The sequence below is a fragment of the Vicinamibacterales bacterium genome, assembly GCA_036496585.1.
GTDB lineage: Bacteria > Acidobacteriota > Vicinamibacteria > Vicinamibacterales > 2-12-FULL-66-21 > JAICSD01.
Genome location: DASXLB010000028.1, coordinates 1 through 57,671, shown reverse-complemented (window position 1 = coordinate 57,671; position 57,671 = coordinate 1). Strand labels below are relative to the sequence as shown.

General features: G+C 68.7%; 45 protein-coding genes and 1 tRNA gene (1 of these 46 running past the window's edge). 14 read left to right on the top strand and 32 right to left on the bottom strand.

Features of this window, described 5'->3' with window-relative positions:
* The 4 genes in view from gltX to VGI12_08930 are tightly spaced (at most 40 nt apart) and all read right to left on the bottom strand, a layout consistent with a single transcriptional unit that may run on beyond the window.
* Positions 1 to 1,015, bottom strand: the 5' portion of a protein-coding gene (gene gltX / locus VGI12_08945) for a glutamate--tRNA ligase (protein ID HEY2432790.1). It extends 503 nt beyond the left edge of the window; 1,015 of the gene's 1,518 nt are visible here — the first part of the coding sequence; the start codon lies at positions 1,013 to 1,015; its stop codon lies off the left edge, out of view.
* Complete coding sequence (gene ispD, locus VGI12_08940) at positions 1,012 to 2,181, bottom strand: 2-C-methyl-D-erythritol 4-phosphate cytidylyltransferase (GenBank protein HEY2432789.1); 1,170 nt, start codon at positions 2,179 to 2,181, stop codon at positions 1,012 to 1,014. Before ispD ends, gltX begins: the two co-directional genes overlap by 4 nt.
* A gap of 40 nt (positions 2,182 to 2,221) precedes the next feature.
* Positions 2,222 to 2,932: a lysophospholipid acyltransferase family protein gene (locus VGI12_08935; GenBank protein HEY2432788.1), complete on the bottom strand. Its 711-nt coding sequence runs from the start codon at positions 2,930 to 2,932 to the stop codon at positions 2,222 to 2,224.
* A gap of 6 nt (positions 2,933 to 2,938) precedes the next feature.
* Positions 2,939 to 3,988 carry a PIN domain-containing protein gene (locus VGI12_08930; GenBank protein ID HEY2432787.1) on the bottom strand — a complete coding sequence of 350 codons (1,050 nt, stop codon included), beginning with the start codon at positions 3,986 to 3,988 and terminating at the stop codon, positions 2,939 to 2,941.
* Between the two features lie 72 nt (positions 3,989 to 4,060).
* On the opposite strand from VGI12_08930, the gene VGI12_08925 reads away from it, so the two are divergent.
* Genes VGI12_08925 through mtnC form a run of 4 tightly spaced genes read left to right on the top strand, consistent with a single transcriptional unit; the run spans position 4,061 to position 8,301 of the window.
* Positions 4,061 to 6,373 carry a hypothetical protein gene (locus tag VGI12_08925; GenBank protein ID HEY2432786.1) on the top strand — a complete coding sequence of 771 codons (2,313 nt, stop codon included), beginning with the start codon at positions 4,061 to 4,063 and terminating at the stop codon, positions 6,371 to 6,373.
* Between the two features lie 52 nt (positions 6,374 to 6,425).
* Positions 6,426 to 7,046 (top strand): methylthioribulose 1-phosphate dehydratase, encoded by a 621-nt coding sequence (mtnB, locus tag VGI12_08920; GenBank protein HEY2432785.1) that lies wholly within the window; start codon positions 6,426 to 6,428, stop codon positions 7,044 to 7,046.
* Complete coding sequence (locus VGI12_08915; protein ID HEY2432784.1) at positions 7,034 to 7,615, top strand: cupin domain-containing protein; 582 nt, start codon at positions 7,034 to 7,036, stop codon at positions 7,613 to 7,615. Before mtnB ends, VGI12_08915 begins: the two co-directional genes overlap by 13 nt.
* On the top strand, positions 7,615 to 8,301 hold the full coding sequence (gene mtnC, locus VGI12_08910; protein HEY2432783.1) for an acireductone synthase: 687 nt from the start codon (positions 7,615 to 7,617) through the stop codon (positions 8,299 to 8,301). The genes VGI12_08915 and mtnC overlap by 1 nt, the downstream gene beginning before the upstream one ends.
* A 7-nt stretch (positions 8,302 to 8,308) precedes the next feature.
* On the opposite strand, the gene VGI12_08905 is transcribed toward mtnC, so the two are convergent.
* Positions 8,309 to 9,862 (bottom strand): hypothetical protein, encoded by a 1,554-nt coding sequence (locus tag VGI12_08905; protein ID HEY2432782.1) that lies wholly within the window; start codon positions 9,860 to 9,862, stop codon positions 8,309 to 8,311.
* A gap of 43 nt (positions 9,863 to 9,905) precedes the next feature.
* Here VGI12_08905 and VGI12_08900 point away from each other — a divergent pair, with 43 nt between their 5' ends.
* Positions 9,906 to 10,409, top strand: a complete 504-nt coding sequence (locus VGI12_08900; protein ID HEY2432781.1) for a DUF2911 domain-containing protein — start codon at positions 9,906 to 9,908, stop codon at positions 10,407 to 10,409.
* Between the two features lie 47 nt (positions 10,410 to 10,456).
* On the opposite strand, the gene VGI12_08895 is transcribed toward VGI12_08900, so the two are convergent.
* The 14 genes from VGI12_08895 to VGI12_08830 form a co-directional block, all read right to left on the bottom strand.
* On the bottom strand, positions 10,457 to 11,161 hold the full coding sequence (locus VGI12_08895) for a CsgG/HfaB family protein (protein ID HEY2432780.1): 705 nt from the start codon (positions 11,159 to 11,161) through the stop codon (positions 10,457 to 10,459).
* Between the two features lie 80 nt (positions 11,162 to 11,241).
* On the bottom strand, positions 11,242 to 12,645 hold the full coding sequence (radA, locus tag VGI12_08890; GenBank protein HEY2432779.1) for a DNA repair protein RadA: 1,404 nt from the start codon (positions 12,643 to 12,645) through the stop codon (positions 11,242 to 11,244).
* A 40-nt stretch (positions 12,646 to 12,685) separates the two neighbouring features.
* Positions 12,686 to 13,894, bottom strand: coding sequence for an alanine racemase (alr, locus tag VGI12_08885; protein HEY2432778.1), 1,209 nt, complete (start codon positions 13,892 to 13,894; stop codon positions 12,686 to 12,688).
* 73 nt (positions 13,895 to 13,967) lie between these two features.
* Positions 13,968 to 15,332: a replicative DNA helicase gene (gene dnaB, locus VGI12_08880; protein ID HEY2432777.1), complete on the bottom strand. Its 1,365-nt coding sequence runs from the start codon at positions 15,330 to 15,332 to the stop codon at positions 13,968 to 13,970.
* Between the two features lie 209 nt (positions 15,333 to 15,541).
* Positions 15,542 to 15,988 (bottom strand): 50S ribosomal protein L9, encoded by a 447-nt coding sequence (rplI, locus tag VGI12_08875; protein HEY2432776.1) that lies wholly within the window; start codon positions 15,986 to 15,988, stop codon positions 15,542 to 15,544.
* A gap of 19 nt (positions 15,989 to 16,007) precedes the next feature.
* Positions 16,008 to 16,304: a 30S ribosomal protein S18 gene (gene rpsR, locus VGI12_08870; protein HEY2432775.1), complete on the bottom strand. Its 297-nt coding sequence runs from the start codon at positions 16,302 to 16,304 to the stop codon at positions 16,008 to 16,010.
* Positions 16,301 to 16,762, bottom strand: coding sequence for a 30S ribosomal protein S6 (gene rpsF / locus VGI12_08865; GenBank protein HEY2432774.1), 462 nt, complete (start codon positions 16,760 to 16,762; stop codon positions 16,301 to 16,303). Before rpsF ends, rpsR begins: the two co-directional genes overlap by 4 nt.
* Positions 16,763 to 16,846: 84 nt before the next feature.
* Entirely contained in the window at positions 16,847 to 17,461 is a 615-nt protein-coding gene (pth, locus tag VGI12_08860; GenBank protein HEY2432773.1) for an aminoacyl-tRNA hydrolase, read from the bottom strand.
* An 83-nt stretch (positions 17,462 to 17,544) separates the two neighbouring features.
* Positions 17,545 to 18,225, bottom strand: coding sequence for a 50S ribosomal protein L25 (locus VGI12_08855; GenBank protein ID HEY2432772.1), 681 nt, complete (start codon positions 18,223 to 18,225; stop codon positions 17,545 to 17,547).
* 43 nt (positions 18,226 to 18,268) lie between these two features.
* Positions 18,269 to 19,216 (bottom strand): ribose-phosphate pyrophosphokinase, encoded by a 948-nt coding sequence (locus tag VGI12_08850; GenBank protein ID HEY2432771.1) that lies wholly within the window; start codon positions 19,214 to 19,216, stop codon positions 18,269 to 18,271.
* A gap of 49 nt (positions 19,217 to 19,265) precedes the next feature.
* Positions 19,266 to 19,340: transfer RNA gene (locus tag VGI12_08845), tRNA-Gln, on the bottom strand.
* Between the two features lie 174 nt (positions 19,341 to 19,514).
* Positions 19,515 to 20,441: a 4-(cytidine 5'-diphospho)-2-C-methyl-D-erythritol kinase gene (gene ispE / locus VGI12_08840; GenBank protein HEY2432770.1), complete on the bottom strand. Its 927-nt coding sequence runs from the start codon at positions 20,439 to 20,441 to the stop codon at positions 19,515 to 19,517.
* A gap of 64 nt (positions 20,442 to 20,505) precedes the next feature.
* Positions 20,506 to 21,288, bottom strand: coding sequence for a hypothetical protein (locus VGI12_08835; protein ID HEY2432769.1), 783 nt, complete (start codon positions 21,286 to 21,288; stop codon positions 20,506 to 20,508).
* Between the two features lie 91 nt (positions 21,289 to 21,379).
* Positions 21,380 to 23,113, bottom strand: a complete 1,734-nt coding sequence (locus tag VGI12_08830) for a tetratricopeptide repeat protein (protein HEY2432768.1) — start codon at positions 23,111 to 23,113, stop codon at positions 21,380 to 21,382.
* 30 nt (positions 23,114 to 23,143) lie between these two features.
* On the opposite strand from VGI12_08830, the gene VGI12_08825 reads away from it, so the two are divergent.
* From VGI12_08825 to VGI12_08795, 7 genes are all read left to right on the top strand, one after another.
* On the top strand, positions 23,144 to 23,314 hold the full coding sequence (locus VGI12_08825) for a Trm112 family protein (GenBank protein ID HEY2432767.1): 171 nt from the start codon (positions 23,144 to 23,146) through the stop codon (positions 23,312 to 23,314).
* A gap of 38 nt (positions 23,315 to 23,352) precedes the next feature.
* Positions 23,353 to 24,432 (top strand): glycosyltransferase family 9 protein, encoded by a 1,080-nt coding sequence (locus VGI12_08820; GenBank protein ID HEY2432766.1) that lies wholly within the window; start codon positions 23,353 to 23,355, stop codon positions 24,430 to 24,432.
* On the top strand, positions 24,429 to 25,613 hold the full coding sequence (locus VGI12_08815) for an O-antigen ligase family protein (GenBank protein ID HEY2432765.1): 1,185 nt from the start codon (positions 24,429 to 24,431) through the stop codon (positions 25,611 to 25,613). The genes VGI12_08820 and VGI12_08815 overlap by 4 nt, the downstream gene beginning before the upstream one ends.
* Positions 25,594 to 26,574: a D-glycero-beta-D-manno-heptose-7-phosphate kinase gene (gene rfaE1 / locus VGI12_08810; GenBank protein ID HEY2432764.1), complete on the top strand. Its 981-nt coding sequence runs from the start codon at positions 25,594 to 25,596 to the stop codon at positions 26,572 to 26,574. Before VGI12_08815 ends, rfaE1 begins: the two co-directional genes overlap by 20 nt.
* 208 nt (positions 26,575 to 26,782) lie before the next feature.
* Entirely contained in the window at positions 26,783 to 29,608 is a 2,826-nt protein-coding gene (locus VGI12_08805) for a tetratricopeptide repeat protein (protein HEY2432763.1), read from the top strand.
* Positions 29,605 to 31,290: a CRTAC1 family protein gene (locus tag VGI12_08800; GenBank protein HEY2432762.1), complete on the top strand. Its 1,686-nt coding sequence runs from the start codon at positions 29,605 to 29,607 to the stop codon at positions 31,288 to 31,290. Before VGI12_08805 ends, VGI12_08800 begins: the two co-directional genes overlap by 4 nt.
* Positions 31,287 to 34,694, top strand: a complete 3,408-nt coding sequence (locus VGI12_08795; GenBank protein HEY2432761.1) for an FG-GAP-like repeat-containing protein — start codon at positions 31,287 to 31,289, stop codon at positions 34,692 to 34,694. Before VGI12_08800 ends, VGI12_08795 begins: the two co-directional genes overlap by 4 nt.
* Here the strand turns inward: VGI12_08795 and VGI12_08790 are convergent.
* The 3 genes from VGI12_08790 to VGI12_08780 are packed head-to-tail and all read right to left on the bottom strand — an operon-like array spanning position 34,666 to position 41,251.
* Positions 34,666 to 35,556: a transglutaminase family protein gene (locus VGI12_08790; protein ID HEY2432760.1), complete on the bottom strand. Its 891-nt coding sequence runs from the start codon at positions 35,554 to 35,556 to the stop codon at positions 34,666 to 34,668. The genes VGI12_08795 and VGI12_08790 overlap by 29 nt on opposite strands.
* The gene (locus VGI12_08785) at positions 35,553 to 37,973 is read right to left on the bottom strand and encodes a circularly permuted type 2 ATP-grasp protein (protein HEY2432759.1); all 2,421 of its coding nucleotides are present in this window, start codon (positions 37,971 to 37,973) and stop codon (positions 35,553 to 35,555) included. The genes VGI12_08790 and VGI12_08785 overlap by 4 nt, the downstream gene beginning before the upstream one ends.
* Entirely contained in the window at positions 37,970 to 41,251 is a 3,282-nt protein-coding gene (locus VGI12_08780; GenBank protein ID HEY2432758.1) for a transglutaminase family protein, read from the bottom strand. The genes VGI12_08785 and VGI12_08780 overlap by 4 nt, the downstream gene beginning before the upstream one ends.
* A gap of 17 nt (positions 41,252 to 41,268) precedes the next feature.
* On the opposite strand from VGI12_08780, the gene VGI12_08775 reads away from it, so the two are divergent.
* Entirely contained in the window at positions 41,269 to 42,351 is a 1,083-nt protein-coding gene (locus tag VGI12_08775; GenBank protein HEY2432757.1) for a putative zinc-binding metallopeptidase, read from the top strand.
* A 14-nt stretch (positions 42,352 to 42,365) separates the two neighbouring features.
* Here the strand turns inward: VGI12_08775 and VGI12_08770 are convergent, their stop codons facing one another.
* The 3 genes from VGI12_08770 to xylA form a co-directional block, all read right to left on the bottom strand.
* The gene (locus VGI12_08770; GenBank protein ID HEY2432756.1) at positions 42,366 to 43,382 is read right to left on the bottom strand and encodes an alpha-E domain-containing protein; all 1,017 of its coding nucleotides are present in this window, start codon (positions 43,380 to 43,382) and stop codon (positions 42,366 to 42,368) included.
* Positions 43,376 to 44,869 (bottom strand): circularly permuted type 2 ATP-grasp protein, encoded by a 1,494-nt coding sequence (locus tag VGI12_08765; GenBank protein ID HEY2432755.1) that lies wholly within the window; start codon positions 44,867 to 44,869, stop codon positions 43,376 to 43,378. Before VGI12_08765 ends, VGI12_08770 begins: the two co-directional genes overlap by 7 nt.
* A 181-nt stretch (positions 44,870 to 45,050) precedes the next feature.
* A complete protein-coding gene (gene xylA, locus VGI12_08760) occupies positions 45,051 to 46,196 on the bottom strand; it encodes a xylose isomerase (GenBank protein HEY2432754.1) in 1,146 nt (381 codons plus the stop codon).
* A 31-nt stretch (positions 46,197 to 46,227) separates the two neighbouring features.
* On the opposite strand from xylA, the gene VGI12_08755 reads away from it, so the two are divergent.
* Positions 46,228 to 47,214 carry a nitrilase-related carbon-nitrogen hydrolase gene (locus VGI12_08755; GenBank protein ID HEY2432753.1) on the top strand — a complete coding sequence of 329 codons (987 nt, stop codon included), beginning with the start codon at positions 46,228 to 46,230 and terminating at the stop codon, positions 47,212 to 47,214.
* A 24-nt stretch (positions 47,215 to 47,238) separates the two neighbouring features.
* Here the strand turns inward: VGI12_08755 and VGI12_08750 are convergent, their stop codons facing one another.
* From VGI12_08750 to purH, 7 genes are all read right to left on the bottom strand, one after another.
* A complete protein-coding gene (locus VGI12_08750) occupies positions 47,239 to 49,506 on the bottom strand; it encodes a glycoside hydrolase family 3 N-terminal domain-containing protein (protein ID HEY2432752.1) in 2,268 nt (755 codons plus the stop codon).
* A 139-nt stretch (positions 49,507 to 49,645) separates the two neighbouring features.
* Positions 49,646 to 51,175 (bottom strand): sugar ABC transporter ATP-binding protein, encoded by a 1,530-nt coding sequence (locus tag VGI12_08745; protein ID HEY2432751.1) that lies wholly within the window; start codon positions 51,173 to 51,175, stop codon positions 49,646 to 49,648.
* A complete protein-coding gene (locus tag VGI12_08740) occupies positions 51,172 to 52,221 on the bottom strand; it encodes a substrate-binding domain-containing protein (GenBank protein HEY2432750.1) in 1,050 nt (349 codons plus the stop codon). The genes VGI12_08745 and VGI12_08740 overlap by 4 nt, the downstream gene beginning before the upstream one ends.
* A 44-nt stretch (positions 52,222 to 52,265) precedes the next feature.
* The gene (locus VGI12_08735; protein HEY2432749.1) at positions 52,266 to 53,297 is read right to left on the bottom strand and encodes an ABC transporter permease; all 1,032 of its coding nucleotides are present in this window, start codon (positions 53,295 to 53,297) and stop codon (positions 52,266 to 52,268) included.
* Between the two features lie 36 nt (positions 53,298 to 53,333).
* A complete protein-coding gene (locus tag VGI12_08730) occupies positions 53,334 to 54,203 on the bottom strand; it encodes a hypothetical protein (GenBank protein HEY2432748.1) in 870 nt (289 codons plus the stop codon).
* A gap of 76 nt (positions 54,204 to 54,279) precedes the next feature.
* On the bottom strand, positions 54,280 to 55,902 hold the full coding sequence (locus VGI12_08725; GenBank protein HEY2432747.1) for a glycosyltransferase family 39 protein: 1,623 nt from the start codon (positions 55,900 to 55,902) through the stop codon (positions 54,280 to 54,282).
* Positions 55,903 to 55,933: 31 nt separating this feature from the next.
* Positions 55,934 to 57,529, bottom strand: a complete 1,596-nt coding sequence (gene purH, locus VGI12_08720) for a bifunctional phosphoribosylaminoimidazolecarboxamide formyltransferase/IMP cyclohydrolase (protein HEY2432746.1) — start codon at positions 57,527 to 57,529, stop codon at positions 55,934 to 55,936.
* Between the last annotated feature and the right edge of the window lie 142 nt (positions 57,530 to 57,671).

Below are 57,671 nucleotides of genomic sequence, written 5' to 3'. Positions count from 1 at the left end.
CGATCCGCGCGGGCGCCGCCGCCTTCATGTAGTGGCGGTTCATCCAGGCCAGCTTGTCGGGATCGAACACGCCGGCGCTGTGCCCGACGTCTTCGATGGCGAAGCGACGCGCCATCTCGTCGAGCGGGATCAGCTCGGCATCGTGCGCCGGCTCGCCGCCGGGGCTGAGCGGCGACCAGCCGATCAGCGCCAGGTAGTTGATCAGCGCTTCCGGCAGCACCCCGCGTCCCCGGAACTCCGACACCGAGGTCGCGCCGTGGCGCTTCGACAGCGGCGTGTGATCCGGCCCCAGGACCAGCGAGAGGTGCGCGAACCGCGGCGTCGCGAACCCGAGCGCGCGGTAGAGCAGGATCTGGCGGGGCGTGTTCGAGATGTGGTCCTCGCCGCGGACCACGTCGGTCACTTCCATCAGCGCATCGTCGATCACCACCGCGAAGTTGTACTGCGGGCGCCCGTCGGAGCGGACGATCACGAAATCGCCGATGACGTCGCTGTTGAAGGTGACTTCGCCACGGACCAGGTCGTGAAAGGTCACGTCGATGTGCGCCGGCACGCGGAACCGGACGACCGCCCGTTCGCCGCCCTCGAGGCGCCGCCGCGCCTCGTCGGCCGGAATGCCGCAGCAGGTGCCCCGGTACTTCGGTGGACGGCCGGCGGCGAGATCTTTGCGGCGATCGTCTTCGAGTTTCTGCGGCGGGCAGAAGCAGTAGTAGGCCTGGCCGCCGGCCAGCAGCTCGTTGGCGTACGACGTGTACAGGTGCAGCCGCTCCGACTGCCGGTAGGGCCCCGACGCCCCGCCGACGTCCGGCCCCTCGTCCCATTCGAGGCCCAGCCAGCGCAGGTCCTGCAGGATGCTGTCTTCCGACTCCCTGGTCGAGCGCTCGGCGTCGGTGTCCTCGATGCGCAGGATGAAGGTGCCGTCGTGGCCGCGCGCGAGCAGCCAGTTGAAGAGCGCCGTGCGCGCGTTGCCGACGTGCAGCGAACCGGTCGGGCTCGGAGCGAAGCGGACTCTCACGATCGCGACCTCACCAGCGCGATCGCGTGGGCGGCAATCGCCTCACCGCGTCCGACCGCGTCCACGCCCTCGTTCGTCTTGCCCTTGACGCTGACCCGGTCGACGGCGGTGCCGACGGCGTCCGCGATGTTGCGACGCATCTGCTCGATCGCGTCCTTGATCTTGGGCCGCTCCAGGACGACCGTGACGTCGACGTTCCCCACTTCGTAGCCCGCCTCGTGCACCATGCGCGTCGCGTCCCGCAGCAGCGCGAGGCTGTCGGCCCCTTTCCAGCGGGGATCGGAGTCGGGGAAATGCCGGCCGATGTCACCGAGGCCGACCGCGCCGAGCAGGGCATCGGTCACCGCGTGACAGGCGACGTCGCCGTCGGAGTGGCCGAGCGGTCCCCGCTCGAACGGGATCACCACCCCGGCGACGACGAGCGGCCGGCCCTCGACCAGCCGGTGCAGATCGTAGCCGGTACCGGCGCGGCCGGTGCGCGCCGGCCTGCCGGCGGCGGTGCGCGCGCGCGCCGCGGCCAGATCCTCGCCGCTCGTGATCTTCACGTTTCCGGGATCTCCCTCGACGACGTGCACGGTGAAGCCGGCGCGTTCGGCGAGCGCCGCCTCGTCGGTGGCGGCGACACCGCTGCGGCCGAGCGCAATCGCCTTCGCGAGGACGTCGCGCCGGAATCCCTGGGGCGTCTGCGCGAGGTAGATCGTCTCGCGCGGGATGGTGTCGAGAATCGTGCCGGTCGCGTCGACGCGTTTGACCGTGTCGCGCGAGCGCAGTGCGGCGATCGCGGCGCCGTGGGCGACCGCCGCGTCGATCGTGCGGTCGATCAGATCCGCGCTCACGAACGGCCGCGCCGCGTCGTGGATCAGCACGACGTCGCTCTCCTCGCTGACTATGTCGAAGGCGTTCGCCACCGAGTCCTGCCGGCGCTCGCCGCCGACCGCAGTGCGCAGCTCGGGGCGGGGCACGCTGGCGTCTCGGCTCAGCGCCAGCGGCGTGGCGGTTCCCTTCGGCAGCACGAGCACGACGGCGTCGATCCGCGGATGCGTGAAGAATGCCGCGACGCTGTGCTGCAACATCGTCCCGCCGCCGATGTCGATGAGCTGCTTGGGCTTGGCGGCGCCGAGGCGACGGCCGGCGCCGCCGGCGGCGATGATAGCGGTCACGTGCATGGGCAAGGCGTCAATTATATAGACCGCTCTCGTCCGCACGTCAGCCGGCGCCGGCCGCGACGACGTCGTGGACGCGGCCGGCGAGGGCGCGGGCCGCGTCCCGCGCGACGTCTGCCGTTTCGATCGGGTCGTGAACGACGAGCGACACCGCGCCAGGTCTCACCACCAGCTCCCCTTTGACCATCACCTGGCGGCTGCCGACGATGCTGAGGGGGACGACCGGCAAGCCGGCGTCGAGGGCAATCACGAACGAGCCGCCCTTGAACGGGGCCACCTGACCGTCGAGGCTGCGCGTGCCCTCGGGAAACACGATCAGCGAATGCCCCGCGCCGACCAGCCTCGCCATCTTCTTCACGCTGCTCGCGCCCGGCTTCGAACGGTCGACGAGCACGTGGCCGGTACGCCGCAGGTGCCAGCCCATGAAGGGGATCCGCCCGAGCGTCTCCTTCGCGATGATCCGCAGCTGGAACGGCAGCGAGGCGAACACGATCGGGATGTCGTAGATGCTCTGGTGATTGGCCGCGAAGACGTAGCTGCGCGACCGATCCAGGCGCTCGAGCCCTTCGACCCGCACGCTCACGCCGGTGGTCTTCAGAATCAGCCACGACCAGACGCGCGCGCAGCGGTGACCGACGTCGCCGCTCCGATCGACGAGCGTCGAGAGGATCGAGATCGTGCCCAGCACGATGGTGTAGAGGCTAATCGTCGGGATCAGGAAGAAGATCGTCCGCCACCAGTGCCATGGCTTCATGCCGCGTCACTTGGCATTCGATACCTTCTCGACCGTCGGCACGGGCGCGGCCGCGGCGACCGACGCGCCGCCCGACTCGATGAAACGGCCGAAGATCATCTTCCCGGCCGTCGTCTGCAGCACGCTCGTGACGACCACGTCGATGGTCTTGCCGATCATGCGCCGCGCGTTGTCGACCACCACCATCGTCCCGTCGTCCAGGTAGGCGACGCCCTGGTTGTACTCCTTGCCTTCCTTGAGAATGAAGACCTTCATGAACTCGCCCGGCAGCACCACGGGCTTGAGCGCATTGGCCAGCTCGTTGATGTTCAGCACGTCGACGCCGCGCAGCTGCGCCACCTTGTTCAGGTTGAAGTCGTTGGTGACGATCTTGCCCTGCAGCGACCGGCCGAGCTCGATCAGCTTGAGATCGACTTCGCGCACTTCCGGAAAATCGATATCGGAGATCATCACGTCGACGCCCGTCATCTTCTGGATCTTCTGCAGGATGTCGAGGCCGCGGCGGCCGCGGTTGCGCTTCATCGCGTCGGCCGAGTCGGCGACGAGCTGCAGTTCCTTCAGCACGAACTGTGGAATGACGAGCGTGCCGTCGAGAAAGCCGGTCTCACAGACATCGGCGATGCGGCCGTCGATGATCACGCTGGTGTCGAGAATGCGATAGCGCTTGGTCGGGCCGACGTCGCGGAAGAGGCCGGCCAGCCGCTGCGGCTCGAGCCACTCGCCTTTGCGCGCTCCCATGACGATGCCGAGATAGGGGAAGACGAGCAGGATGAAGCTGTGGAAGAATCCGACCCGATTGTCCGAGGCGTCGATGAAGAACAGTGCGGCGCTGATCGTCTTGGCGAGCCCGAGGCCGATCGCGCCGCCGATGAGGGCACCGAGCAGGTCGGTGACCTCGGTCTGCCGCAGGCGCGTCTCGATCAGGATGACGGTGGCGCCGAGCAGCCCGCCGACCGCGATATTGGGTACGAATGCCGCATGGAACGGCCGGAGGATGGCCGCCGCCCACGCCACGGCGGCCAGGAACAACGCCCGCACGAACAGCTGCCAGGCCATGAAAGTCTCCGCGAGATGAATGCGAACCGCTATGAAATGACGCGACCTTGGGTAATGATACCCCGCACCTGAATGGATCTCGCAGCAGTCCTGGCCCTCACGGCCGCACTGTGGCAGGCGCTCCCGCACGGCGACACGGTGTGGGACCTGCTCGAAACCGTCGCGCCGTTCGCGTTCACCGAACCGATGAACACGGGCGGGACGGTGACCGGCGTTCCGCTGTTCGCCGGCAGTGAAGCCAGCTCGTGGACGCAGACGACGTTCCGGCTCGGCATCGCCGACGTCACGGATCCGGGCACCGGCGGCCGGCCGCTGCTCTATCCCGATCTCTCGCTCGTCGACCACATCCGGCTGACGACCGCCGGCACGGATCTTCGCTCCGGTACGCCGGGACCACTCATCACCTTGGTGCCGAAGGCCGGCGGCGCGACGTGGCACCGAACGGTGGCGGTAGCGTTCTCCCCCTCACCGTTCCAGGCCGAGGGCTCCAGCGCGACGCCGCCGAAGGCGCGCCTGAGCGCGCTCGGACGCGCGCAGGCCGACGCCGGCGGCCCGCTCACGACGCGCACGCATCTCTTCGCGACCGCCGCCGGCACCTCGTCCTCGCACGTCGAGCAGCACGATGCTTTCACGCTGCCGGGCGACGTGCTGTCGTTCGCCGCGCATCCGACCTTCGAGCTCGGCGGCAATCGCCACGCCGACCTGTCGACGTGGCTCCAGCAGACGAAGACGGCGTTTCCGGGCCGCGCGCTGCTGCGCGATCGCAACGCGGACGCCACGCAGCTCTATGGCGGCATCTCCGGGAGCTGGCGGTCCGGCGTCGAGCGCCTCGTCGAGGTCAGCGCCGCCTACGCCGCGACGCGGTTGACGCCAGGGCCGCCGCCGGCCGCCGCCCGCGGCACGGTCGATCGTGTTCTCGACGATCCGGTCGAGGTGCTCGCCGACATCACCGGCGGCAGCCGTTCGCGCGGATCGATCGCCGCGACGTTCGAGACCGGCACGCGCGTGCATCTCAGCAGCGGCGTCAGCCTGGCTGGCGCCGGCATGCACGCGTCGCCGTTTGGAACCGGCCTCATCGGCGAAACGGTCGACGGCCTCCCGGCGCGCGCCTGGGACTACGGTCTCGCCGGCGAGGTGCATCGATCGGAAACCGCGGCCACCGCGTACGCGTCGGCGCAGGCGCAGCTGATCGACACCCTGGAAATCGACGGCGGCCTGCGGTTGGAGCACGTCGCCGGCAGCGCGCACGGCGCGCCGGCGGGCATCGCATGGACGTCACTCGAGCCGCGCCTGGTGCTCCACTACGCGCGGGGCCCGTTCTCCGGATTCATCGGTGCCCGGCGCTACCACCCCGCGCTCACCCTCTCCACGCTCGCCAACGGCGACCCGGCGGGGCTGTCCGGACGATCGTATTTGTGGACGGATCGCAACGGCGACGGACAGGTGCAGCCTGACGAAGTGGGCGCGCTCGTCTCGCTGGCGGGCCCGGGCAGCCCGACGCCGGGGTTCTCGACGATCGATCCGGCCATCAAGCGGCCGCACATCGACGAACTGCAGGTGGCGATCGACTTCCACATCAAGCCGTGGGTGTCGCTCCGCTTCAGCGGCGCGTCGCACAAAGGCGGCGATCTGATCGGCCGGTTCGACACCGGCGTTCCGTTCGACGCCTACAGCGTGCGCTACCAGTTCGATCCCGGCCTCAACCTCGGCGGTCCCGAAGACGATCAGATGCTGCCGGTCTACAGCCGCCCGCCGGCCACCTTCGGCGCCGATCGCTACGTCCTGCAGACGATTCCGAACGTGAAGTCGACCTATGGCGGGCTGTATGTCGCGGTGCTGTTCGAGAAGTCGCCGCGCTGGCACCTGCTCGCCGCCGCGACGGCGTTGCACTCGTACGCGCCGGCGGCGTTCCGCGGGCACCTGCCCTCCGAGAACGACGAACTCGTCGTCGGCGATTCGTACAGCGATCCGAACGCGAACACCTACTCCGAGGGGCGCACGCTCTTCGATCGCGGCTACGGCCTCAAGGTCGCGACCGCCTATAACGCGCCGCACCGCTTCACGCTGGCGGCGGTCGGGCGTTACGCCGACGGCCAGAACTTCGCACGCCTCGTCGTCGTCCCCGACCTGCCGCAGGGCCCGGACATCGTTCGCGCGTATGCCAACGGCAAGAGCAAGTTCACCTTCACGGCGACGCTCGATTTGCGCGTCCAGAAGATGATGACCTGGGGCGGACGCGACGTCGCGTTGGGGCTCGAGAGTTACAACCTCACCAACCTTCGCAACGAGGTGGAGGAAGTGGTCGTCACCGGCCCGCTGTGGCGGCAGCCGACCTACACGCAACCGCCGCGCGTCATCCGGCTGACGGTGAGCACGTCATTCTGAGCGGCCGGCCCGCCGGCCACCGGAGGCCGGCGCCTGACGTAGAATTCCCGGCGTGGACGCGGAGGCTGCCGACGAACTCATCGCGATCGGGCGCCGGTTCGATGCGCGCGGCTGGGTGCTCGGCACCAGCGGCAACTTCAGCAGGGTGGTGAGCCGACATCCGCTGCGCCTGGCGATCACCCGCAGCGGCTCGCACAAGGGAGCGCTGACGCGGGACGACATCGTCGAATACGAGGACGGCCGGATCGTGTCTGGCCGCGGCGCCTCGTCGGCCGAGACGCCGCTCCACCTCGAGATCGCCGCGAAGCGCGCCGCCGGCTGCGTGCTGCATACCCACTCGATCTGGAGCACGCTCCTGTCCGATCGCTACGCGGAGGGCGGCGGCATCCCGATCGAGGGCTACGAGATGCTCAAGGGGCTGTCCGGCGTCGGCACCCACGAACACCGCGAGTGGCTGCCGATTCTCGCCAACGATCAGGACATGACGCGGCTGGGCGCCGCCGTGGCCCGCGTCCTCGACGAGCAGTCGGCCTGCCACGGTTTCCTGCTCCGCCGCCACGGGTTGTACACTTGGGGAGGGACGATCGCGGAGGCCGCCAGGCACGTCGAGATCCTGGAGTTTCTGCTCGAAAGCGTCGCCCGCTCGAAGGAGGCCGCGTCATGGCACTCGTGAGAATCGGCGGACGGAGGACGGATGCGGACGGAGAGAACGGCGAAGCCGTCCTCTCGGATTGCGCCGAGGTCACCACATTTCTCGCCCGTCACGGCATCGACTACGAGCGCTGGACGCCCGAGCACGCGATCGCGGCCGACGCCCCGGCCGACGCCATCCTCGCCGCCTACGCGCGGGAGATCGACGCGCTCAAGGCACGCGGCGGCTATGTCACCGCCGACGTGATCGACGTCACGGCCGAGACGCCGAATCTCGACATGATGCTCGCCAGGTTCAGCCGCGAACACTGGCACGATGAAGACGAAGTTCGCTTCATCATCGAGGGCCGCGGCCTCTTCCACGTCCATCCGTCAGACGGACCGGTCTTTGCGATCGAGGTGGAAGGCGGCGATCTGATCCGCGTCCCCCGCGGCACCCAGCACTGGTTCGATCTGTGCGGCGAGCGACGGATCCGCGCCATCCGGCTGTTCCAGGACACGTCGGGCTGGACGCCGCACTATACGGAGAGCGGCGTCGACAAGGGGTTCGAGCCGGTCTGCTTCGGCCCCGCCTACGTCGGCCGCCGGTAGTGATCCTGCTCGACATCGAAGGCACGACGACGCCAATCGCGTTCGTCGCCGGGATTCTGTTTCCCTACGCCCGAACCCACCTGCCGCTCTACCTCACACAGCACGCCGACACGCCCGAGTCCCGCCGTATCCTCGCGAGCCTGCGCGCCGAGTACGACCACGACGCCGAGGCTCGCCGCCAACTGCCAGACTGGTCGCCCTGGCCGTACCTCGCGTGGCTGATGGATCGCGATCGCAAATCGGCCGCGCTGAAGGAGCTGCAAGGGTTCGTCTGGGAAGAGGGCTATCGCGATGGCACGCTCGTCGGCGAGCTCTTTCCGGACGTCGCCGCGGCGCTGTCGCTCTGGCGCGACGCGGCGATTCAGGTCGGCATCTACTCATCCGGCAGCGTTCGTGCGCAGCAGTGGCTGTTCCGTTGCTCCACCGCCGGTGATCTCACGCCGTTGCTGTCGTGGCACTTCGACACGACCGTCGGCGCCAAGCGCAACGCCGCCAGCTACACGCGCATCGCCGCCGACGTGTGCCTGCCGCCCGGCGGGATCCTGTTCGTATCGGACGTCGCCGCGGAGCTCGACGCGGCACGCCAGGCGGGCATGGCGACCGCGCTGATCGTGCGCCCGGGAAACGCGGCCCAGCCCGACAGCTGTCACCGGGTGATCAGCAGTCTGCTGGATCTGCGTCCCTGAGACGCGTTCAGCCCCCGTCGCCAGGTTCGGTGGTCCAGTGCGCGGAAAAGAACAGCGCCGCCATCGCCAAGTAGCCCCAGACGAATGGCCACGCCGGCTTCAGCTGCAGCGCCGTGTCGGCGAACTCCCACGTGTACGAGTGCATCAGCCCGGTCGCCGACAATGCCGCCGCGCAGAGACACCAGGCCGCCGCCACTGTCCACTGCCGCTCGATCACGCCGACCACCGCGGCCGACAGCAGCATCGCGGTGAACAAGAAGCCCTGCTCGATCGCGAAAGCGCCGGTGATCCAGACGTCGTTCTTCTGGAACTCGCCGACCAGCGCCGCGGTGAACGGACCCGCGGGGCCGCCGAGCCCGGCGGCGCGCAGACCGTTCTTCGCGAGCAGCGCCCCCCACGCACCGATCCCCGGCAGCAGCCCGACGACGACGGCGGCGGTGTGCTGGCGCGGGACCGCGTCGAACGCCTGAGTCACGATCATCATGCCGATCCACAGCACGATTGCCATGCCGGCGTCGATCGGGATCGCCCACGCGATCCAGGCCAGCGTGCCGGTCAGGCAGATCGCAGTGACGAACGCGCCGTTCAGGATCGAATATCCGGCGCGCGCGCCGAGCGCCTTCCACCCTGGATGGCCGATGTAGATCGTCGTCGGGAACGCCGAGCCGAAGAGCGCGGCGGCGACACTGCCGATGCCGTTGATGGTGAGCGAGCGGCGCGTGTTGTACGAATCGCCGGCGGCGTCTGCCGACTCGATGTTCTGCAGCGAGCCGAGGACGTTGAACAGCCCCATCGCGATGATCACCGACAGGTACGGCCACAAGTGGCCGCCGCGAATCGAGGCGAACAGGTCGCCGACGATCGGCACGGGCAGATGGACCCCGGTCGCGACCGGGCGCGCGCCCACCGGGGCAATTCCAGTAAACCAGGCGATCGCCGTGCCGAGTGCGACGGCGATCACACCGCCGGGAAGGTGCCCCTTGAATCGGACACGACCGAAATACGTCAGCATCACGACCGCCAGCGTCGTCAGGCCAACCAGCGGGCGCGCGAAGGTCCGGTAGAGGAAACCGAGCGAGATGAAGCTGAGCGCGATGCCGGCCAGCGTCGAGAGGAGCGCGGCGCGCGGCGTAGCCTTGCGGACGCGTTCGGCGATCGGCGCCGCCGCCAGCTCGATGAGGCCGGCGCTCAGCGTGGCAAAGAGGCCCGCCTGCCAGGCGATCCGCGACGGATCGGCGGCCCCGGCCGCCGTGGCGAGCGCCTTCGCCGGAAGCATGATGAAGAACACGTGCGCGAAGAGCGAGACCGTGTTGATGCCATACGGCAGCGCGCACACGTCGGTCCGGCCCGTCCGCGCCGCCAGTTGCCTGGCCTGGAGGGCATAGGCGACGTTGCCGACGAAGACGGAGATGGCCGCGCCCGGAAGGATGCGCCCGTAGACGAGGTCCGCCGGGAACCCCAACACGCCGCGGCAGAGCGTGTCGATGAGGAGCAGTTGCACGAGGTTGTCGACCGCCAGGCCGAAAAACCCGTCAATGTCGCCGCGCACGATCCAGTTCACGCGCGGGAGGATACCTCAGGCGGGGCACGGGTAAGATCAGACGATGATCATCATGGCGGCCATGCTCGCCGCGGTCCTGGCGCAGTCGGCAGTCAAACCGAGCCAGCACGGCTCAGTGACGCAGGAAGTGGCAGGCACCACCTTCACCATCGAATACGACCGGCCGGTTGCGCGGGGCCGCGAACTATTCGGCGCGCTCGTACCCTACGATCGCGTCTGGTGTCCTGGCGCCAACGAGTGCACGACGTTGACGATTACCAGCGACATCACCGTCGAGGGTAAGAAGCTGCCGAAGGGTACGTATACGATCTGGGCGAAGCCGGGACGCGAGACGTGGTCGATCATCTTCAATCGCGCCCATCCGACGTTTCACACGCAATACTTGCGGGTGCAGCGCGACGATTTCCTCACCGTCGAGGTGATCCCTCGTACGGCCTCCCCGATGGAGACGCTCGCCTTCTACTTCGCGGTCGTCGACGGTCGCCACACCGAGCTGGTGCTCCACTGGGGCACCGTAGCGGTGCCGCTCTCAATCGACGTGCCGTAGCTCCCGCCGGTGCGGATCGGGGTCGGATGGTGATCGTGACCCTTTGATCAACGATCGAAGTCCGACCCGGCGCTCGCCGGCGGCAGCGGGCGGAGCGCCAGTTCCAGCGCCGCCGCGTGTACCGCCTGACGGACGGCTTCGTCGAGCATCGCGTCACGCGCAGAGTGCGCTTGCGCAGCGCCGGCCAGCGCGCCGATTGGCAGGCCGTGGATGACGCCGAAGCCGCCGCCCGCCGTCGTATGACGCTGGCCGACGCCGTCGCCGGCCGCGCTCGCCACGATCTCGCCGGTCCGGACGTCGACAATGCGAAACGCCAGCGACACTTTCAGCTGCGTCCGATCACGCGAGAAACCGCCAATGAACGGCAAGGGCACGACGCCGCCGAATCCCTTCCTGCTGCGCTCGCTCGAAAACGCCGTCAGACGCCCGAGGACCACGTAGTCCATGTGCCGGGCGGCCGCCGCCTCGCGGAGCCGACGCAGGTCGGCGTGACCGCCCGCCTCGTCCTCGGGCACCAGCCACTGGCCGTCATAGAGATGAAAGCGCTCCGACGAAACGAGCTCGTTCATCATCAGCTCGACGATCGTCGCACTCAGTTGCGGCGGCGGCAGCGTCCACCCGCCGGGCGTGATCGCAACGTCGGCGATCGCCAGCGACGGCCTCGCCTGCGCCTCCTGGGCCAGCGCGGCCGTGACCAGCGTGACGCGGACCAATCCAACGACGACGAGACCGATCAGCTTTCTGTGAGTCATCACTCCGCCTCCCGGACGATAAGGCGCAGGCTGGGCGCCGGCAGGCTCACGCCGTGCGCCAGGAGTGCGTGAGGCGGACGCTACAGGAGCAGGAGCTCGTCCAGCGCCTCGCCGACGTGCTTCACCGACACGATGTCGCATCCCGCCGGCGCATCGGCTGGCGCGACGTTGCCTTCCGGCACCACCACGCGGGTGAATCCCATCTGCGCCGCCTCGCGCAGGCGCAGCGCCGCCTGCGTCGTCCCGCGGATCTCGCCCGCCAGCCCGACCTCGCCGAACACCGCCGTGCCGGGACGAATCGGACGGTTGCGCAGACTCGACGCGACGGCGCCGACCACCGCAAGATCGGCGGCGGGTTCGTCGACCGTCATGCCGCCGGCGACGTTGATGAACACGTCCTCGCCCAGCAGGTTCAGCCCGGCCCGCTTCTCGAGCACGGCCAGCAGGAGCGAGAGCCGGTTCTGATCGATGCCGCTCGCCATCCGGCGCGCGTTGCCGTACGACGACGTGCTGACGAGGGCCTGCACTTCCACGAGCAGCGGCCGCGATCCCTCGACGCAACAGAGCACCGCCGAGCCCGGCGCGTTGGCCGGGCGCTCGGAAAGAAAGAGCTGCGACGGGTTGGGCACCGCCTTCAGACCCTGCCCCGTCATTTCGAAGACGCCCATCTCGCTGATTGCGCCGAAACGGTTCTTGACGGCGCGCACGACCCGGTGCGCGTGGTGCTTCTCCCCTTCGAAATAAAGGACGGTGTCGACGATGTGCTCGAGCACCTTCGGGCCGGCGAGGTTGCCGTCCTTGGTGACGTGGCCGACGAGGAACGTCGGGATGTTCTGCCCCTTCGCGGCAAAGAGCAGCTGGGTCGCGGATTCCCGAACCTGCCCCACGCTACCCGGCGCCGACTGGAACTTGAGCGAGAACACCGTCTGGATCGAATCGACGATCACCAACGAGGGCCGCAGCCGCGCAATCTCCTCCAGGATTCGCTCGAGACAGGTTTCGGCGAGCAAATACAGCGGTGCCTTCGCATGGTCGCCGGTGAACGCGCCGAGCCGCTCGCCGCGCGACTTGATCTGGTGTTCGGATTCTTCACCAGAGCTGTAGAGCACGGTGCCGATCGTCTGCGCGAAAAATGCCGCGGCCTGCAGGAGCAGCGTCGACTTGCCGATCCCGGGTTCGCCGCCGATGAGCACGAGCGATCCCGGCACCACGCCGCCGCCCAGAACACGATCGAACTCGTCGATCCCCGTCGGCAGGCGCGCCGAGACCACGGTGTCGATGTCTTCGTACAACCGCGGTCCGGCAGTGGCCGCGAGCGAATACCTGGCTCCAGCGCTGGCCGCGGCGGCGCCCGCCCCGGCAGCCACCGGCGCCGTGCGCTCCTCGACCAGCGAGTTCCAGGCGCCACACTCGGCGCAGCGCCCGAGCCATTTCTGCGACTGCGCGCCGCATTCCTGACAGCTGTAGACCGTCTTTACCTTCATGGCAGTGTCTGAGCGGCGACGAGCGATGGACGATGGACGGTCATCGGGCGTCGTACTGTCGTTCAATTCGCGTGCCCACGCGGCACAAGAGCTCATAGGGGATCGTGCCGATCGAGGCGGCAATCTCGCGGATGCCGATGTCGTCGTTTCCCTGCTGCCCGACTATGACCACCTCGTCCCCTGGCGATACATCCAGTCCCGTCACGTCGATCGTCGTCATGTCCATGCACACGCTGCCGATGACGGGTACGCGTTTTCCGCGCACCAGCATGAACGTGTGCCCGGCCATGCGACGGTCGAGGCCGTCGGCGTAGCCGGCCGGCACGATCGCGATCGTTCGCGACCCCTCGCTCACGTCGTGCAAGCCGTACCCGACGCCCTCGCCTCGACGGGTTCCCTTCACATGCACGATACGGCTGCGCAGTGACAGGGCTGGTCGCAGCGCGATCATCGTGGCGAGCGGCGGCGGCACGATTCCGTAGAGGAGAAGGCCAGGGCGGACGAAGTCAAACCAGACGCGCTCGTCGCGCAAGAGGGCGGCGCTGTTGGCCGCGTGTCGGAAACGTGGGGTGATACCGAGCGCCGGCAGTGCGGCAAGCGCCTGCTCGAAGCGATCGCGCTGTTCGCCGAAGGCCGGATGCTCGGGCAGGTCGGCCGTCGCAAAATGCGTGTAGACGCCGTCGATGGCCAGGTGTTCGCTGCGTGCGATCGCGGGTAGCGTCTGCCCGAGGTTGTCGTGGCGGAAGCCCAACCGGTTCATACCGGTGTCGATTTTCAGGTGGCAGCCCAGGCGCTCGCGCCGTTTGGTGGTCTGACCCCCGTCTGACCCCGGTCTGACCCCGGTCTGACCCCGCGTCCAGCGAGCGGCGGCGGTCTCGAGGTGTTGGGCGGCGGTAGGCGTCGAGATGGTCGGGGTCAGGTCGAATTCGAAGACGCCGTCGAGATCGCTGATGCCGAGCGCGCCGAAGACGAGGATGGGGATGCTGACCCCGGCGCGGCGCAGGACGATGCCCTCCTCGATGTCGGCGCAGGCGAGCATGGCGGCGCCGGCGCGCTCGAGCGCGAGGCCCACCTCGCGCGCGCCATGGCCGTAGGCGTTGGCCTTGACGACCGCGATGACGCGCGGCGCGGGACGCGGGGCGCTGGGCGCGGAGGGCGCCTCTGAGGTCGCGGACAGGAACTGCGAGATCGAGCGAAGGTTGGACGCGACCGCGGCGAGATCGACGTGCGCGACCGTCTGGCGGATCATGCCGAGAGCCGCTAGCCTCTCGCAGCCCGCGACCCGCGCCGCATCACCCGCAATCGGCGACCCTGGCCCCGCGTCACGCCGCCCCCGGCGCGAGGTTCTCGAAGCGCGTGTGCTCCTTGATGAACGCGAGCTTCGCGGTGCCGACCGGGCCGTTGCGCTGCTTGCCGATGATGATCTCCGCGGTCCCCTCCGCCTCGGGGTTCACATGGCCGTCGTCGGTCCGGTACTGCTCCTCGCGGAAGATGAACATCACCAGATCGGCGTCCTGCTCGAGCGCGCCCGACTCGCGGAGGTCCGACAGCTGCGGCCGGTGATCGGAGCGGGTCTCCGGCGCGCGCGAAAGCTGCGACAGCGCGACGACCGGGATCCGCAGCTCCTTGGCCAGTCCCTTGAGCGAACGCGAGATCGAGGCGAGCTCGGCCTGGCGGCTCTCGAAACGGCCGCGTCCCTGCATCAGCTGGATGTAATCGATGATCAACAGGTGCAGGCCGTGCTCGGCCTGCAGGCGGCGGGCCTTGGCCCGCATCTCGAGCACGCCGATCGACGCGGTGTCGTCGATGAACACGCGCGCCTCGGCGAGCGTCCCCAGCGCATGCGACAGGCGGCCGTAATCCTTCTCGTTCAGATAGCCGCTGCGGAAGCGGTGCGCGTCGATGCGCGCCTCCGACGTCAGCATCCGCATGAACAACTGTTCTTTCGACATCTCGAGCGAAAAGAACCCCACCGTCATCTCGGTCTGCGTGCCGATGTGCTGGGCGATGTTGAGGACGAAGCTGGTCTTGCCCATCGACGGGCGGGCCGCGACCAGCACCAGGTCCGACGGCTGCAGTCCGGACGTCATCTCGTCGAGATCCACGAACCCGGTCGGCACGCCGGTGACCAGCCCCTTGTGCTGCTGCAGCTTCTCGATCGTGGCGAAGCTGCTGTGCACCAGATCGCGCAGCGGCACGAAGCCCTCGCGGATCTTGTCCTCGGCGATCTCGAAAATCGCCTTTTCGGCACCGTCGAGAATGATATCGGCGTCCTCTTCCGCCTGGTAGGCGTCGGCCTCGATGCGCTTGGCGGCATGGATGACTCGCCGCAGCGTCGCCTTCTCCTTGACGATGCGCGCGTAGTGCTCGACGTTGGCGCTGCGCGGCACCCCGTCGGCGAGCGACGCGATGTAGGCCGGGCCGCCGACCTCGTCGAGCTCGCCGGACCGCTGCAGCTCGTCTTTCAGTGTGACCAGATCGATCGCGTCGTTGCGCTCGCTGAGCGCGACCATCTTGTCGAAGATCCGCCGGTGCGCGTCGCGGAAGAAATCGCGCGAATCGATCAGCTCGGCGGCATGATTGAACGCGTCGTTGTGGATCAGGATCGCCCCGAGTACCGACTTCTCGGCCTCGAGATTGTGAGGAAGCGTACGTTGGGGAGGTGCGGAAGCGACGGTGTCAGCCATGGCGGCGGAGCTCAGTATAGCGACACGCCGTTCGTTTGGAGAGGGCAGTTGGGCAGTTAGCGGGGACGGCGGGCAGTTGGGTCAGCAGCCCGAAGCCGGCAGCGACGAGGACAGCCAGCGCACGGCCAGCCAGACGGGTCGCGAACGCGGCCACACGATCGGAGCGAGGAGTCGGGAGTCCGAGGGGCGTCGCCGCCCCTCGGATGACACTACTGTTGCGCCACGACCTTGACGCGCAGCTGCGCCGTCACGTCGCGGTGGATCTTGACCGGGACCATCGACTCGCCGAGCGCCTTGAGCGGTTCGGCCAGCACGATCTTGCGCCGGTCGACTTCGAAGCCCTTCTCCTTGAGCGCCTGCGCGATGTCCTGCGAAGTCACCGATCCATAGAGGGCGTTGTGCTCGCCGACCCGCCGGGCGATCTCGATCTCGAACTGGCCCAGACGCTGCGCGATGGCCTCGGCTTGCGAACGCTCTTCCGCGTCGCGCGCTTCGGCGAGCTTCTTCTCACGCTCGATCTGGCGCTTGTTGTTGTTGGTCACCGCCAGCGCCAGCTTGCGCGGCAGCAGGTAGTTACGGGCATAGCCCGCGGCGACCTTGACGACGTCGCCGCGGCTGCCGAGGTGTTCCACGTGTTCTCTGAGAATCACTTCCATGGTCTGAACCTCTTGCGCCCTAGTCGGTCACGTAGGGGATCAGCGCCAGCTGGCGCGCCCGCGAGATCGCCGTCTGCAGCGCGCGCTGGTGCTTGGCGCAGGTGCCGGAGATCCGACGTGGCTGGATCTTGCCGCGCTCTGGAATGAACGGGCTCAGCAGGCGGACGTCCTTGTAGTTGACGTAGTCGATCTTCTCCGCGCAGAACTTGCAGACACGCCGGCGTCGGAAGAATCCGCCGCCGCGCGGCCGCCCTTCTCCCTTGCCCTTGTCGTCCTTCTTGCCGCCGCGGCCGCGGCCCCCGCGTTCCTCGCTCATCGCTGGACCTCCGCCCCTTCAATGCCCAAATCGTCGGTGTCATCCATGTCGCGGTCGCCGCGCCGTTCGCTCGGCGACGGCTCCGGCGGCAGCCCGCGCGCGGTGCGGCGGCGCGCCTGCGTCGTCTTGCGCTGGTCGCGCAGCCGGTCGGCGACCCGGATCGCGTCGTCGATGCGGACGGTCAAGTGACGGATGATCGCGTCGGTGACGCGCAGCCGCCGGTCGATCTCCTTAATCATCTCGCCTGAGCCGGTGATCGTCTCGACCACGTAGGTGCCCTCGCGTGCCTTACCGATCTCGTAGGCCAGCTTGCGCCGCCCCCAGTTCTCGGTCTTGTCGAGGGTGCCGGTGAAGCGCTGCACGATCTGCTCGACCTGCGTGTGCAGATCGGCGATCGCCTGCTCGCTCGCGTCTGGCGACACGATGTAGACGAGCTCGTACTGTCTGTTCTGACTCATGACTCTCCTTCTGGACTGAGCGGGAACCCTCAGATGTGAAAATCCTCTGGATTTCCAAATCTCGCGGTTCCAAGGAGACAAGGGTTAGTTGTCTTCGTTCCCGTTTTCCGCTGCCTGCGTACCGCTGCCGGTCTCCGGCTTCCGGTTGAACCGGCTCATCGAGGCGGACAGGCCTTCCGCCACGAACAGTTCGACGGCCTCCACTGCCGTTGTCATCGCGTCGTCAATCGTGTTCCGCTCGTCGGCGTCGAATCTCGCGAGCACGTGGTCGGCGAGATCCCGCCGGCGGTCGCCCCGCCCCACGCCGATGCGCAACCTCGCAAACTGCAGGCTGCCGAGCGATCCAATCACCGACTTCAACCCGTTGTGGCCGCCGGCCGACCCGTCCGGGTTCACCTTGATCCGTCCCGTTTCCAGCTGCACCTCGTCGACGATGACGAGAAGGTCGGCCACCTCGATCTTGAAGAACTGCAGCAGTCCGACGATCGCCGGGCCGCTCAGATTCATGAACGTCAGCGGCTTGGCGAGGACGACGTCCGCGGCCCGCCAGCGTGCGGCGAGCCCTTCGATCCCCCGGGGCGCCGCTTCCCAGGCCGCCCCGTGCCGCGCGGCCAGCCGATCGACGACGGCAAACCCGACGTTGTGACGCGTCCCGTCGTACTTCGCGCCGGGATTCCCCAGCCCCACGATCAGCTTCATCGTCCCACCTGAACGCGGGGCCAGCCAGTCCGGCCGACGAGCGCCAATCGGCGATCAGCACACGGCCATCACCCACCGGCCATCTACTTCTTGTCGTCCTTCTCCTCGTCCTTCTTGCCCTTCTTGATGACCTCCGGCTCGGCCGGCGTCGCCGCTGTCGCGGTCGCGGCAGCCGCGGCATCGGCCGCAGGCGCCTCCTCGACCTTCACGGTCACGACGTGCACGATCATCATGTCGAGATCGCTCACCGGCGCCCACTTGTCGCTCTTCGGCAGATCGCGCACGCGGAGACCCTGGTGCAGCATCAGCTCGCTGATGTCGACGTCGATGTGCTCGGGAATGTCGGCCGGCAGGCACTCGACTTCGATTTCGCGGTTGACGAAGTCGACGATGCCCCCCTGCTGCTTGACGCCCTTCGGCTCGCCCTTCAGCACGATCGACACGGTGACTTCGAGCGTCTTGTCCATCGCGACCGCGAAGAAGTCGGCGTGCAGCAGCCGGTGGTCGATCGGATCGAGCTGGTATTCCTTGACGAGCACCTTGCCGCCGGCGGCCAGCCCGGCCCCTTCCAGCCCGATGAGCGTATTCACGCCCGACTGGGAGTGGAGGATGCGCAACAGCACCCGCGGGTCGACCGCGATCTCGGTCGCCTTGCCCCGTTCGGTGCCGTAGACCACGGCCGGGATCTTGCCGGCGGCGCGCAGGCGCCGTGCTTCGTTCTTGCCGCGCTCGGCGCGGGGTTCTGCTTTCAGTGTGGCGTCCATGTCAGTTACCAGTTACCAGTCTGCAGTTGCTCGTTGCCCGCGGTTACACGAACAGTGAGGAGACCGATGTCTCCTCGTGGATGCTCCGAATCGCCTGTCCCAGCAGCCGAGCGACCGAGAGCTGCCGGATCTTGCTGCAGCTCTTGGCGCGATCGGTCATCAGCGGGATCGTGTTGGTGATCACCACCTGGTCGATCGGCGCCGATTCGAGGCGCTCGATCGCCGGGCCGGACAGCACGCCGTGCACGGCGCAGGCGATGACCCGGCCCGCGCCGTTCGCCTTCAGCGCGTTGGCCGCCTTCACGATCGTCCCGGCCGTGTCGATGATGTCGTCCTGCAGGATGCAGGTCCGGCCGGCGACGTCGCCAATCACGTTCATCACCTCGGCGCTGCCGTCCTCGCTGCGCCGTTTGTCGATGATCGCCAACTCGGCGCCGAGCCGCTTGGCGTAGGCGCGCGCGCGCTCGGCCCCGCCCGCGTCCGGCGACACGATGGTCAGGTCCGACGCCTCGTAGGCGCGCAGATGTTCGATGATCACCGGCGCCGCGAAGAGGTGATCGACCGGAATGTCAAAGAACGCCTGGATCTGCGCCTTGTGCAGGTCCATCGTCAGCACGCGATTCGCCCCGGCGGCGGTGATGAGATTGGCCATCAGCTTCGCCGAGATCGGCACGCGCGGCTTGTCCTTGCGGTCCTGCCGCGCGTAGCCGTAGTAGGGAATCACCGCCGTGATGCGCGCCGCCGACGAGCGGCGGAACGCATCGATCATCACGCACAGCTCGACCAGATGACGGTCGACGTCTGCGCACGTCGGCTGCACCACGAACACGTCGGTCCCGCGGATGTTCTCGTCGATCTGGAACGAGACCTCCGTGTCCGGGAACCGCAGCAGCTTCGCGCGCCCGACCGGGACCTGCAGGAACTCCGCGATCTCCTCGGCCAGCGCGCGGTGCGCGCTTCCGGGAAACACCTTGAGATGTCGACTCGACATCGTCGCGGGGAGTGCTCCTGTCGTAATCACGCAGACACCAGCCGTGACATGGTTGGGGCGGGAGGATTCGAACCTCCGAATACGGGATCCAAAGTCCCGCGCCTTACCGCTTGGCCACGCCCCAGTAAGCGCATTTGGAAATTTGGCAATCGGATAATCCGGTAATCCCGAGACACCGTCGTCGACTGACCCGAATGCCCGATTACCCGATTTCCAAATGCCCCGAAGGGGTTCCCGAGGCCATCTACAAAAGTTTAAGTGTAGCGGATCTACCGTGTGCGGGCAACCCTCGGGGGCGTCAGACCCGCCGCGAACCGGCGCGGCGGGCCACCGGGCGGCCGCGCCGCTCGTGCTCCGGCCGGCTCAACGTCCTGGTCAGCAGCGCCCGGGCGCCGTTACCGGACAACGGTTTAAGGGCGCGCTCCGCGGCCGCCCGGCTGCGAAACAGCCCGAACACCGCCGAACCGCTCCCCGACATCGCCGCAGCCGTCGCCCCGAGCTCGCGCAACTGCTGCTTGACGACGCCAATCTCGGGGTGCCGCCGCATCACCGGCGGCTCGAGGTCGTTGACCATCTGCGCCGCGCGCGACGGCCACGGCACCGGCAGCAGCTGGAACTCGCGATTCTCGTCGCGCTGACCGGCGGCGCGGTCCTCGTCGTACCACGCGTACGCCTCGGCCGTCGACACGCCGAACGGCGGGCGGACGACGACGACGAAATGCGGCGGCAGATCGACGAGCGGGTAGATCTCCTCGCCGCGGCCGAGCCCGAGCGCCGTGCCGCCAGACAGGAAGAACGGCACGTCGGCGCCGATCGTCGCGCCGATCTCCCGCAGCAGACCGAGCGGCGCCCCGCCCCACAGCCGGCCGAGCGCCATCAGCGCCGCGGCCGCGTCGGCGCTGCCGCCCCCGAGCCCCGCCTCGAGCGGGATCTTCTTGTCGATCCGCACGGCCACGTCGCGAAGCTCGCCGTCCCGGCCGAGCGCGCTCCAGAGCGCCGCGGCCGCCTTCCAGACCAGATTGCCCGCGTCGACCGGCACGCCAGGCGCGCGGCACGTGAGCGTGAACGGACCTGACCGCGCCGCGCAGACCAGTGTGTCGTGCACCTCGATCGTCTGAAACACCGTCCGCAGCTCGTGATAGCCGTCGGGCCTGACGCCGAGCACGCGCAGATCGAGATTGACCTTGGCATGCGCACGAACGGTCAGCTTCACGCGCGTCGCCACGTTCGATCACCGGATGTCATCACGCCTCCAGAAATGCCCTTCGCGCATCGGCTCCACGTCAAGATCAGCGCTCGCCTCCCATCGGCCCGGCGCGCCGCAGCTCGTCGAGCGAGAGCGGAACCGAATGCTCCGGCAGGTCAGGCACGAACGTCCGTGGATCGAGCGTGACGTTGGTCGCGACATCGGACAACGCGAGGTGGATGTCTGCGGTGACGCGCCCGTCCGCCGTGGCACGGATGCCGACGCCGGCAGGACGGGCACCGTCGAAGGTGTCGTAGCGCACGGTGACGGACCCGCGGGACGCGGCGGCCAGCCGCCAGGCGCCCCCTTCCCGTTTCAGATACCCTGTGCTCTCCGGAAACGAGAGCACGACCCAGTCGGCGGCGGTGTCGCGGATCTCGCTGCCGCCGGTCGGCGCGGTGTCGGAGAAGCCGCAGCCGCTGACGATGGTGCGCAGCGCGTCGGGGGTGAGCGGGACGCCGGCCAGTGCTTCGACGATCGCCTCGGGCGGCGCATCGCGGAGTACCCGATCCTCGCGCGTCAGCACCAGCGTCCCACGCCCGTCCTCGGCGACGAGCACGAACACCGGCTTCCCGAACGGCGGAATCCCTTCGAGCCTCGCCCGCGCCGGCGCGGCGAACCCGGCATCGATACGACCGCGCAGCTTCGTCGATCCCGCCTTGCCCGACAGGCTCATCGAGGCGCTGATCGTCTTGATGGCGCGGCAGCCGGCGGTTGCCTCATCGTAGGCGGCGGCGTAGCCGCTGAACGGAGTCCCGGCGCCGGTCGGAAGCGCTGGAGGTTTTGCGCCGCAGGCTCCCGCTGTGGCGGCGGCGACAACGACCAACAGCCAGGCCCCACTTCTCAGGCGTCCGGATGAGCGGGGCCCGTCGATCGCGATCAGAGTGGGCGTCGGCAAGTGGGAATCGGGATTCGGGCTAGCGGCTGGCCTTGCGGGCACTGTCGATCTTCTTCTGGATTTTCGACCGGTCGATCGAGTCGCCGTCGCCGGCGAGCGCTTTCTGCCAGGCCGCCACGGCGTCGGCGCGGCGGTTCTGCTTTTCGCGCAGATCGCCGAGATGCTCCTGCACCACCGAATTGGTCGGCATCTTTCCGGCGGCGGACGACAGCGGCGCGTCGGCCAGATCGAGGCGCCCCTGCTGCACGTAGGCCCACCCGAGGCTATCGAGATACGACGGGTTGTCGGGCTCGACGTCCAGCGCACGCTGAATCAGCGAGACCGCTTCGTCGAGATTGGGTGACGAGCCGCGCTCGGCGAGCATGTAGCCGAGATAGTTGAGCGCCCCGGCGTTGAGCGGGTCGTCGGCGACGAGCGTGCGGAACGTCTTCTCGGCCTCCTCGCGCCGGCCGGCACGATCGAACGCGGCGCCGAGCTGGTAGATCACCGTCGAGTCCTGCGGAAACTTCGCGCGCGCCTTCTCGGCGGTCTCGATGGCGTCTTTGTGGCGGCCGGCCGCGCTGTAGCCCTGGATGAGCAGCACCTGGCGGACGGGGTCATCCGGCGTCAGGGCGACGGCGTCCTTGAACGCGCCGATCGCCTCGTCGTACTTCTTCAGTTGTTGCAGCGCCAGCCCCTCGCTGCCGAGCAGGAGTGCCGCCTGCGACGGCTTGCCGGCGCCGCCGCGCAGGCTGGCGATGGCCGGCTTCAGGAAGTCCACGATCTCCTGGTAGCGGCCGCGCGCCTCGAGCATCTGACTCACCAGATAGGTGAAGCGGGCGTCCTCGGGATGCGCCTGGTGAAGCGCACGCGCGGTGACTTCGGCGCCATCGAGATCGCCGGCATCGCGCTGCGCCTGCGCCAGCATGAACGTCAGCCGGACGTCGCCGGGCGACCGCTTGAGCGCCTCGTCCAGGATCATGCGCGCATCCGCAGCCCGGCCGGTGTTGATCAGCGAGTTGGCGCGGCGCGCCGAGATCTCGGTGTTGCCGGGACTGAGCGACTGCGCGGCGGCCCAGGCTTCGGCCGCCTGCGCAAACTTGCGCTGGCGATCGAGCGTCTCGGCCAGCTGCACCCGGCCGCGGAAGAACTGCGGCTGATCGTCGAGGAGCTGGGTCAGCGTATCGACGGCGGCGTCGCTACTGCCGGCCCCCTCCTGCGCCTCGGCCAGCAGCAGCCATCCTTCCGCGTACTGCGGCTGCTCCAGCACGAGCCGCCGCAGGAGCGGCACCGCGTCGGCATTGCGATCGGCGTCGAGGTAGAGCCGTGCCAGCTCGAGATCGATGTTGAGATCGCCGCTGCCGTCGCCCCGCGCGATTTCGAGCGCCGCGATTGCCCGCTTCGGATACTGCGACACGTCATCGCCCGGGCGGGCGGGCTGGCGCTGTTCGGCCAGCGCGGCGAGCACGGTGCCGAGCACCTTGTTCGCCTCCTGGTTCTTCGGCGAGACGCCGATCGCCGCTTCGGCGGCTTCGACCGCTTCGCGCAGCTTCTCCTGGCGGGCGTAGAGCCCGGCGAGCTCGGCGCGTGGTTCGGCGCTGGTGGGCGCCATGGCAATCGCCGTCTTGAGCGCCTCGACGGCCTGGTCGACCTTGCCATCCCCTTCGAGGTGCCTCCCCAGAAGGAAGTAGTACTGGGCGTCCTGGGGACCGGCGCCGGCCGGCGCCTGAATCATGACGGCGGCCGTGAGCGCAAATGCTAGCAGCGTCGGCATATCGGCTGACGACTATAATAGTCCCTACGTATGGCCGTGGATCCTGAGCTGCTCGAGATTCTGGCGTGCCCCAACTGCAAGACGAAGGTGGAGCTGGTCAAGGACGGCACCGCACTGAAGTGTCCGCAGTGCCGGCGTGTCTATCCGATCAAGGACGACATTCCAGTGATGCTGATCGACGAAGCGACGATCGAGCCCTGAACGTCCTGCTCGTCCGTCTGCGGTTGATTGGCGACGTCATGTTCACCACGCCGCTGCTGCGCGGCCTGAGGCGGGCGTATCCCGATGCGCGGATCACCTACTTGGTCGAAGCCGACGCCGCTCCGGTCGTGCGCAACAACCCGCACCTCGACGCGGTGATCGTGGCGCCGCGCGCGCGCGGGCTGAAGCGGATCGCGACCGACCTGGGGCTGGCCCGACGGCTGCGACAGGCACGCTTCGATCTCGCGCTCGATCTGCACGGCGGTCCGCGCGCGGCGTGGCTCACCTGGGCGAGCGGCGCGCGCGAGCGGATCGGCTACGACATTCCAGGACGGCGGTGGATGTATACGCGGATGGCCCATCGCGCGCCCGATCTGCGGCCCCGGCACTCAGTCGCCAATCAGTGGGATCTGCTGGAGGCGATTCCCGGCTGGCCGGGCGGACAAGCCGACCCCGAGCGCGAGGCGACGGAGATGCTGCTCGACGCCGGCGCCGACGCACGGATGGCCGAACGACTCGCCCAGTGCGGCGTCGCGCCGGGTGATGATCTGGTGGTGATCCACGTGAGCGCCGGCAACCGGTTCCGCCGCTGGCCGGAGTCGTTCTTCGCCGAAACCGCAGCGGCGCTCGCCTCGCCCGGCGGACGGCGCGTCGTGCTCAGTTCGGGGCCGTCGGACCGGGACGCCACGGCGCGCATCGCCGCCACCGCCCGGGAGCGGCTGACCGCGGGGAACGGACGGATCGTGGATCTGGGAGAATTCGACCTGCAGGAGCTGAGAGCGCTGATCGGACGCAGCCGTCTGTTCATCGGAGGAGACACGGGGCCGTTGCACATGGCCGCCGCCACCGTCACGCCGGTCGTCGGCATTTACGGACCGACGCTGGCGGCGCAATCGGCGCCCTGGCGTCCGCGCGCCATCCCGACGGTGTCGATCGAGCTCGACGACCTTCCATGCCGCCCATGCGATCAGCGCACCTGCACGCCGGGAGACTTCCGCTGCCTGACCACGCTGTCCCCCGCCCTGGTCATCGAAGCGGCCGAGCGCACGCTGGGAACGGCGGCCGTTCCGCCATCGGTGCGAGCGTCGACGGACGGCCGCGCGGGAGATCCGGCATGAGACTTCAGGCCGGCCCGGGGTCGAACGGATTGGCCGACACGGGGCCCGTGCTGCCGGCGGCGCCGCTGGAGCGGGCCGCGTGCCTGACGATGCTCGCCTTTGCGGCGGCGCTGCAGGTGTCGATCGCCGCGGCCGACATCCTGCTGACGATCACGACGCTGCTGTGGATCGCCCTGCTCGTGCGCAATCACGAGCGGGCCGAGTTCCCGAACCTCTTCTGGCCGCTCGCCGCCTACGCCGTGGCGACGCTGGCCGCGGCGGTCTTCTCGGTCGATCCGCGCGTCAGCCTGGTCGACTCGAAGCAGCTCGTGCTGCTGATCATCGTGCCGCTGACCTATCGCCTGTTCCGCGGCCGGCGGGCGCTGCTGGCGACCGATGTCGTGATCACGGTCGGCGCAATGAGCGCCGCGTACGGCATCATCCAGTACCTCATCCTCAACTACGACAATCTCGGCCGGCGACCGCAGGGCACGCTCGGCCTCTACATGACCTACTCGGGCCTGCTGATGCTGGTCACCTGCGCGGCGGTCTCACGGGTCATCTTCGCGCATCGGCGCCGTGCCTGGGCGGCGCTGGTCCTGCCGGCGCTGCTGCTGGCGCTGGCCTTCACCTTCACGCGCAGCGCCTGGGTCGGCGCCTGTGTCGGTCTGGGCATCCTGTTTCTGCTGCGCGACTTCCGCCTGCTGGCGCTCCTGCCGCTCGTGTTCGCCGCCTTCGTGTTCACGGCGCCGGCCAACCTGACGGCACGGCTCTATTCGACGATCAATCTCAAAGATCCGTCGAACGCCGATCGGCTGGCGATGCTGAAGTCGGGCTGGCACATCATCAAGGACGATCCGCTGACCGGCGTCGGGCCCGACATGGTCCAGGAGGTCTACCCGCACTACCGGGTACCCGGCGCGGTCAACCAGATGACCCCGCATCTGCACAACGTGCCGCTGCAGATCGCGGCCGAGCGCGGCCTGCCGGCGCTCCTGGTCTGGCTGTGGTTCATTGCGACGCTGGTTCGCGACTTCTGGAGACGGCGTCAAGCCGACCAGCCGTCGCTCTCGAACGCGGGGCTGTCGGTGATCGGAGCGATGCTCGCCGCCGGGCTGTTCGAATACAATTTCGGCGACTCCGAGTTCCTGATGCTGTTCCTGGTGCTGGTGACGCTGCCTTATGCCTACCGGCCCGACTGACCTGCGCGCGCTGCTCGACGCCGCGCGCGATCGCACGGTGCTGATCCTCGGTGATCTGATGCTCGATCATTTCGTGATCGGCCGCGTCGATCGGATTTCTCCGGAAGCGCCGGTGCCGGTGGTGCAGTTCGATCACGAGAGCTTCCGGCTGGGCGGCGCGGCCAACGTCGCGCACAACGTCGCGGCGCTCGGCGGACGGGCCGAGATCGCCGGGCTGGTCGGCAACGACGCCGAGGGCGCGCGCCTGGTGGCGGAACTGCGCGAGGCCGGAATCGGCACCGGCGGCGTGCTGGCCGACGCGAACCGTTGCACCACGCGCAAGCTGCGGGTCGTCACCACGCGCAACCAGCAGGTCGCGCGTGTCGACTACGAGTGCGACGCACCGGTCGGCGCCGCGCTCGAAGCCGAGCTCGTCAAGAAAGTGCGCGAGGCGTTGGCGCGCGCCGACGTCGTCCTGATCTCCGACTATCAGAAAGGTGCGGTCACGGCCGGCACCGCCCAGGCGGCGATCGCGGGCGCCCGGGCGCGCGGCGTGCCGTCGCTCGTCGATCCGAAGGTGCCGCACATCGACTACTACGCCGGCGCCTCGCTGATCACCCCGAACCATCATGAAGCGGGAGCGGTGACACTGCAGCGCATCCGCACCGCCGAGGAAGCGCGGCGCGCGGCGCAGGCCTTCCGCGTCCGCGCGCAATGCGAGTCGGTCCTCATCACGCGCGGCGAGCACGGGATGTGGCTGCTCGGGCCAGGCGGCGAGTTCGATCTGCCCGCCGAGGCGCGCGAAGTCTCGGACGTGACCGGCGCGGGAGATACGGTCATCGCCGCGATGGGGCTGGGACTCGCGGCGCAGGGCACGGCGGTCGCGGCCGCGCGCCTCGCCAACCGCGCCGCGGGACTCGCGGTCGCGCGCTTCGGGCCCGTGGCGATCTCCTACGACGAACTGGCGACGGCGCTCGGCTAGGCGCGCTGGCGATCGATTCCACGACACCGCAACACCCACCACACTGATGATCGCCTCCGGGCGGCGACCGGATGCACTGACCCGACGTGCCGTCGGCGACGAACCGCGTGTTCGATAGCCGCGCTCGTCGAGGGCGTGATCACGCCGCGAACGCACACCCGGATACGTATTACACTCTCCCTTTTGTAGGGGATGAAACGGACGCATCATGGGTAGTAGAAACATACTAGTCGCGAGCGGCGCCGTCCTCGTCGTCAACAGCATCTATCTCGCGCTGTTTGCGACGCCATCCCTTTTCTACTACGGCAATGTCGCGATGCACGTGGTGCTCGGCGCCGCGACCGCCGTCCTCGCGGTGATCTGGCTGCGGCGACGCGAACGGCCGACCCCCGCCTCGTGGTGGGCCGCCGCCCTGCCGCTCGCCGCCGGTACGGTGCTCGGCATCGCGCTCGTCGCCACCGGCAACACGAGGCGGTTCCATCCGCTGCTGGTCGCGCACATCGCCTGCATGACCCCCGGAACCGTTATCGCGATCGGGCTGGCCGTGGCGTCGCTCCTCGCGCGCCGTCCATCGCTGCGGTTGACGCCGGCGAGGATCTTTTCCGGACTGGCCGTCGTCGCGCTCGCCGGATGGGGGGCGGCTGTCGTCGTCCGCCAGGCCGCGGCAGAGCGCGCCCCCGTGCGCATCGTCAACCCGGCCACGACACCGGTCAGCATGGATGGCGAGGGGGCCGGCCCCGCGAGCCCGTTCTTCCCGTCGTCGGCGAACACCAACGTCGGGCACACGATCCCGTCGACGTTCTTCATGACCAGCGACACCTGCGGCTCGTGCCACCGCGACATCTACGACCAGTGGAAGTCGTCGATGCACCACTTCTCGTCGTTCAACAATCAGTGGTATCGCAAGTCGATCGAGTACATGCAGGACGTCAACGGCGTGCGCTCGTCGAAGTGGTGCGCCGGCTGTCACGATCACGCGGTGTTCTTCAACGGCCGCTTCGACCGGCCGATCAAGGACCAGATCGACACGCCCGAGGCGCAGGCCGGGCTCGCCTGCACGTCGTGCCATTCGATCTCGAGCGTGCACAGCACGATGGGCCAGGGCGACTTCACCATCGAGTACCCGCCGCTGCACGATCTGGCGGCGAGCAGCAATCCGATCCTGAAAAAGGCGCACGATACGCTGCTCTACCTCGATCCCGAGCCGCACCGCCGCACCTTCCTGCAATCGTTCCATACGGCCCAGACGCCGGAGTTCTGCTCGGCCTGCCACAAAGTCCACCTCGACGTGCCGGTGAACAACTACCGCTGGTCCCGCGGCTTCAACGATTACGACAACTGGCAGGCGTCCGGCGTCTCCGGGCAAGGGGCGCGATCGTTCTACTATCCGCCGAAGCCGCAGATGTGCGCCGACTGCCACATGCCGCTCGTGGCGTCCGCCGATCCGGCAGCGAAGGGCGGGATGATCCACTCCCATCGCTTCCCCGCCGCCAACACCGCCATCCCCTTCGTGAACGGCGACAAGACACAGCTCGGGACGACGCAGGCCTTCCTGCAGACGGCGGTGTCGGTCGACATCTTCGGGCTGGTCCGCGGCGCCGAGGCGCGGCCGGTCGCTCAGACGCCGGCGAGCCAGGAGCCGAGCGAGGCCAGCACCTTCGCCGTCGGCGAGGAGTCGATGAACTTCGGCGCGCGGCAGGGCTTCATCGCGACGCCGTCCGAAGTCGTCGGGCCGCTCGACAAGATCGATGCGACGGTCACGCCCGGCGAGTCGGTGCGCCTCGAAGTTGTCGTCCGCACTCGCAAGGTCGGCCACTTCTTCCCCGGCGGCACGGTCGACGCCTTCGACGTCTGGGTCGAGTTCGAGGCGCTCGACGAACAGGGGCGGACGGTCTTTCACAGCGGCGCCATCGAGGACGGCGGCCGCGGTCCCGTCGAATCGGGCGCGCATTTCTACCGCAGCCTGCTGATCGACGCCCACGGGAACCAGATCAACAAGCGCAACGCGTGGGCGGCCCGCTCGGTCGCCTACGTCCGCTTGATCCCGCCGGGCGCAGCCGACACCATCCACTACCGCCTGACCATCCCGCCCGACGCCAAGGGACGGATCACGCTGCGCGCCAAAGTGAACTACCGCAAGTTCGCCTGGTGGAACACGCAGTGGGCGTTCGCCGGCGTGCGCGCGCCCGGCACCCCGAAAGATGCGGTCGGTGTCGGCTACGACGACGGCGTGTGGCAGTTCACGGGTGACACCTCGCACGTCTCGGGTCCGATGAAGGCCATCCCCGACATCCCGACCACGATCCTGTCGCAGGCGCAGGCGACGCTGCGCGTCGCACCGCCGGCCGCCGGCGCGAAGACGCAGGTGCTCGATCCGTCCGTGCGCGAGCGCTGGAACGACTACGGCATCGGCCTGCTGCTGCAAGGCGACTTGAAGGGTGCCGAAGCGGCGTTCCTGAAGGTGACGCAGATGGAGCCGGGCTACCCCGACGGTTGGGTCAACGTCGCGCGCGCGCAGATCCAGGAAGGCAACATGACCGCCGCTGAAGGCATGCTGCAGCAGGCGCTGACGCGTGATCCGAAGCTGGCCAAAACCCATTTCTTCCTCGGCACGGTGCTCAAGACGTCCGGCCGCTACGACGAGGCGCTCGCCCATCTGCGCGAGGCCTCGGCGCAGTACCCGCGCGATCGGGTCGTGCTCAACCAGATCGGCCGCGTCCTGTTCCTGCAGCGGCAATTCGCGCCGGCGGTACAAGCCTTCCAACAGGTGCTCAGCGTCGATCCGGAAGACCTGCAGGCGCACTACAACCTGATGCTCTGTTATCGAGGGCTCGGCAACAACGAACAGGCCGGGCGCGAAGAACAACTCTACGAACGGTTCAAGGCTGACGAGTCCTCGCAGGCGATCACCGGGCCATACCGTCAGCTTCATCCCGACGACAACAACGAGCGCCAATCGATCCATGAACACAAGGACACGAAGGGCACGAACGGGACGAAGGGCACGAAGGAACTTGCTGGGGGGGCGCGATGACGGTGAGGTCGACGTGCCTCATCGCGCTGCTCGCGACGACGGCGGGTCTGGTGGGGGCACAGGCGCCGCTGCCGACGTTCACCGACGTCACCGCGGCGGCGGGCGTGAAGTTCCGGCACGAGAACGGCGCGTTCGGAAAGAAATACCTGCCGGAGACGATGGGGTCCGGAGTCGCCGTGTTCGACGCTGACGGCGACGGCTGGCCCGATCTCTTCTTCGTGAATTCGACGACGTGGCCGGGACAGCCGGCGAAGGCTGCCGCGTCTGCCCTCTATCACAACAACCACGACGGCACGTTCGCCGACGTCACCGCCGCCGCCGGGCTCAAGACGTCGTTCTACGGACTCGGCGCCGCCGCCGCCGACTTCGACAACGACGGCAGAACGGATCTCTACGTCACCGGTCTCGGCGGCAATCATCTCTACCACAACCTCGGCGGCGGTAAGTTCGCCGACGTCACTGCGCAGGCCGGCGTCGGCAGCAGCGGCTTCTCGACGAGCGCCGCGTGGTTCGACTACGATCGCGACGGCCGCCTCGATCTCTTCGTCGCGCACTACGTCGACTGGACCATCGCCAAAGATCTCTTCTGCACGCTCGACGGCAAGGCGAAGTCGTACTGCACGCCGGAATCGTACAAGGGACAGAGCGCGCAGCTCTTTCACAACCTCGGCGACGGCAGATTCGAGGACGTGACGGCGAAGGCCGGCATCGGCGACGCGACGGCGAAAGGGCTCGGCGTCGCACTCCTCGATTTCAACGGCGACGGCTGGGTCGACGTCTTCGTCGCCAATGACACGCAGCCGAACCACCTCTACGAGAACAAACACGACGGAACGTTCAAGGACGTCGCCGTCTCCGCCGGCGTCGCCTTCAACGAGGCTGGCGTCGCGCGGGCCGGCATGGGCGTCGACGCCGCCGATTTCGACGGCTCCGGCCGCCAGAGCCTGCTGATCGGCAACTTCTCGAACGAGATGATGGCCCTCTACCGGAACGAGGGCAACGGCCTGTTCATCGACGAGGCGCCGACCTCGACGATCGGCAGGGCGTCACTGCTGACGCTGACCTTCGGCTGTTTCTTCTTCGACTACGACAACGACGGCCGCCTCGACATCTTCGCCGCCAACGGCCATGTCGCCGACGACATCAACAGCGTCCAGCCGCGCGTCACGTATGCGCAGGCGCCGCATCTCTTCAGAGGCACCGGCCCGAAGCAGTTCGAGGAGGTGACCGCCAGGTCGGGCGCGGCGCTGGCCGAGAAGCACGTCGCACGCGGGGCCGCCTATGCCGATCTCGACGGCGACGGGGATCTCGATCTCGTCGTCACCGTGAACCACGGCGCGGCGCACGTGTATCGCAACGACGGCGGCGACAACAATCGTGCGCTGCGCGTCAAGCTCGTCGGCGCGGGCCGGAGCAACCGCGACGCGATCGGCGCGTTCGCGCGCGTGACGAGCGCCAACGGCACGTCGCCGTGGCTGATGGTGCGTACTGGCTCGAGCTACCTGTCGCAGAGCGAACTGCCGCTGACTTTCGGACTCGGCGCCGCCGCGAGGGCGACGAAGATCGACATCAAGTGGCCGGACGGCACCGCGCAGACGATCGAGGGCGCCGACGCCGGCCAGACCATCACGATCGAACAGGGAAAGGGCATCTCGCAGCGGGTGCCGTTCGTCAGAAAATGAGCCGCATCACCCTTCACGCGCTCGCGGTCACGCTGCTGATCGCCGTCGGCCGCGCGCAGCAGCCGGCGGTCGCGGTGCGGGACAACGCCTATCGCGCCAACAATACCGGTGTCGCCTATCTCGAGCAGTACAACTTCGCCGCCGCGACCGCGGCGTTCCGGCGCGCGCGCGCCATCGATCCCGCGCTGGCCATCGCCCGCCTTAACCTCGGCATTGCGATGTTCTACGGCGGGGACGCGAAGGCGGCGCGCACCGAGCTGGAGGCCGCGCGCGCCGCGTTGCCGGGGCGTCCGGAGCCCGACTACCTGCTGGGCCTGCTCGCCCGCGCCGACGACCGGGTCGAGGATGCGGTCGCGGCGTTCGGGCGAGTCCGCCAGATGGATCCCGCCGATGCCGGCGCCGCGACGAATCTCGGGCAGCTGTACCTGGAGCAGCGTGAGTACACGAAGGCGGCCGACCTGCTTCGCGCCGCGCTGGCGGCGGAGCCGTACAACGCAACCGCAGCCTATGGTCTGGCGACCGCGCTGACACGCGCCGGCGATCCAGGCGCGCCCGCGGCGATGGATCGCTTCCAGGCACTCCGTAACACCGGCTACGCCGTCACGTATTCGCAGGCGTATCTCGAACAAGGCCGCTACGGTGAGGCGATCGCGTCGACGGGGGCAGAGGCGGATCTCGTCGATCCCGCGACGCCGGCGGTCGGATTCACCGACGTCACTGCGACGCGGCTGCCAGGGACCCGCACCAGCGGCGCTCCACCGTTGCCGTCGAATGCCGGCGCCATCGCGCTCGCCGATCTCGACGGCGACGGCAGCCTCGATCTGGTCGACGGCGGCGGCACCTCGCTCCGCGTCTTCCGAAATGTCCGCGGCCGTTTCGTCGATACGACTGCCGCCTGGTTCGGGGCGGCGCCGCTGCCGCCGGCGACAGCCGTGGTCGTCGGCGACTACGACAACGACGGACGGGCCGATCTCCTGGTGGTGCGGACGGACGGCGTCACGCTCTACCACCAGACGGAGCGGGCGGGCTTCGAGAACGCCACCGCACGCGCCGGATTGAGCGCGATCGAGCGACGGGCCGCCGGGCGGACGGCCGCCTTCGTCGACGCCGATCACGATGGCGATCTCGATCTGGCGATCGCGTTCGGCGGCGATCGCGCCGGCGCTGGGGGCCCGGCCGCCAATGTCCTGCTGCGCAACAACGGCGACGGCACATTCACCGACATCACGGCGCAGGCCGGCGTCGCCGCTTCGCGTGCGATCGCCGCCATCGTCCCTACCGACTTCGACAACCGCCGCGACATCGACCTGTTGATGGCGGGGGCGGGAGCGCCGCTGCTCTTCCGCAACATGCGCGACGGCACGTTCAAGGACGTGGCCGCAGACGCGGGCCTGCGCGTCACCACCGACGTCGACGCCATTGCCGCCGGTGACATCAACAAGGACGGCTACCCCGACTTCTTCTTCGGCAACGCGACCGGCCCGGGCACGCTGGCGCTCAGCGACGGCCGTGGCGGATTCACGACGGCCGCGCTGCCGGCGGCGTCGCGCGCGCGCGCGGCGCAGTTGCTCGACTACGATGCCGACGGCCTACTCGACCTGCTGATCGTCACCAGCGGGGGTCCGAAAATGCTGCGCAACATCGGCAGCGGCTGGAGCGACGTCACCTCGCGCGCCTTCCCGGGATCGCTGGCGGCCTACGCTCCAGGAGACCTCAGCGCGATGGCGCTCGCGACCGGCGACCTCGACGGCGACGGGTCGACCGACATCGTGTTCCGCGGGCGCGACGGCGTCCGCGTCTGGCGCAATACGCGTGCAGGCGCGGCCCACATCGTCCACGTGCAGCTGGCGCCGCGAGCCAGCAACCGATCCGGCATCGGCGCCAAGATCGACATGCGGGCCGGCAGCCTGCGCCAGCGCCTCGAAACCTATGCCGCCGCGCCCGCGCCCGCGCCCGCGGACGTGAACTTTGGCCTTGGCGCGCGCGCCGGCGCCGACGTCATCCGCGTCCTCTGGCCGTCGGGCATCCTGCAGTCGGAAACACCGGCCCAGCCCGGTGGCACGATCGCCGGCTCACTCAAGGTCGAAGAGCTCGATCGGAAGCCTTCGTCGTGCCCGTTCCTCTACACCTGGGACGGCACCCGATTCGCGTTCATCACCGACTTCCTGGGCGGCGGCGAGATGGGATATCTCGAGGATCCGCCAGGCGAACGCAACACACCCGATCCGGTCGAATACGTGCGGGTCACCGGCGACCAGCTCAAGCCGCGCGACGGCCGCTACGACATCCGCGTCACCAACGAGCTCGAGGAATCGATGTTCCTCGACCGCGTGCGTCTGATTGCCGTCGCCCACCCGCTCGACGTCGAAATATGGCCGAACGCCGGCTTGCGCACGACGCCGGAACCGTTCCGGCTGATCACCACGCGCGGCGCGCGCCCGCCGCTCGCCGCGGTCGACGACCAGGGACGCGACGTGCTCGAGGCGGTCTCGCGTCTCGACCGAAGGTTCGTCGACGGGTTCGCGTCCGATCGCGTGCGCGGCTACGCAAAGATGCATTCACTGACCCTGACGCTGCCGCCCGCCGGCCCTGGCGGCCACCGGATGCTGCTCCTCACCGGCTGGACCGACTACGCCTTCTCGGTGGACAACTACGCCGCGAGCCAGAGCGGCCTGCGGATGACGCTGCCCTCGCTGCAGGTCGAGGACGGCGTCGGCGGCTGGCGCACGGTCATCGACGACATCGGCTTTCCCGCCGGACGGCCGCAGACGGTGACGGTCGATCTCACCGGCAAGGTGCCGGCGTCGGCGGCGCGCGTGCGGATCGTGACGTCGATGAAGATCTACTGGGATCGCGTGCTCGTCGACACATCTGACGGCCGAGCCGAGACGCGCGAAACGACGCTCGACCCGCTGACCGCCTCGCTGCACTGGCGCGGATTCTCCAGGGAAGGCTCACCCGACGGGCGCGAGCCGTTCGGCTACGACTACGACACCGTGTCGAACGACTCGCCGTGGAAGCTCTTCCCCGGCCGCTACACGCGCGAGGGTGACGTGCGGGAGCTGCTGCTCGCGTCCGACGATCGCTTCGTCATCGCGCGCAGCGGCGACGAGATCGCGCTGAGTTTCGACGCGGCGGCGCTGCCGGCCCTTCCAGCCGGCTGGACGCGGACCTTCCTCTTCTTTGGCGACGGCTTCAGCAAGGAGATGGATCTGCACTCGGCCAGCCCGGACACGCTCGGTCCGGTGCCGTTCCACGGCATGCCGCACTATCCGTTCGCGCCATCCGAGCGTCCGCCGCTGACCGCAGCGCAAATCGCGGACGTCGAGCGCTATCACACACGCATCGTCGCGCGCCCGCTGCCGCCGATCGAGCTCACGCCTCGCCCTCCGGCACGACGCTGACGGCGACCGACAGCTCGTGCTCGCCGCCGCCGAGGACGACGCCGCGCAGCGGGCTGACGTCGCCGTAGTCGCGGCCCCACGCCACGGTGATGTGCCGTTCGTCGGGAAGGACGTCGTTGGTGGGATCGAGATCGACCCAGCCGTGCGACGGACACCACACCGAGAGCCACGCGTGCGAGGCATCGGCACCGAGCAGCCGCGGGCTGCCCGGCGGCGGATCGGTCAACAGGTAGCCGCTGACGTAGCGCGCCGGCAAGCCGAGCGACCGCAGGCAGCCGATCAGCACGTGCGCGAAGTCCTGGCAGACGCCGCGACGATCGATCAGGACGCGCGACAGCGGCGTGGTGACGGTCGTCGTGCCGGGATCGAAGGTGAAGTCGTGGTGGACGCGGTGCATCAGCGCGATCGCCGCTGCCAGCAGCGGCCGGCGCGGCGCGAAATCGGCGCGCGCGTAGCCGGCGAACGCCGCGTCGATCTCGACGAACGGCGACGGATAGCGGTACTCGTCGGCGTCGCCAAGCGCGCGACCGACGCGCCAGGCCCCGGCATCGCGCACGGTTTCCCAGGCCGGGCCCCCGTCCGGCGCAATTGGACGCGGACGGGCGTTTGCGGCGACGCGGCTCTCGGCGTGGACGAGCAGCTCGGTGTACGGCTTGACGATCGAGAGCTGTGTCACCACGTTGCCGAAGTAGTCGAGGCGCTCGCCGCGGTCGTCGGGTTCCGGCGTCACGTCCAGGCGCCACGCGTGGAGGATCTGCTGCGGCAGCCGGCGCGGTGTGAGACAGCCGACGTGCTGCGAGACCGTCACCGGGGCGCTGTGGCGATAGCGCGTCTCGTGCTGGATGCGGTAGATCGCGCTCATCGTCCCGTGGTCACATGCGGCAATTCGTAGGCGTGGCTGAAATATCGGGCGGTGAGTGAGTCGGAGACGCGCTGCGCCACGTCCTGGCAGCCGGCGAGCAGCGACGCAACCGCCGGTGAGCCGGCGCGCCGATCCGGCAGACCGACCGCCTCCTGGCAGACGCGATCGAGGCGGCGGAGATCCGGCAGGATGTCGAGCGCCGCCGCGTCAGGGAACTGCGGCACGTGCGAGGCGATCTTGCCGACCTGGAACGACAGCGAGCGCGGGCTCAGGCGATCGAACAGGAGGAGCTCGACGACCGCGGACCATTCCGGCTGGCGGGCGTAGCGGGCCCGGAACGTCCCGAGGCTGCCCGACGCGTCGAGCAGCCATGCGAGGACGATCGGATCCTCGGCTTCGTCCGGCGTGAGCGTGGCGAAGGTCGTCGCCATCGCCAGCAGCCGTTCGAGATGACGGCCGATACTCAGAAAGCGCCAGCCGTGGTCGCGCGACATGTGCGCCACCTCGAGGCCGGCGACCGCGACGAGCGACACGATGGCGCGTTCGAGCAGCGCGAGCGTCTCGAGGCAGTCGGGCCGGCGCGCCGGCCGCACCGCGACGAGGGCGAAGAGCTGATTGAGCAGACGCCAGTTGTCCGACGAGAGCCGATCGCGGATGGCCCCGGCGACGCGGACCGTCTGGCGGACGTCGAAGGCCAGACTGCGGCGTGATTCCGCGTCGAACAGATCGTCGACGAGCCGATCCATCAGGTCCGGCGCCGGCAGGTCGCTCTCGAAGTCCGGATCGGGATCGGCATCGTCCCCCTCGATCGATTCGGCCCGTTCGAGCAGGCCGTTCGTCCGGCACACCCGAAGCAGGAACGGCCGCGGCACCTCGGGCGTGGACGGATCGCTGAGGCCCGCCAGGGCGGTGCGCAGGAGACGGGCGGCGGTTTCGGCTCGCTCGACATACCGTCCCAGCCAGAACAGGTGTTCGGCGGCGCGACTCGAGACTGCCCCGGCGGCGCCGCCGGTCGCCCTGCCGGCCTGCGGCACGAGCGACGGCTCCGGCGGGCGCGAACCGATCGAGGGTTCGCACAGGACCCAGGTATCCTTGCTCCCCCCCGCGCCGCTCGTCACCATCGCCTGGCCGGGTCCGCCGGTGCGCGTCAGGCCGCCTGTCATCACCCGATAGCCGCCGTCCCCGTCGGCGACGGCGAACACGCGTAGAAGCATCGGATGACTGGCGAGGCGGCCGTCGTGCCACACCGGCGCATACGACGACCGCACGGGCGCTTCCGCCACCGCGGCGCCTCCGCCGGCTCGATCGCCGGCCCACCGGACGGGCCGCACCGAGAGGGCGAGTGGTTCGCCGATGAACGCCGGCGCCACATCGGGCAGCAGGCCGCGCAACGCCGGCGACTCCAGCACGCTCGCGCCGAACGCGTTGGCGACCAGCACACGCCCGGCGCGCCAGGCCTGAACCAGACCCGGCACGCCGAGCGCCGAATCGGCGCGCAGATCGAGCGGATCGCAGAAGTCGTCGGCGAGATGTCGGACGACCGCGTGGACCTGACGCAGGCCTTCGATCGTCTTGAGAAACACGCGATCGTGCCGCACGGTGAGGTCGGCGCCTTCGACGAGCGCGAAGCCGAAGTAGCGGGCCAGATAGGCGTGCTCGAAATAGCGGCCGCTGTACGGTCCTGGCGTCAGCAGCACGATGCGCGGCGGCCCCTCGTCGCACGGCGCCGTCCGGACCAGCGTCTGGTTCAGCGCCGCGAAGTAGGGCGCCACGGCGTCCACGTGCAGCTCGCGGAACGCCTCTGGGAACATCCGGATGAGCGTCGCGCGGTTCTCGAGCGCGAAGCCGGCACCGGCCGGTGTTTGCGTGCGGACGTTGACGATCTGCCACGAGCCGTCGAGGCTGCGCGCCAGATCGACGGCGACCTGCTGAAGGAAGATGCCGGCCGCCGGAACGGTACCCTGGCAGGCACGGAGGAATCCGGGATGGCTGAACACCAGCGCCGGCGGCACCAGGCCGTCGCGCAGGAGCGTCCGCGGCCCGTAGAGATCGGCGGTCATGCGGTTGAGCAGGCGCGCCAGCTGCGCGACGCCGTCGGCGAGCGGCGCCCATTCCGCCGCCGTGACGATGAGCGGGAGCACGTCGAGCTGCCAGGGGCGCAGACGCCCGTCCGTCGCCGCGTAGACCGCGTGCGTGATGCTGCTCTCCTGGATCTGCTTGGCGACGCGTGACTGCGCGGTCGCCAGCGTGGCAGCGCTCATGTCGGGCACGTGCCGACCGAACGAGGCCCACGGCCCGCGCACGCGTCCGCGTGCGTCGAGGAGCTCGTCGTAGTGGCCGTCGGGCGTACGGTACCCGTCGAGCAGCGGCGCGAAGCCGGGCGGCGGCGCCGCGCTGGCGGCGCTTGGGACGCTCACGTGCGCAGATCCAGGGTAAAGGGGAACTCGCGGGAGGGCGCCGCCGGCGCCGCGTCGATCCGTCCGGGCGTGTGACCGAGCCGCTCGAAGCGGGCGAGGCGGCGGCTCTCGGCCTCGTAGCTGTTCACCGGAAAGCGATCATAACTGCGGCCACCCGGATGCGCCACGTGATAGCGGCAGCCGCCGAGCGAACGACGCATCCAGGTGTCGACGAGATCGAACGTCAGCGGCGCGTGGACACCGATCGACGGGTGCAACGCCGATGGCGGATGCCAGGCGCGGTAACGCACGCCGGCGACGAACTCGCCGTTGCGCCCGGTCGGCTGCAGCGGCACTGCCCGCCTGTTGCAGGTCAGGACGAAGCGTCCGTCGGTCAAGCCCGTGAGATGCACCTGCATGCGCTCGAGCGACGAGTCCACGAATCGCACCGTGGCGCCGGCTGCCCCCTCTTCGCCGAGCGCCGGCCACGGCTCGAGCGCCTGTCGAAGTTGCAGCGTCAAGCCACGGACCGCGATATCGCCGGCGTGCGGGAACCGGAACTCGTGATGCGGCAGGAACCAGCGCGCATCGATCGCATGGCCGCTGCGCCGCAGCTCGTCGACCACCTCCTCGAAATCCTGCCACACGAAGTACGGCAGCATGAAGCGATCGTGGAGGTCGGTGCCCCAGCGCGTCAGGCGCGCTTCATACGGCTGGCGCCAGAAGCGCGCGACCAGCGCCCGCAGCAGCAGTTGCTGGGCCAGACTCATGCGCGGATGCGGCGGCATCTCGAAGGCGCGCAGCTCGAGCAGGCCGCGCCGGCCGGCCGACGCCTCCGGCGGATACAGCTTGTCGATGCAGAATTCGGCGCGATGCGTGTTGCCGGTGACGTCGACGAGCAGGTGGCGGAGCGCCCGGTCGATCGTCCACGGCGGCGCCGGCTGTCCCGGTACCGGCAGCCGGCCGAACGCCAGCTCCAGCTCGTAGACGCTGTCGTGCCGCGCCTCGTCGACGCGCGGCGCCTGGCTGGTCGGGCCGACGAACAGGCCGGAGAACAGGAACGACAGCGACGGATGGTTGTGCCAGTAGCTCGCCAGGCTGCGCAGCAGGTCGGGCCGGCGCAGGAACGGACTGTCGTTCGCCGTCGCGCCGCCGAGCACGAAGTGATTGCCGCCGCCGGTGCCGGTGTGGCGGCCGTCGAGCATGAACTTCTCGCTCGCCAGACGCGCGCCGACGGCCTCGCCATAGAGGCGCTCGGTGATCGTCACGAGGTCCGGCCAGTTGTCGCTCGGCTGGACGTTGACCTCGATCACGCCAGGGTCCGGTGCCACCTGGAACACCCGCAGGCGATCGTCGTCGGGCGGACGGTAGCCTTCGACGACCACGCGGACGCCGAGCGCCGCCGCCGTCTCCTCGACACAGCTGACGAGATCGAGATAGGCCTCGAGGATCGGCATCGGCGGCATGAAGACGTGCAGCGTGCCGTTGCGCGACTCGGCGCAGACGGCGGTCCTGATGCTGTCGCGCGCGGACTCGCCGCGCGTCGGCTGGCGCGGAGGGCCGCCATCGCCCGGCGACGGAGGCGGATCCGGTACCGCGACACCCGCGTCAGGGAGCGGCGGATGCGGCGCCATCGGATCGCGTTCGATGTCCGGCGTGACGTCTTCCGGCGCCGCCCACGGCAGCGAGTCGAGTGGCAGGCGATAGCCCATCGGCGAATCGCCCGGCAGCAGATACATCTTTTCATCGCGCAGGAACCACGGACCGGTGCGCCAGCCAGCCGCCGGCGCCGGCCCGGTCGTGAGCGGCAGGGCGTAGCCGACCGGCGCCGCGAGTCCGCGATCGAAGACGCGGCGCAGCCGCGCGCGCTCGAGCTCGTCGTCGACCCTGGCGTCGAGCGGATCGACGTTGACAGGCAGCCTCCCCTCGCGCCACAGGTAGTACCAGACGTCTTCGTAGCCGGCACGCACGAAGTGATCGCTGAGCCCGAGGCGCCGGGCGAGCGCGCGCAGGAATCGCTCGGCATCATCGGCGCCCACGCCGTCGGGATGGGACTCGTCGGCGAACAGCGCTGGATTGCGCCAGACCGGCTGGCCGTCGACACGCCAGTAGCAGCCAAGCGCCCAGCGCGGCAACTGCTCGCCGGGGTACCACTTACCCTGGCCGACGTGCAGCAGCCCCTGCGGCGCGAACGCGTCCTTCAGCCGCCACAACAGATCGAATGCGCGGGCGCGCTTGGCCGGCCCGAGCGCCGCCGTGTTCCATTCCTCGCCGTCGCGATCGTCGATCGCCACGAACGTCGGCTCGCCGCCCATCGTCAGCCGGACGTCCTGGCGGCGCAGGTCGGCGTCGACGGCGAGCGCCACCGCCTGAATCGCCGTCCACTCGTCGTCTCGGTACGGGTGGGTGACGCGCGGCGACTCGTGAATCCGGGTCACCGTCATCGCGTGGGTGAACTCGACCTTGCAATCGTCGACGGCGCCGGTGATCGGCGCGGCATCGGTCGGCTCGGGCGTGCAGGCGAGCGGCAGGTGGCCTTCGCCGGCCAGCAGCCCAGACGTCGGATCGAGCCCGACCCAGCCGGCACCCGGCAGGTAGACCTCGCACCAGGCATGCAGGTCGGCGAAGTCGTGAGACGCCCCCTTCGGACCGTCGAGCGATGGCACATCGGGCGCCAGTTGAATCAGGTAGCCCGACACGAACCGCGCGGCGAGGCCGAGCCGGCGCAGGAGCTGCACGAGCAGCCACGCCGAATCGCGGCACGAGCCGGTACGACGCGCCAGCGTATCGTCGCAGCTCTGGACGCCGGGCTCCAGACGGATCACGTAGCCGATGTCCTGGCTGAGGCGCCGGTTCAAGCCGACCAGCCGGTCGATCGTCCGCTGACGCGTCCGATCGATCGACGCGAGATAGCTCTCGAAACGACTGCTCATCGGCTCGACGCGCAGGAACGGCTGCAAATCGCGGAGCAGCGCCGGTTCGTAGTCGAACGGCGCCTGCTCGACGGCCGGCTCGAGGAAGAAGTCGAACGGATTGAAGACGGCGTGCTCGGTGACGAGATCGATCTCGACGCGCAGCTCGCGCGTGCGCTCCGGGAAGGTCACGCGCGCGACGTAGTTGCTGTACGGATCCTGCTGCCAGTTCATGAAGTGCAGCGCCGGGACGAGTCGCTGCGAGTACGAGAGAATACGCGCACGGCAGTGGGGCGCCGGCCGCAGCCGTATCTGGTGCGGCGACAGCGACACCGGCCGGTCGTAGCGATAGTGCGTAACGTGATTCAGCGCGACGTGAATGCTCACCTGAACGGACCCACCCGATGAAAGTCTTTCATTGCGATCACTGCGACAACCTGCTGTTCTTCGAGAACACCGTCTGCCTCGGGTGTCGCCGCCGCGTCGCCTTCCTGCCGGATCTGCGGGTCATGGGATCGCTCGATCCCGATCCCGCCGCACCCGACCTGTGGCGCTCGCCGCTGCCGGCGGCCGGCGGCCGCACCTATCGCCTCTGCCGCAACTACCGTGTCGAGGAAGTCTGCAACTGGACCGTCGTCGACGGCGACGCCGATCTCTGCCAGTCGTGCCGGCTGACGCGGGTCATTCCCGATCTCGACGTGCCCGGCCACAAGCTCGCCTGGTATCGTCTCGAGACCGCCAAGCGCCGTCTCGTCTACTCGCTGACCGCTGCGCAGCTGCCGATCGCGACGCGCGACGAGGATCCGCTGCGCGGTCTCGCGTTCGAGTTCCTCGCCGACCCTCCCGGCGAAAGGGGCCGGGTGCTGACCGGCCACGCCGACGGCGTCATCACGCTCAACGTCGCCGAGGCCGACGACGCGGAGCGCGAGAAGCGGCGGACAGGACTGGGCGAGCCGTACCGGACGCTGCTCGGCCACATGCGGCACGAGAGCGGCCACTACTACTGGGATCGCCTGATCAAGCAGGACGGCGCCGTCGCCGGCTTTCGCGACGTGTTCGGCGACGAACGGCAGGACTACGGCGCGGCGCTCTCGGCGCACTACCGCGACGGGGCGCCGGCCAACTGGCGGGATCGGTTCGTCAGCGCCTATTCCACGGCCCACCCCTGGGAAGACTGGGCCGAGACGTGGGCGCACTACCTGCACATCCTCGATACGCTGGAGATGGCGGCACACTGCGGTCTGCGTCTTCGTCCGCATCGCCGCGATGAACCGACGCTGCCGGCGTCGCCGCCGGTGCCGGGCGACGGCGGCGGACCCTTCGAGCGCGTCATCGACAGCTGGCTGCCGGTGGCGTATCTGCTCAACAACCTCAGTCGCGGTCTCGGCCAGCCCGATGCCTATCCGTTCGTGCTGTCGCCGGCCGTCATCGACAAGCTGCGCTACGTCCATGACGTCGTTCAGCGCGGCGCGCGGCCGACGCCGTAGGCGCGCCGGCCGCCTCATGCGCGACGCTCGGCGGCGCGGCGCTGGCCCTTGCGGCGCGGGGTCGTGGGTTGCACGGGCGGCGGGGCCAGCTGCCGCGCGAAGAAGGTGTCGTGGATGCCGGCGCCGATCAGGTTCATGCGCGCCTGGAGATGGTCGAGATACTCGTGCACACCCTTCGCGACGATCTCGTCCGACTGCCCGTAGGCGAGCTCCGAGCACACCTCGCCGAGCAGGTGCTCGAAGCCGGTGCGGAACATGCCGGCCGGCGTCCCCGAGATCGTGTGCACCGACGAGCGCGCCTGGAGCATGCACCAGTGGATCGCCCGCGGGAATTCGCGGTCGAGCAGCAGGAACTCGACGATCCGCTCCGGCGACATCCGCCCGTGCCGCTTGCGGTACATCTCGAAGGCGCTGGCCGAACGCAGCACCGCCGCCCACTGGATGTCGTCGTAGGTCGTGCCGATGTCCGCCACCGCCGGCAGCAGCAGGAAGTACTTGACGTCGAGGATGCGCGACGTCTTGTCGGCGCGCTCCAGGTGGCGCCCGAGCCGCGCAAAGTGCCAGCCCTCGTTGTGGGTCATGGTCGCTTCCATGACGCCGGTGAAGAGATGGCTCGACATCTTCACCGAGCTGAACAGGCTGGGCGTCGCGCCAAGGCCGCGCGGGTCGGATGCCGCGGCGTTGACCATCAGGTAGAACTCGTTGATCTGCTCCCACATCTCCGACGAGATAATCTCGCGCACCGAGCGGGCGTTGTCGCGCGCCGCGCGCAGGCACGACAGGATCGAGTTGGGGTTCTCCTGATCGAAGGTAAGGAACTGGACGACCGAGGTCTGCGAGGCGCCCCCGTAGCGGCGCCCGAACTCGCCGGTGTCGCCGGTCGTGTCGACGAGCGGCTGCCACTGCTGCAGCGAGCCGACCGGCATGTCGAGGATCAGGTTGAGCGTGACGTCGACGAATCGCGCCACGTTCTCGGCGCGCTCGATGTAGCGGCTCATCCAGTAGATCGAGTCGGCGACGCGGCTCAGCATTGCGTCTGCCCCCCCATCCCTGCCGGCGGATCGACGCCGTCGATCTCGGCGTCGCGGTCGTCGGCCAGGACCCAGGTGTCCTTGCTGCCGCCGCCCTGCGAGGAGTTGACGACCAGCGACCCGTCGCGCAGCGCGACCCGCGTCAGGCCGCCGGGCAGCACGAACACGCTCTCCCCGGACAGGATGTAGGGGCGCAGGTCGACGTGCCGCCCGCGCAGGGCGCCGTCGGCGATGGTCGGCACTCGCGACAGCGACAGCGTCGGCTGCGCGATGTAGCTTCGCGGCGAGGCCTCGATCCGGCGCGCGAACTCCTCGCGCTCGGCGGCGGTCGCGTGCGGCCCGACCAGCATGCCGTAGCCGCCCGACTGATCCGCCGCCTTGACGACGAGCGCGTGCAGGTTCTGGAGCACGTGCTGGCGATGCCCGGCATCGCAACAGCGGAACGTCGGCACGTTGGGCAGGATCAGGTCCTCGTCCAGGTAGTACTTCACGATCGCCGGCACGTAGGTATAGATCACCTTGTCGTCGGCGATGCCGGTGCCTGGCGCGTTGGCGAGCGCGACTCGGCCGAGTCGGTAGACGTCGAACAGCCCCGGCACGCCGAGCAGCGAATCGGCTCGGAACACCGACGGATCGATGAAGTCGTCGTCGATGCGGCGATAGATGACGTCGACCCGCTCGAAGCCCTTGGTCGTCCGCATCCAGACGGAGCCGTCCGAGGCGACCAGGTCGCGCCCCTCGACGAGCTCGACCCCCATCTGCTGCGCGAGGAACGAATGCTCGAAATACGCGGAGTTGTACGGCCCCGGCGTCAGGACCACGACGCGCGGCGTCTCGACGTCTGGCGGCGCCAGCGACTCGAGCAGGTCGCGCAGGCGGCTGGCGTAGTCGTCGACCGGCCGGATGCGGAACGACTCGAAGAGCTGCGGGAAGGTCCGCTTGATCAGCGTCCGGTTCTGAAGCACGTAGGACACGCCCGAGGGCGTCCGCAGGTTGTCCTCGAGCACGTAGATCTGTCCGTCGCGATCGCGCACGAGATCGGTGCCGGTGATGTGGCACCAGATGCCGAGCGGCGGATCGAGCCCTTCGCAGGCGCTCCGGTACGCCGACGCGGTCCGCAGGATTTCCTCAGGGACGACGCCGTCCTTGACAATCTTCCGGCCGTGATAGACATCGTCGATAAACAGATTGAGCGCGTGGATGCGCTGCTTCAGGCCGCGCTCGATCACCTGCCATTCCCGGGCCGGCACGATGCGCGGGATCAGGTCGAAGGGAAAGATGCGTTCGGCGCCGGCGCCGTCGCCGTAGACGTTGAAGGTGATCCCCATGTTGAGCAGCGCCCGCTCGGCAGAGCGCTGCCGCCGCTTCAGCTCGCCGTCGGGCAGGCCGTTGACGAAGCCGGCCAACGCCCGCGCGAAGCGGCGCGGCCCGCGGCCGTCGAACATCTCGTCGTAGAAATCACCGGCGTCGTAGTCGGAGAACCGCATGGCAATCGCCGCATTCTGGCAGTACCCCACTCGTCATCGACATCAAAAACGTCGGGACGCCGGCAAGTCGTCGCGCGAATGACAGCCATGCGCGACGATCATTCGAGTGCGGCGGGAATCCCCTCGACGGCACACGCTCGTGCAGCGCACGCGCAACCGTGATCCTGATCCGCGCCGCCGCCTATCTCGCGCCCATCAGGATCTCGACCGTCAGCTGGTCGAGCCGCTCGTACCCGAGGCCGCGCCCGCCGAGCGCGACACGGTCGTACGATTTCGCCTTCAGGGCTTTCCCCTTTTCGGCGGTGTACTTGTCTGCCGCCCAGTCCGGCTCGTCCGTCGTCGCAAGATCGGCCAGGATCGCCGCGATCTCCGGATCGGCGTTCCACTTCCTGGCGCGCTCCTTCATCAACTCGTAGGTGCGGATGCAGCCGCGCGCGAACGCCTTGACCCCTTCGAGATCTTCCGTGCGGTAGGCGTGCGCGTCGAAGTGGCGGCTGCCCTGATAGCCGACGTCCTCGAGGAACTTGACGACGAAGAAGTTCTGCTTGAGGCTGTTGGCGCCGAAGCGGAAATCCTGGTCGTAGCGGCCGAACGCCTGGTCGTTGAGGTCGATGTGGAACAGCTTGCCGGCGTCCCATGCCTGCGCGATCGCGTGCAGGAAGTTGAGGCCGGCCATGTGCTCGTGCGCCACCTCGGGGTTGACGCCGACCATCCCGGGATGTTCGAGCGTGGCGATGAAACCGAGCATCGCGCCGGTCGTCGGCAGGTAGATGTCGCCGCGCGGCTCGTTCGGCTTGGCTTCGAGCGCGAAGCGGTAGTCGTAGTGCTGGTCGCGCGCGTACTCGCAGAGGAAGTTGACGGCGTCGCGCATCCGCTTGATGGCGTCGAGCGGGCTCTTGGTCGCGTCGGACTCGACGCCCTCGCGACCGCCCCACATCACGTAAATGCGCGCGCCCAGATCGTAGCCGACGTCCATCGATCTCATCGTCTTCTGCAGGGCGTAGGCGCGGACCTTGGCGTCGTTCGACGTGAAGGCGCCGTCCTTGAACGCCGGGTCGGTGAAAAGATTCGTGGTCGCCATCGGCACCTTCAGTCCGGTGTCGGCGAGCGCCTTCTTGAAGTCCTTGACGATCCGGTCCTGCTCGGCCGGCGTCGCGGTGATCGGTATCAGATCGTTGTCGTGGAAGTTGACGCCCATCGCGCCGACTTCGGCCAGCAGATGAACGATCCGATCCGGAGCGATCGGCTGGCGCACCGGTTCGCCGAACGGATCGCGCCCCTGGTTGCCAACCGTCCAGAGGCCAAAGGTGAACGTGTTGTCGGACATTCCGAGTCCCTCTCGCGTTGTACTATGGCGCGTGTCTCAGCTTCGCTACGCCGCCGCCGCCTGCCAGACCGACTTCGCCAACCCGCTCGATCGCGCGGCGATGCGCGCGAACACGGATCGGATGCTGGCGATGATCGACGCCGCGGTCGCGGGCAGCGCGCCGTTCCTGCCCGTCCGCCTGATCGTGTTTCCCGAGTTCGCGCACGCCGCGCCGGTCTTTGCCACCGTCGCCGAGCTGCGCGACAAGCTTGCCGTCCCGATTCCCAACGAACACACCGACCGGCTCGCCGCGAAAGCGCGCGAGCACGGCGTCTACGTGCAGAGCGGGTCGATGATCGAGACCGACCCGCGGTGGCCGGATGCCGTCTTCAACACGACCTGCCTGATCGGCCCAGAGGGCCTGCTCTACAAGTACCGTAAGGTCAATCCCTGGATCCCCTACGAGGTGCACAGCAGCCCGCACGACCTCGAGGGATACGACGAGCCGCTGTTCCCGGTCGCCGACACGCCGATCGGCCGCATCGGCTGCGCCATCTGCTACGACTGGCTCTTTCCGGAAGCGATCCGCCAGCTGGCGATGAACGGCGCCGAGATCCTCGTACGGGTCTCGGCCTACATGGACCCGTGGGGCGCGACCGAGCCCATGAACTGGTGGACCGTCGTCAATCGCTGCCGCGCCCTCGAGAACGTCGCCTACGTGGTTGCCGCGAACCAAGGGGCGTCGCTGCGTCACTACCCGCCCTACTCGTGGCCGGGCGGCAGCCAGATCGTCGACTTCGATGGCCGCCTCGTCGTCGAGGCCTCGCCCGGACCAGGCGAACGCATCGTCGTCGGCCCCATCGACGTCGGGGCCCTGCGCCACGAGCGCGAGAGCCGCGCCGGCCATCACATGCTCTCGCACCTCAGGACCGAAGCGTACCCGATTTACGGTCGCCCCGTATATCCGCCGCTCACCGAAGCCCTGTCGTATGAAGCCAACCTGCGGCGCATCGCGAAAGCAAAGCACGGATCGCCCTGATCTTTCTGTCCTCCGCTGTCGGCGCTACTTGCGTGCGATGTCCTGACGCAGCGGGCCCACCATGACGGTGAAGCTGCCCGGTTCGGCGATGCGCGTGCCGTCTCGGCCGATGAAGCTGAAGTCGTCGCGCGTCAGGTGGAACGTGAGGGCGCGGCGCTCACCTGCCGCGAGCGGGACCTTGACGAACCGCTTGAGGCGCTTGACCGGCGGAGTCACGCTCGCGGACTTCTGCGAGACGTAGAGCTGGACGACTTCCGCGCCCGCAATAGCGCCGGTATTCGCCACGGTCACCGAAACGTCGGTCGCGACGGCGAGCGCGCCGCCGGTTGGCGAGACGCTCAGCCCGGAGTACGCGAACGTCGTGTAGCTCAGCCCGTGGCCGAATTCGAACTGCGGATGAAACGACTTGTCCTGTTCGTCGAACGCCTTGTGGTCGTAGGGGACGAGCGCATTCGGGTCGCGCGGATACGTGATCGGCAGCTTTCCGCTCGGGTTGACCGTGCCGACGAGGACGTCGGCGATCGCCTGACCTCCCTCGATGCCGGGATTCAAACCGAGCACGATCGCCTGCGCGGCGTCGGCCACCTTGCGAATCAGGCGGGGCCGCCCTTCGAGCAGGAGCAGGATCACCGGTTTGCCGGCCGCAGCCACCTCGCGGGCCAGCCGGATCTGCGCCGCCGGCAGCTCGAGATCGTCGATGTTGCCGGGCGTCTCGGCGTAGGCGAGCTCGCCGAGACAGAGAACGACGACGTCGGCCTGCGCGGCGGCGGCGCGCGCGGCCGCGACGTCGATCTCGGTGTCGTAGTCCGCGCCCGGCACGTAGGTGACGCGGCCGCCCAACGCCTTGTCGAGCGCGCCACGGACCGTCGGACGATCGCTCGGGTACAGGTCCTTGCGGTTGCCCTGCCAGACCAGCGACCATCCGTTGTTGAGCGCGAGCAGCGAATCGGCGGTCGGCCCGGTGAGAAGGACGCGCGCCGACGAGGCCAGCGGCAACACGCCGGCCGCGTTCTTCAACAACACGATCGACTCGCGCGCGGCCGCCAGCGCGAGGCGGCGCGCTTCGGGCGATCCTGCTTCGACGGCCGCCGTCGTCCCGCGCAGCGGGTCGTCGAACAGCCCGAGCCGCGCCTTCATCGTGAGGATGCGGGTGACCGCTTCGTCGATGCGGGCCCGCGGCACGGCGCCGGATTCCGCGAGCGCCAGCAGCAGGTCGGGAAAGCCGTAGTCGCTCGGGACCATGCTCATGTCGATGCCGGCCAGGACGGCATCGCGGGTCGCGTCCCGCTCGTTGGCGGACGTGTGATGGGTATCGACCAGCTTTTTGATATCGGCCCAATCCGACACCACCACTCCGTCGAAGCCCATCTCGCCGCGAAGAACGGTCTTGAGGAGGTGGCCGTTGACGTGTCCGGGGATACCGTTCACTTCGCCTGAATTGACCATGACCGACAGGGCGCCGGCGCGCACCGCGGCCGCGAACGGCGGCAGGTAGGTCTCGCGCAGCAGGACGTCAGGAATAAGGGCCGGCGTCCGATCGTGGCCCGTCACCGGCGCGCTGTAGCCGACGTAGTGCTTCAGCGTGGCGCCGACGCGGTCAGCCGCTGCCGGATCCGCGCCCTGATAGCCGCGCACCGCGGCCACCCCCATCACCGTCACCAGATGGACGTCCTCGCCAAAGGTCTCCCACAGCCGCGGCCACAGCGGCTGGCGGCCGACGTCGAGCACCGGTGAGAAATTCCACGGCAGGCCGGCGGCCCGTGTCTCGATGGCCGCCATGTGGCTCCCCTGCATCATCAGCTCTGGATTCCAGGTTGACGCCATGCCGAGCGGCTGCGGAAAGAGCTCGCCGCCCCGCACGTAGTTGGCACCATGGATCGTGTCGATGCCGTAGACGACGGGAATCCGGAGACGCGTCTTCCGCGCTTCATCCTGGATGGCCGTGACGATCTCGCGCCACTTCGGCAGCGGCAGCGCCTGGTCCTTGACGTTGAGGATCGAGCCGACGCCATACTCGGCGATCGCCTTGTGCAGCTTGTCGGGGTTGATGCGGATGGCCTCGCCGTCGCCGTCCGTGATCATGCCGATCTCGAGCTGCGTCATCTGCCCGACCTTCTCCTTCAGCGTCATCTTGCCGAGGAGGGCGCGGATCTTTGCGGCGTCGACGTTCACAGGCGCGACACGCCCGTTCTGATCGAGAAAAGCCTGGCTGTCTGGTGGTGTCCCTGGCCCCTGGGCGATAAGTGGGACGCCGACGACCAGGAAAGCAACCATGGCAATTAGTGCGCGCATCGCGCGCATCATAGTCGTGAACCCGGCCATCCGGTATATGTCGAACGGCAGAGACCCCAGGGCCAGGACCATGCAGGCTCGCGGACCAAAGATTTAGCAAAGGTGGTCTGACCCCGGTCTGACCCCGGTCTGACCCCGGCTACGCCGCCATCCCAGCCATCAGCCGCATCAGCGCATACTGCGTCGCCTCGCTGCGGGGCAGTTCGCCGGTGATGCGGCCGTCGCGCAACACGATGATGCGCGTTGACAGGTTGAGCACTTCCGGAAGCTCCGAGGAGATGAGAATCACCCCTTTGCCGGAGGCCGCGAGCTCGTCGATGAGGCCATGGATTTCCGCCTTGGCGCCGACGTCGACGCCACGGGTCGGCTCGTCCAGGATCAGAACGTCGCACCGCGCGGCGAGCCACTTCGCGAGCACGATCTTCTGCTGGTTGCCTCCGGAAAGGCCGGCGGTGATGGTCTGGGGGCCGGGCGCACGCACGCGGAGGCGGGCGAAGTACTCGGCCGCGAGCGACCGTTCCGCCTGGCGTCTGACGAACGACAACCGGGCGAGCTGCTTCAGAATCACGAGCGACGTGTTGCTGCCGGCCGACATCGACAGCACCAGTCCCTGCCGCTTGCGGTCCTCGGGAACCAGGCCGATGCCGCTGCGCATCGCCTGGTCGATGGCGCCAAGCGGCACGGCGCGCCCGTGCACGGCGACGCGTCCGGTGGCGTTCGGATCGAGACCGAAGAGCGCCGTGGCCACCTCGGAGCGGCCGGCGCCAACGAGACCGGCGAAGCCGACCACCTCGCCGGCGCGCACCGAGAAGGAGACGTCACGGAACTTGCCGGGGCTCGACAGCCCTTCGACACGCAGCAGCTCCGACCCTGGCGGCGCCTGGACGTGGCTGGGCAGATAGTCCTCGAGCGAACGGCCGATCATCATCTGCACGAGCGTCTTCTCGTCGAGCGAAGAGGTCGGCTGCGTGGCTACGTGGCGTCCGTCGCGCAACACCGTCACGGTGTCGCACAGGCGGAAAATCTCCTCCATACGGTGACTGACATAGATCGCCGTCACCCCCTGCGCGCGGAGCCGGCCGAGCAGCTCGTAGAGCTTCACGGCCTCGTGCTGCGACAGGCTGCTCGTCGGCTCGTCGAACACGATGATCCGCGCGCCGCGGCCGACCGCGCTCGCGATCTGCAGCATCTGCTGCTGCCCCGCGGTCAACGAACCGACCGTCCTGTGCACGTCCAGCGGCGCGTCAATCGCCGCGAGCATCCGCTGCGCCCGCGCCAGCATCTCGGCGCGCGACACGAAACCGCGGCGCGACGGCAACGTACCGAGACAGAGATTCTCGGCCACCGACAGGTTGTCGCAGAACAGCAGTTCCTGGTGCACCATGCCGATGCCCGCCGACAGCGCCGCCTGCGGGCCGCTGAACCGGACAGTCCGTCCAGATACCCGCAGGCTGCCGCCGTCGACGCGGTAGAGGCCGGCGAGGATCTTCCCGAGCGTGCTCTTGCCGGCGCCGTTCTCGCCGCACAGGGCATGGCACGAGCCCGCCGCGATCGCGAAGGACACATCCTGCAGCGCCACCACCCCGGGAAAGCGCTTGGTGACGCGGTCGAACTCGACGGCGGGCGATGCCGGGCCCGAAAGGCTCCGGCCTGCAGCGTCGTCGCTCACGGGCGCTTCAGGTAGTCGGGATTCACGTCGGTGAAGCCCCAGTCCTTGAGCTGACGCGCCCAGGTGCCGAGATTGTCCTTGGTCACCTTCACGAGCTCCATCGGGATGATCTCGGGAACCGATTTGCCGTTGTGGACTTTGTCGAAAATCGTCTTCACACCGATGTAGCCCCACTGATACACGGGCTGCGCGAGCAGCACCGGCGCGAGCCCCTTGTCGACGTAGGCGAGTTCGGCCGGCAGCGCGTCGACTGAGACGATCTTCACCTTGCTCGCGTCGAGATCGGTCAGCAGTGTCGGCGTGAAGAGGGGCCAGCCGCCGATCATCGCCCAGCCCTGGATTTGCGGATAGGCGTTCTGCGCGCGAATCACTTCCGCAGCGGCGTCCTGCGGCGTCTCGATGTGATAGAAGGTGTCGACGATCTTCATGTTGGGGTAGGCTTTCGCCGCCTCCTTCACGCCTTCGACGCGCTTGCGCAGGTTCGGCGCGTTCTGGTTGCCGGCGAGGATCGCGATCGAGCCCTTCTCGCCCATCTGTTTCGCGAGCTCGTCCATCACCGCCTTGCCGGTCTTGATGTCGTCAACCCCGTAGAAGGCGAAGCGCTTCGACTCGGGCGCGTCGGAATCGAACGTCATCACCGCCACGCCGCGGCCGACGGCGTCGTTGATCGCGCCGGTCACCTTGCCGGCGTCGGAACAGGAGATCAGAATCGCGCCGGCACCCTCGTTGACCGCCTGGGCGATCCGCTGCGCCTGTACCTGACCGTCTTCGGCGGGAGGGGTCAGCCACGCGATCTCGACCGGGACGCCGCTCTGCTGCGACAACTCCTTGGCGGCCGCCTCGGCGCCGGTACGGGCCGAGAGAAACACCGGGTTGGTCGAGCTCTTGGCGATGACGGCGATCTTCAGTTCGCCTTTGTTCGCCCCCGCCGGCGTTCCGCCTGCCGGCGCCGATTGCTGGGTCGTTCCGCTGTTGCCGCCGCCACACGCCGCGACGCTCAACGCCAGCGCGGCGCCGGCGACCACCGACCACTTCTGCCTGTTCACCATCGATGCTCCTCATGACGAAAGACGCGGTTGTTTTCCCCGAATCATGCCTTGCCTGCCGCCGCCGCCAGCCGCCGCGCGGCCAGCCGGGCCGACGCCTGGTCCAGGACCACGGCTACGATGGTCGCGCAGCCGATGATGATCCACTCGTAGTTCTGATCGAAGTGCAGCGTGCGGATCGATTGCCGGATCAGCACGATCAGCAGTGCGCCGAGCGCGGCGTTGATGGCGCTCCCCTTGCCTCCCGACAGCGAGGCGCCGCCGACGACCGCCGAGGCGATGACGTAGAGTTCGTAGCCGGTTGCGTCGACGCAGGACGCCGAGCCGTAGAAGCTGGCGCCGATGAACGCGGCAATCCCTGCCGTCAGACCGGAAATCACGAACACGCCGGTCTGGATGCGCGGCAGGCGCAGTCCGGAAAAGCGGCTCGCCTCGGGGTTGCCGCCGATCGCAAAGACGTGCCGGCCCATCACCGTACGCGTCAGGTAGACGGCTCCGACGGCCGTCACCGCCACCATGATCAGGATCGGCACCGGATAGAGCGACGAGGTCAGGCCGAGCGAGGCCTTGGCGACGTCGGTCAGCGCCCGCGGCACCAGGATGCTTTCGGCGCTGCTCGCGACAAAGGCGATGCCGCGCAGGATCCACATCGTCCCGAGGGTGATGATGAACGGGTGGACGCGCAGGCCCACGACCATCAGTCCGTTCAAAGCGCCGCAGATGACGCCGACGCCGACCGCGACCGTCAGACCCGCCAGGAACGTCGCCGCCGGGGACGCGGGCGAGTGCGCCCGCAGCACCATCGCCATGGCGACGCCGGCCAGGGCGTAGACCGAGCCGACCGACAGATCGATGCCGCCAGAGATGATGACGATCGTGGCGCCAACCGCCATGATCGCGAAGAAGCTCGCGTCGGTGCCAACCTGGATGAGGGTGTTGGGGTTGAGGAAGTTGTTGACGCTGTGCCCGGACAGGCGGTCGACGTGACTGCCGGCGAAGGCCGTCAGCACGGCGCCGAGCAGAATGATGATGACGACCAGGCCGGCCTGCTGCGAGGCGAGGAGTTTCCGGAACATCCGCGCTAGGATGAGACTGTAGACAGGCCCGCGCTGTCAATCTGACGAGCGTGGCGGTACGCCGCCAGGGCCGCCCCGGCCCCTCAACCAGCGCCGCAGCTTCTGGGTGCGGGTGGCGCGGACCTCGACGGGCAGGCCGATGCCATTCCGGGCATAGGCCGCCGCAGCATCCTTGACCGACTGCCCGTCCAGAAAGACGTCCGCCAGCCGGCGGGCGATTTCGGCATCGTAGCCGGGACGATTGCCCCAGTAATGCGCAAACCAGGGATCGGCGGCCTGCAGGCGGCCGCTGCGGGCGAACACCAGCCCCTCGGCCAGCTGCTCGGTCACGAACAGCCGGAAGCCGGCACGCCCCAGCTCCTCGTAGAGCGCGATCGCCTCGTCGAGCAGCGCGCGATCCGCCGCCGCCAGTCCCACGACCCCCGAATTCCACATGGCGTCCGCGGACGTGGAAGTATGGCCTTCGAGCGGCGTGCGCCGCAGCGTCTTCCAGACGCGGCGATGCCCTGGCCGGCGCGCCCGGCTCAGCGTGTATTCACGCCTGTGCATGAACACCGCGCCGGCGTGCAGCCTTTCGACGAACGCCGAGAGATCCGTCGTCGCCACCACGTCGGCGTCCACGAGCACGATCGCGCCGCGCTCGGGCCAAGCCGTCTGCAGCAGCATCAGTTTCTGGCGCATCGAGAACGGCTCGGGCCCCTGCCAGGCCCGCAGCAGAGACGGATCGAGATACTGGATCTCGACGCGCGTGCCGAACCACACGTAGCGGTCCGGGTGGTCGGTGGCGACCACCAGCTCGTACGGCTCCGGCGCGAACGCTACGAGCGACACCAGCATCATGACCGACTGGCGATACACTGCCGGGTTGCTGCCGTAGGCGAGGGTGACGTAACGGGTCACACTCACGGAGGGCTTCCGCGCGCAGACGTGGTGAGGCGCCGCAGCGCCCTCCCCGAGCGGAGGCGGCTGAACGGCAGGCGCACTATCGGCACTGGTTCGTAATCAGCAGCAATTCAGGCAACGGCTCGCGCGCGAGCACCCGCGCCAGCTTCACGTCGAAGGTCGGACGCCGATCGACGACGCAGGTCGTCCCGAGCCGCCCCTTGAGCGCCTGGTAGTCGTCGCTCGACAGCACGGCGTAGACCCGCCGGGGCGCCTGCACGGCACGCACGAACGAATCGGCGTCGAAATAGGTGTCCACGTGACGCCGCAGATAGTACGTCATGCTGGGCAAAGACGCTTGGTAATGCGCGACGACGTCACCCGGCTGAAGCCGCTCGCGCAGCACCGCGCTGAATCCCGGCACCGGCTTGTATCGCTCGAACTCCGGTAACACTCCTACGACGAAGACCCAGTTGATGCCGACAATCGCGCCGAGCAGCGCGAGGGCTGCCGCCGCGGGACGCCGCATCAAGGCGAGCAGCAACGCCGTGGCTCCCCCCAGCACGCCGACGACGCCGACCACGACCGCGGCCTCGAGGGCATAGACGCGCCCGCCGCCGCCGAAAACCACCAGCACGGCCGCCCCGGCGAGGGCCAGCAGCGCGCCGGCCGCCGCCAGGCTGCCGAGCAGCCACCTGCGCCAGCGCGGGTCCGAAAGGCCGCGCGCGACCGCCATCCCGCCGAGCGCCGCCACCGCCGGCGCGATAGGAAAGATGTAAAGATCCTGCTTGCCAGCGGAAAACGAGAAGAACCCGACGATCACCACGATCCAGCACCAGAGCAGCGTCTCGATCCGCGTGCGCGACCGCCACGCGGCGAATGCCGCCATCGGCAGCAGCATCGACCACGGGAACGTGTCGCTGAACACCACCGGCAGGTAGAAGAGCGGGCCGCGGTGAAGCCGCACGCCGACCCCTTCGGTATAGCGCTCCAGGTTTTCAGTCACGAGGAACGACCGGATGTAGGTCCAGCCATGCTCCCCGTAGAGAACGCCGTACCAGGGCACGACGATCGCGGCGACGATCAGGATGCCGGCCGGCAGCATCATCTCGCGAACGCGCCACAGCTCTCGGCGCGCGATCAAATAGACGGCGAAGGCGAGGCCGGGCAGCGCGATCGCCACGGGCCCCTTGGTCAGCGCGCCGAGGCCGACCGCCGCGTACATCAGCACGAGGTAGCGGCGCCGATGCGGCGGGTCCGCTTCGCTCATCGCGAAGAACGCGAGCGTCAGCGCCATGAACGCCGCGACCCAGATATCGATGTAGATGCGGCGGGCGAACATCAGCAGCCGCGGCGTGGCGAGAAGCCCGGCGGCGGCCCAGACGCCCGCCAGCCGCAGACGCGGGCTCACGGCCTCATCGTCGAACCGCGCCGCAATCAGGTACGCGCTGAGGACGATGAGTATCGCCCCGATCGCGATCCCGAGGCGCTGCACGCCGACCGAGACGCCGAACAGCCGGTAGAGGCCGGCCACCATCCAGTAGCTGAGGACCGGCTTGTTGAACCGCGGCTCGTAGTTGAACGACGGATTCACGAGATCGTGGGCCTCGAGCATCTCGCGCGGCGTTTCGACGTAGTACGCCTCGTTGGCATCCCAGATCGTCGAATTGCCGAGGGCCACGAAATAGACGGCTGCGCCGGCGGCGACCAGAACCCACAGCACGAGCGCAATCCGTCGATCGCGCCCGGGCTCTTTAGTGCCGGAAATGACGGCGCCCCGTGAAGACCATCGCCAGGCCGCGCTCGTCGGCGGCGGCGATGACTTCGGCATCCCTGACCGACCCGCCCGGCTGCACGACGGCGGTGGCGCCGGCGTCGGCCAGCGCATCGAGCCCGTCGCGGAACGGAAAGTACGCGTCGGAGGCGACAACGCTCCCGGTCAACGACACCGGCGGCTGCCCGCCGGCCGCCTTCATCACCGCGACCTTGACGGCATCGACGCGACTCATCTGCCCGGCGCCGACCGCGAGCGACCGATCCCTGCCAGTGAAGATGATCGTGTTCGACTTCACGTGCGCGCACACACGCCAGGCAAAGCGCAAGGCTTCCCATTCGTCGGCGGTCGGCTGGCGCCTGGTGACCACGCGGATCGAGGTTGGCGGCTGGGCGTGGAGCGACTCGGGAGGCCAGGGATCGCGGGCCTCGACGACGTGATCGCGATCCTGTACGAGGATGCCGCCGAGGATCGAGCGCATCTCCTCTCCCGAGTGACGGAAGCCGTCCAAATCGGTCGTGAGCACGCGCAGGTTCGTCCTCTTCGCCAGGATCTCGCGCGCGTCCTCGTCGATGGCCGGCGCCATCACCGCCTCGATGAAGGTCGAGGTGATGGCGCGCGCCGTGCCGGCATCGATCGGCCGGTTGAGCCCGACGATGCCGCCGAACGCCGACAGCGGGTCGGCGTCACGGGCGCGGACGTAGGCGTCGGAGATGGTCGCACCGGTCGCCGTGCCGCACGGATTGGTGTGCTTGATCACGGCCGCGGCCGGCTCGCCGAATTCGAGGACGATGCGCAGCGCCGCGTCGAGGTCGAGCAGGTTGGTGTAGGACAGCTCCTTGCCCTGATGGACCTTCCATTCAGAGGGAGTGCCCGGCGCAGCCGATTGCAGCCAGCCGGCTTTCTGATGAGGGTTTTCGCCATAGCGCAGCGGCGTCGGCGTGGCGGCAGGGCTTCCCTTCATGACCGCGCCGCCGCGGACGAACCCGCCGTCCTCGAGGCAGATCGTCTTCAGCGTCTGGGCGATCAGCGAGTCGAACGTCGCGGTGTGCGCGAAGGTCTTCTGCATCAGCTCGAAGCGGAACGCCAGCGACGGCCCGCCGTCGCGATCCATCTCGTCGAGGACGCGCGGGTAGTCAGCCGGATCGACGACCACGAGCACGTCGCGGAAATTCTTGCCGGCGGCGCGCAGCAGCGACGGGCCGCCGATGTCGATCTGCTCGACCAGCTCGTCGAACGGCGTTTCGGGATCGCGGGCGGCTGTCTCGAACGGGTAGAGGTTGACGACGACCAGATCCACGAGCGTCACGCCGTGCGCTTCAAGGGCGGCGAGATCGTCCGGGCGGTGCCGGCGCGCGAGGATGCCGGCGTGAATCTTCGGGTGCAGCGTCTTCACCCGGCCGTCCATCATCTCGGGAAAGCCGGTGACATCCGAGACGTTGGTCACCGGCAGTCCGGCGGCGGCAAGCGCGGTCGCGGTGCCGCCCGTCGACACCAGCTGGACGCCGCGTCCGAGGAGACCGCCCGCGAAGGCCGTCAGTCCGGTTTTGTCGGAGACGCTCAGAATGGCGCGCATGGCAGGCGTTTTTCTTGACACATCCGTGTAACGGCGGCTAGTATTTCCACGGCGCTGGCGGGCCAGCGTCGAAAGCCGAGGCCGCGCACTCGCGGTCTTTTTTTATGTTCAGGCCCATTGCAAGGCAGGAAAAGTACGATGC

Coding starts and splice junctions, on each gene's coding strand:
- xylA (HEY2432754.1), bottom strand. CDS start 46,196: ATGTCCGACAACACGTTCACCTTTGGCCTCTGGACGGTTGGCAACCAG.
- VGI12_08775 (HEY2432757.1), top strand. CDS start 41,269: ATGAAAGTCTTTCATTGCGATCACTGCGACAACCTGCTGTTCTTCGAG.
- VGI12_08795 (HEY2432761.1), top strand. CDS start 31,287: ATGAGCCGCATCACCCTTCACGCGCTCGCGGTCACGCTGCTGATCGCC.
- VGI12_08805 (HEY2432763.1), top strand. CDS start 26,783: ATGGGTAGTAGAAACATACTAGTCGCGAGCGGCGCCGTCCTCGTCGTC.
- VGI12_08820 (HEY2432766.1), top strand. CDS start 23,353: ATGTTCACCACGCCGCTGCTGCGCGGCCTGAGGCGGGCGTATCCCGAT.
- VGI12_08895 (HEY2432780.1), bottom strand. CDS start 11,161: ATGACTCACAGAAAGCTGATCGGTCTCGTCGTCGTTGGATTGGTCCGC.
- rpsR (HEY2432775.1), bottom strand. CDS start 16,304: ATGAGCGAGGAACGCGGGGGCCGCGGCCGCGGCGGCAAGAAGGACGAC.
- rplI (HEY2432776.1), bottom strand. CDS start 15,988: ATGGAAGTGATTCTCAGAGAACACGTGGAACACCTCGGCAGCCGCGGC.
- VGI12_08765 (HEY2432755.1), bottom strand. CDS start 44,869: ATGCGGTTCTCCGACTACGACGCCGGTGATTTCTACGACGAGATGTTC.
- ispD (HEY2432789.1), bottom strand. CDS start 2,181: ATGCACGTGACCGCTATCATCGCCGCCGGCGGCGCCGGCCGTCGCCTC.
- VGI12_08915 (HEY2432784.1), top strand. CDS start 7,034: ATGGCACTCGTGAGAATCGGCGGACGGAGGACGGATGCGGACGGAGAG.
- rpsF (HEY2432774.1), bottom strand. CDS start 16,762: ATGAGTCAGAACAGACAGTACGAGCTCGTCTACATCGTGTCGCCAGAC.
- radA (HEY2432779.1), bottom strand. CDS start 12,645: ATGAAGGTAAAGACGGTCTACAGCTGTCAGGAATGCGGCGCGCAGTCG.
- VGI12_08815 (HEY2432765.1), top strand. CDS start 24,429: ATGAGACTTCAGGCCGGCCCGGGGTCGAACGGATTGGCCGACACGGGG.
- VGI12_08850 (HEY2432771.1), bottom strand. CDS start 19,216: ATGTCGAGTCGACATCTCAAGGTGTTTCCCGGAAGCGCGCACCGCGCG.
- VGI12_08855 (HEY2432772.1), bottom strand. CDS start 18,225: ATGGACGCCACACTGAAAGCAGAACCCCGCGCCGAGCGCGGCAAGAAC.
- VGI12_08830 (HEY2432768.1), bottom strand. CDS start 23,113: ATGCCGACGCTGCTAGCATTTGCGCTCACGGCCGCCGTCATGATTCAG.
- VGI12_08735 (HEY2432749.1), bottom strand. CDS start 53,297: ATGTTCCGGAAACTCCTCGCCTCGCAGCAGGCCGGCCTGGTCGTCATC.
- VGI12_08930 (HEY2432787.1), bottom strand. CDS start 3,988: ATGGCCTGGCAGCTGTTCGTGCGGGCGTTGTTCCTGGCCGCCGTGGCG.
- purH (HEY2432746.1), bottom strand. CDS start 57,529: ATGCGCGCCATTCTGAGCGTCTCCGACAAAACCGGACTGACGGCCTTC.
- dnaB (HEY2432777.1), bottom strand. CDS start 15,332: ATGGCTGACACCGTCGCTTCCGCACCTCCCCAACGTACGCTTCCTCAC.
- VGI12_08790 (HEY2432760.1), bottom strand. CDS start 35,556: ATGAGCGCGATCTACCGCATCCAGCACGAGACGCGCTATCGCCACAGC.
- pth (HEY2432773.1), bottom strand. CDS start 17,461: ATGAAGCTGATCGTGGGGCTGGGGAATCCCGGCGCGAAGTACGACGGG.
- VGI12_08800 (HEY2432762.1), top strand. CDS start 29,605: ATGACGGTGAGGTCGACGTGCCTCATCGCGCTGCTCGCGACGACGGCG.
- VGI12_08825 (HEY2432767.1), top strand. CDS start 23,144: ATGGCCGTGGATCCTGAGCTGCTCGAGATTCTGGCGTGCCCCAACTGC.
- VGI12_08770 (HEY2432756.1), bottom strand. CDS start 43,382: ATGCTGAGCCGCGTCGCCGACTCGATCTACTGGATGAGCCGCTACATC.
- rfaE1 (HEY2432764.1), top strand. CDS start 25,594: ATGCCTACCGGCCCGACTGACCTGCGCGCGCTGCTCGACGCCGCGCGC.
- VGI12_08925 (HEY2432786.1), top strand. CDS start 4,061: ATGGATCTCGCAGCAGTCCTGGCCCTCACGGCCGCACTGTGGCAGGCG.
- VGI12_08750 (HEY2432752.1), bottom strand. CDS start 49,506: ATGCGCGCACTAATTGCCATGGTTGCTTTCCTGGTCGTCGGCGTCCCA.
- VGI12_08900 (HEY2432781.1), top strand. CDS start 9,906: ATGATCATCATGGCGGCCATGCTCGCCGCGGTCCTGGCGCAGTCGGCA.
- VGI12_08935 (HEY2432788.1), bottom strand. CDS start 2,932: ATGAAGCCATGGCACTGGTGGCGGACGATCTTCTTCCTGATCCCGACG.
- alr (HEY2432778.1), bottom strand. CDS start 13,894: ATGATCCGCCAGACGGTCGCGCACGTCGATCTCGCCGCGGTCGCGTCC.